This window comes from Vibrio sp. TRT 29B02 (assembly GCF_050113655.1).
Lineage (GTDB): Bacteria > Pseudomonadota > Gammaproteobacteria > Enterobacterales > Vibrionaceae > Vibrio.
Genome location: NZ_JBNJOJ010000003.1, coordinates 173,015 through 230,685, shown reverse-complemented (window position 1 = coordinate 230,685; position 57,671 = coordinate 173,015). Strand labels below are relative to the sequence as shown.

At 46.6% G+C, this 57,671-nt stretch carries 53 protein-coding genes and 1 pseudogene (2 of these 54 running past the window's edge); 28 read left to right on the top strand and 26 right to left on the bottom strand.

Annotated features, from left to right (window positions below):
• From ACQEXT_RS03545 to ACQEXT_RS03520, 6 genes are all read right to left on the bottom strand, one after another.
• Positions 1-1,793 carry the 5' portion of a propionyl-CoA synthetase gene (locus ACQEXT_RS03545; protein WP_426950655.1) on the bottom strand. Its footprint begins 85 nt before the window's first position, so the window shows 1,793 of its 1,878 coding nt (coding positions 1-1,793); it begins with the start codon at positions 1,791-1,793; the stop codon falls past the left edge of the window.
• Positions 1,794-1,847: 54 nt separating this feature from the next.
• Positions 1,848-3,026 (bottom strand): 2-methylaconitate cis-trans isomerase PrpF, encoded by a 1,179-nt coding sequence (gene prpF, locus ACQEXT_RS03540; RefSeq protein WP_426950653.1) that lies wholly within the window; start codon positions 3,024-3,026, stop codon positions 1,848-1,850.
• 9 nt (positions 3,027-3,035) lie between these two features.
• Entirely contained in the window at positions 3,036-5,633 is a 2,598-nt protein-coding gene (gene acnD / locus ACQEXT_RS03535) for a Fe/S-dependent 2-methylisocitrate dehydratase AcnD (protein WP_426950652.1), read from the bottom strand.
• Positions 5,634-5,702: 69 nt separating this feature from the next.
• Positions 5,703-6,845 (bottom strand): bifunctional 2-methylcitrate synthase/citrate synthase, encoded by a 1,143-nt coding sequence (gene prpC / locus ACQEXT_RS03530; protein ID WP_426950651.1) that lies wholly within the window; start codon positions 6,843-6,845, stop codon positions 5,703-5,705.
• 111 nt (positions 6,846-6,956) lie between these two features.
• Positions 6,957-7,853: a methylisocitrate lyase gene (prpB, locus tag ACQEXT_RS03525; protein ID WP_269376800.1), complete on the bottom strand. Its 897-nt coding sequence runs from the start codon at positions 7,851-7,853 to the stop codon at positions 6,957-6,959.
• Between the two features lie 11 nt (positions 7,854-7,864).
• Positions 7,865-8,560 carry a GntR family transcriptional regulator gene (locus ACQEXT_RS03520; protein ID WP_269376801.1) on the bottom strand — a complete coding sequence of 232 codons (696 nt, stop codon included), beginning with the start codon at positions 8,558-8,560 and terminating at the stop codon, positions 7,865-7,867.
• Between the two features lie 270 nt (positions 8,561-8,830).
• On the opposite strand from ACQEXT_RS03520, the gene ACQEXT_RS03515 reads away from it, so the two are divergent.
• From ACQEXT_RS03515 to ACQEXT_RS03480, 8 genes are all read left to right on the top strand, one after another.
• Entirely contained in the window at positions 8,831-9,628 is a 798-nt protein-coding gene (locus tag ACQEXT_RS03515) for a hypothetical protein (protein ID WP_426950650.1), read from the top strand.
• A gap of 308 nt (positions 9,629-9,936) precedes the next feature.
• Positions 9,937-10,908 (top strand): tripartite tricarboxylate transporter substrate binding protein, encoded by a 972-nt coding sequence (locus ACQEXT_RS03510; protein WP_138972303.1) that lies wholly within the window; start codon positions 9,937-9,939, stop codon positions 10,906-10,908.
• Between the two features lie 203 nt (positions 10,909-11,111).
• Complete coding sequence (locus tag ACQEXT_RS03505) at positions 11,112-11,630, top strand: tripartite tricarboxylate transporter TctB family protein (RefSeq protein WP_426950649.1); 519 nt, start codon at positions 11,112-11,114, stop codon at positions 11,628-11,630.
• An 18-nt stretch (positions 11,631-11,648) separates the two neighbouring features.
• Entirely contained in the window at positions 11,649-13,175 is a 1,527-nt protein-coding gene (locus tag ACQEXT_RS03500) for a tripartite tricarboxylate transporter permease (RefSeq protein ID WP_331417018.1), read from the top strand.
• A 118-nt stretch (positions 13,176-13,293) separates the two neighbouring features.
• The gene (locus tag ACQEXT_RS03495; protein WP_426950648.1) at positions 13,294-14,706 is read left to right on the top strand and encodes a TolC family protein; all 1,413 of its coding nucleotides are present in this window, start codon (positions 13,294-13,296) and stop codon (positions 14,704-14,706) included.
• An 11-nt stretch (positions 14,707-14,717) separates the two neighbouring features.
• Positions 14,718-15,695, top strand: a complete 978-nt coding sequence (locus ACQEXT_RS03490) for an HlyD family secretion protein (protein ID WP_331417016.1) — start codon at positions 14,718-14,720, stop codon at positions 15,693-15,695.
• Positions 15,696-15,709: 14 nt separating this feature from the next.
• Positions 15,710-16,873, top strand: coding sequence for an ABC transporter permease (locus ACQEXT_RS03485; RefSeq protein ID WP_426950647.1), 1,164 nt, complete (start codon positions 15,710-15,712; stop codon positions 16,871-16,873).
• Positions 16,870-18,021, top strand: coding sequence for an ABC transporter permease (locus ACQEXT_RS03480; RefSeq protein ID WP_426950646.1), 1,152 nt, complete (start codon positions 16,870-16,872; stop codon positions 18,019-18,021). Before ACQEXT_RS03485 ends, ACQEXT_RS03480 begins: the two co-directional genes overlap by 4 nt.
• A 71-nt stretch (positions 18,022-18,092) precedes the next feature.
• On the opposite strand, the gene ACQEXT_RS03475 is transcribed toward ACQEXT_RS03480, so the two are convergent.
• From ACQEXT_RS03475 to ACQEXT_RS03465, 3 genes are all read right to left on the bottom strand, one after another.
• Positions 18,093-20,819, bottom strand: a complete 2,727-nt coding sequence (locus tag ACQEXT_RS03475) for a bifunctional diguanylate cyclase/phosphodiesterase (protein WP_426950644.1) — start codon at positions 20,817-20,819, stop codon at positions 18,093-18,095.
• A 135-nt stretch (positions 20,820-20,954) separates the two neighbouring features.
• Positions 20,955-21,392: a DUF3859 domain-containing protein gene (locus ACQEXT_RS03470; protein ID WP_138972295.1), complete on the bottom strand. Its 438-nt coding sequence runs from the start codon at positions 21,390-21,392 to the stop codon at positions 20,955-20,957.
• The gene (locus tag ACQEXT_RS03465) at positions 21,362-21,763 is read right to left on the bottom strand and encodes an ATP-binding protein (RefSeq protein ID WP_138972294.1); all 402 of its coding nucleotides are present in this window, start codon (positions 21,761-21,763) and stop codon (positions 21,362-21,364) included. Before ACQEXT_RS03465 ends, ACQEXT_RS03470 begins: the two co-directional genes overlap by 31 nt.
• Before the next feature lie 130 nt (positions 21,764-21,893).
• Here ACQEXT_RS03465 and metA point away from each other — a divergent pair, with 130 nt between their 5' ends.
• Positions 21,894-22,835 (top strand): homoserine O-acetyltransferase MetA, encoded by a 942-nt coding sequence (gene metA / locus ACQEXT_RS03460; protein WP_138972293.1) that lies wholly within the window; start codon positions 21,894-21,896, stop codon positions 22,833-22,835.
• A gap of 162 nt (positions 22,836-22,997) precedes the next feature.
• The gene (pilW, locus tag ACQEXT_RS03455; RefSeq protein WP_426950642.1) at positions 22,998-23,690 is read left to right on the top strand and encodes a type IV pilus biogenesis/stability protein PilW; all 693 of its coding nucleotides are present in this window, start codon (positions 22,998-23,000) and stop codon (positions 23,688-23,690) included.
• Here the strand turns inward: pilW and ACQEXT_RS03450 are convergent.
• Genes ACQEXT_RS03450 through ACQEXT_RS03440 form a run of 3 tightly spaced genes read right to left on the bottom strand, consistent with a single transcriptional unit; the run spans position 23,687 to position 25,460 of the window.
• A complete protein-coding gene (locus ACQEXT_RS03450) occupies positions 23,687-23,878 on the bottom strand; it encodes a hypothetical protein (protein ID WP_426950641.1) in 192 nt (63 codons plus the stop codon). The genes pilW and ACQEXT_RS03450 overlap by 4 nt on opposite strands.
• Before the next feature lie 20 nt (positions 23,879-23,898).
• Entirely contained in the window at positions 23,899-24,951 is a 1,053-nt protein-coding gene (rlmF, locus tag ACQEXT_RS03445) for a 23S rRNA (adenine(1618)-N(6))-methyltransferase RlmF (protein WP_426950639.1), read from the bottom strand.
• 5 nt (positions 24,952-24,956) lie between these two features.
• A complete protein-coding gene (locus ACQEXT_RS03440; RefSeq protein WP_138972290.1) occupies positions 24,957-25,460 on the bottom strand; it encodes a M48 metallopeptidase family protein in 504 nt (167 codons plus the stop codon).
• Positions 25,461-25,576: 116 nt separating this feature from the next.
• Between ACQEXT_RS03440 and ACQEXT_RS03435 the strand changes: the two genes are divergently transcribed.
• A complete protein-coding gene (locus tag ACQEXT_RS03435; protein WP_269376835.1) occupies positions 25,577-25,810 on the top strand; it encodes a glutaredoxin family protein in 234 nt (77 codons plus the stop codon).
• Here the strand turns inward: ACQEXT_RS03435 and ACQEXT_RS03430 are convergent.
• Positions 25,807-26,052 (bottom strand): Rho-binding antiterminator, encoded by a 246-nt coding sequence (locus ACQEXT_RS03430; protein ID WP_138972274.1) that lies wholly within the window; start codon positions 26,050-26,052, stop codon positions 25,807-25,809. The genes ACQEXT_RS03435 and ACQEXT_RS03430 overlap by 4 nt on opposite strands.
• Before the next feature lie 239 nt (positions 26,053-26,291).
• On the opposite strand from ACQEXT_RS03430, the gene ACQEXT_RS03425 reads away from it, so the two are divergent.
• Entirely contained in the window at positions 26,292-27,899 is a 1,608-nt protein-coding gene (locus ACQEXT_RS03425) for an RCC1 domain-containing protein (RefSeq protein ID WP_426950637.1), read from the top strand.
• A 76-nt stretch (positions 27,900-27,975) separates the two neighbouring features.
• Here ACQEXT_RS03425 and modF read toward each other — a convergent pair whose 3' ends face one another.
• Together modF and ACQEXT_RS03415 are read right to left on the bottom strand one after the other, a co-directional pair.
• Positions 27,976-29,439 carry a molybdate ABC transporter ATP-binding protein ModF gene (gene modF / locus ACQEXT_RS03420; protein WP_426950636.1) on the bottom strand — a complete coding sequence of 488 codons (1,464 nt, stop codon included), beginning with the start codon at positions 29,437-29,439 and terminating at the stop codon, positions 27,976-27,978.
• A 114-nt stretch (positions 29,440-29,553) separates the two neighbouring features.
• Positions 29,554-30,423 carry a LysR family transcriptional regulator gene (locus tag ACQEXT_RS03415; protein WP_426950634.1) on the bottom strand — a complete coding sequence of 290 codons (870 nt, stop codon included), beginning with the start codon at positions 30,421-30,423 and terminating at the stop codon, positions 29,554-29,556.
• A gap of 107 nt (positions 30,424-30,530) precedes the next feature.
• On the opposite strand from ACQEXT_RS03415, the gene ACQEXT_RS03410 reads away from it, so the two are divergent.
• From ACQEXT_RS03410 to ACQEXT_RS03400, 3 genes are all read left to right on the top strand, one after another.
• The gene (locus tag ACQEXT_RS03410) at positions 30,531-31,778 is read left to right on the top strand and encodes an MFS transporter (RefSeq protein WP_426950632.1); all 1,248 of its coding nucleotides are present in this window, start codon (positions 30,531-30,533) and stop codon (positions 31,776-31,778) included.
• Positions 31,775-32,347, top strand: a complete 573-nt coding sequence (locus ACQEXT_RS03405; protein WP_331417007.1) for a DUF1415 domain-containing protein — start codon at positions 31,775-31,777, stop codon at positions 32,345-32,347. The genes ACQEXT_RS03410 and ACQEXT_RS03405 overlap by 4 nt, the downstream gene beginning before the upstream one ends.
• Positions 32,348-32,506: 159 nt before the next feature.
• Complete coding sequence (locus tag ACQEXT_RS03400) at positions 32,507-33,082, top strand: nucleoside triphosphate pyrophosphohydrolase family protein (protein ID WP_269376938.1); 576 nt, start codon at positions 32,507-32,509, stop codon at positions 33,080-33,082.
• A gap of 302 nt (positions 33,083-33,384) precedes the next feature.
• Here the strand turns inward: ACQEXT_RS03400 and btuD are convergent, their stop codons facing one another.
• The 9 genes and pseudogenes from btuD to ACQEXT_RS03355 form a co-directional block, all read right to left on the bottom strand.
• The gene (btuD, locus tag ACQEXT_RS03395) at positions 33,385-34,140 is read right to left on the bottom strand and encodes a vitamin B12 ABC transporter ATP-binding protein BtuD (RefSeq protein ID WP_426950631.1); all 756 of its coding nucleotides are present in this window, start codon (positions 34,138-34,140) and stop codon (positions 33,385-33,387) included.
• Positions 34,127-35,122, bottom strand: coding sequence for a vitamin B12 ABC transporter permease BtuC (btuC, locus tag ACQEXT_RS03390; RefSeq protein WP_426950630.1), 996 nt, complete (start codon positions 35,120-35,122; stop codon positions 34,127-34,129). The genes btuD and btuC overlap by 14 nt, the downstream gene beginning before the upstream one ends.
• Positions 35,123-35,228: 106 nt before the next feature.
• A complete protein-coding gene (locus ACQEXT_RS03385) occupies positions 35,229-36,257 on the bottom strand; it encodes a succinylglutamate desuccinylase (protein ID WP_331428297.1) in 1,029 nt (342 codons plus the stop codon).
• 204 nt (positions 36,258-36,461) lie between these two features.
• Positions 36,462-38,252 (bottom strand): annotated as a pseudogene (locus ACQEXT_RS03380) (M3 family oligoendopeptidase).
• Positions 38,253-38,265: 13 nt separating this feature from the next.
• Positions 38,266-38,880 carry a histidine phosphatase family protein gene (locus ACQEXT_RS03375; RefSeq protein ID WP_426950679.1) on the bottom strand — a complete coding sequence of 205 codons (615 nt, stop codon included), beginning with the start codon at positions 38,878-38,880 and terminating at the stop codon, positions 38,266-38,268.
• A 10-nt stretch (positions 38,881-38,890) separates the two neighbouring features.
• Positions 38,891-39,433 carry a bifunctional adenosylcobinamide kinase/adenosylcobinamide-phosphate guanylyltransferase gene (gene cobU / locus ACQEXT_RS03370; RefSeq protein WP_426950629.1) on the bottom strand — a complete coding sequence of 181 codons (543 nt, stop codon included), beginning with the start codon at positions 39,431-39,433 and terminating at the stop codon, positions 38,891-38,893.
• Entirely contained in the window at positions 39,430-40,206 is a 777-nt protein-coding gene (locus ACQEXT_RS03365) for an adenosylcobinamide-GDP ribazoletransferase (protein ID WP_426950628.1), read from the bottom strand. Before ACQEXT_RS03365 ends, cobU begins: the two co-directional genes overlap by 4 nt.
• Positions 40,206-41,237: a nicotinate-nucleotide--dimethylbenzimidazole phosphoribosyltransferase gene (gene cobT / locus ACQEXT_RS03360; protein WP_426950627.1), complete on the bottom strand. Its 1,032-nt coding sequence runs from the start codon at positions 41,235-41,237 to the stop codon at positions 40,206-40,208. Before cobT ends, ACQEXT_RS03365 begins: the two co-directional genes overlap by 1 nt.
• A 5-nt stretch (positions 41,238-41,242) precedes the next feature.
• Complete coding sequence (locus ACQEXT_RS03355; RefSeq protein WP_138972278.1) at positions 41,243-41,854, bottom strand: flavin reductase family protein; 612 nt, start codon at positions 41,852-41,854, stop codon at positions 41,243-41,245.
• Between the two features lie 621 nt (positions 41,855-42,475).
• On the opposite strand from ACQEXT_RS03355, the gene ACQEXT_RS03350 reads away from it, so the two are divergent.
• The 6 genes from ACQEXT_RS03350 (at position 42,476) to purT (ending at position 48,453) form a co-directional block, all read left to right on the top strand.
• Positions 42,476-43,087, top strand: coding sequence for an oxidoreductase (locus ACQEXT_RS03350; RefSeq protein ID WP_426950677.1), 612 nt, complete (start codon positions 42,476-42,478; stop codon positions 43,085-43,087).
• 122 nt (positions 43,088-43,209) lie between these two features.
• A complete protein-coding gene (gene sbcB / locus ACQEXT_RS03345; RefSeq protein ID WP_426950626.1) occupies positions 43,210-44,634 on the top strand; it encodes an exodeoxyribonuclease I in 1,425 nt (474 codons plus the stop codon).
• Positions 44,635-44,785: 151 nt separating this feature from the next.
• A complete protein-coding gene (locus tag ACQEXT_RS03340; RefSeq protein WP_331428293.1) occupies positions 44,786-45,151 on the top strand; it encodes a CidA/LrgA family protein in 366 nt (121 codons plus the stop codon).
• The gene (locus ACQEXT_RS03335; protein ID WP_331428292.1) at positions 45,151-45,828 is read left to right on the top strand and encodes a CidB/LrgB family autolysis modulator; all 678 of its coding nucleotides are present in this window, start codon (positions 45,151-45,153) and stop codon (positions 45,826-45,828) included. The genes ACQEXT_RS03340 and ACQEXT_RS03335 overlap by 1 nt, the downstream gene beginning before the upstream one ends.
• A 318-nt stretch (positions 45,829-46,146) precedes the next feature.
• Entirely contained in the window at positions 46,147-47,034 is an 888-nt protein-coding gene (cdd, locus tag ACQEXT_RS03330) for a cytidine deaminase (protein WP_331416995.1), read from the top strand.
• 243 nt (positions 47,035-47,277) lie between these two features.
• Positions 47,278-48,453 carry a formate-dependent phosphoribosylglycinamide formyltransferase gene (gene purT / locus ACQEXT_RS03325; RefSeq protein WP_426950625.1) on the top strand — a complete coding sequence of 392 codons (1,176 nt, stop codon included), beginning with the start codon at positions 47,278-47,280 and terminating at the stop codon, positions 48,451-48,453.
• Positions 48,454-48,498: 45 nt separating this feature from the next.
• On the opposite strand, the gene ACQEXT_RS03320 is transcribed toward purT, so the two are convergent.
• Complete coding sequence (locus ACQEXT_RS03320) at positions 48,499-49,149, bottom strand: thiopurine S-methyltransferase (RefSeq protein ID WP_426950676.1); 651 nt, start codon at positions 49,147-49,149, stop codon at positions 48,499-48,501.
• Positions 49,150-49,482: 333 nt separating this feature from the next.
• Here ACQEXT_RS03320 and ACQEXT_RS03315 point away from each other — a divergent pair, with 333 nt between their 5' ends.
• Entirely contained in the window at positions 49,483-50,256 is a 774-nt protein-coding gene (locus tag ACQEXT_RS03315; RefSeq protein WP_426950624.1) for a RelA/SpoT domain-containing protein, read from the top strand.
• Between the two features lie 111 nt (positions 50,257-50,367).
• Positions 50,368-51,336, top strand: a complete 969-nt coding sequence (locus tag ACQEXT_RS03310; protein ID WP_426950623.1) for a DUF3187 family protein — start codon at positions 50,368-50,370, stop codon at positions 51,334-51,336.
• A 5-nt stretch (positions 51,337-51,341) separates the two neighbouring features.
• Here the strand turns inward: ACQEXT_RS03310 and ACQEXT_RS03305 are convergent, their stop codons facing one another.
• On the bottom strand, positions 51,342-52,085 hold the full coding sequence (locus tag ACQEXT_RS03305) for a sporulation protein (RefSeq protein ID WP_426950622.1): 744 nt from the start codon (positions 52,083-52,085) through the stop codon (positions 51,342-51,344).
• A 190-nt stretch (positions 52,086-52,275) separates the two neighbouring features.
• Here ACQEXT_RS03305 and hutC point away from each other — a divergent pair, with 190 nt between their 5' ends.
• The 5 genes from hutC to hutH form a co-directional block, all read left to right on the top strand.
• Complete coding sequence (gene hutC / locus ACQEXT_RS03300; protein ID WP_331416991.1) at positions 52,276-52,989, top strand: histidine utilization repressor; 714 nt, start codon at positions 52,276-52,278, stop codon at positions 52,987-52,989.
• A 104-nt stretch (positions 52,990-53,093) separates the two neighbouring features.
• Positions 53,094-54,311 (top strand): imidazolonepropionase, encoded by a 1,218-nt coding sequence (gene hutI / locus ACQEXT_RS03295; RefSeq protein WP_426950621.1) that lies wholly within the window; start codon positions 53,094-53,096, stop codon positions 54,309-54,311.
• Positions 54,304-55,302 (top strand): formimidoylglutamase, encoded by a 999-nt coding sequence (hutG, locus tag ACQEXT_RS03290; protein ID WP_426950620.1) that lies wholly within the window; start codon positions 54,304-54,306, stop codon positions 55,300-55,302. The genes hutI and hutG overlap by 8 nt, the downstream gene beginning before the upstream one ends.
• A gap of 90 nt (positions 55,303-55,392) precedes the next feature.
• Positions 55,393-57,090 (top strand): urocanate hydratase, encoded by a 1,698-nt coding sequence (gene hutU, locus ACQEXT_RS03285; protein ID WP_331427845.1) that lies wholly within the window; start codon positions 55,393-55,395, stop codon positions 57,088-57,090.
• Positions 57,091-57,095: 5 nt separating this feature from the next.
• Positions 57,096-57,671 carry the 5' end (the start) of a histidine ammonia-lyase gene (gene hutH, locus ACQEXT_RS03280; protein WP_426950675.1) on the top strand. 966 nt of this gene lie beyond the right edge of the window, so the window shows 576 of its 1,542 coding nt (coding positions 1-576); it begins with the start codon at positions 57,096-57,098; its stop codon lies off the right edge, out of view.

Here is a 57,671-nt window from a genome sequence, read left to right as displayed (position 1 = left end):
ATCTGACGAATGGTACGGCGTAGAATCTTACCAGAACGTGTTTTAGGTAAACGCTCAACCACCAGCGCGTGTTTAAAGCAGGCTACCGCACCAATCAGTTCGCGGACCTTATTGATCAATTCACCTTCGAGTTGTGCATCATCAACTTTCACACCATCTTTAAGTACGACGAGACCAAGAGGTAACTGACCTTTTAAGTCATCATGCACGCCAACGACAGCGCATTCGGCAATTGCAGGGTGGCCGCCAACTATCTCTTCCATCTCACCGGTTGATAGACGGTGTCCCGCAACGTTAATCACGTCATCGATACGCCCCATAATGAATAGGTAGCCCTCTTCATCAAGATAGCCACCATCACCAGAAACATAGTAGCCTGGGAACTGGCTTAAATAACCCGATTCAAAACGGTCATGGTTACGCCACACCGTTGGCAAACAGCTTGGTGGCAGTGGGCGCTTCAAAGCAACAAAGCCCTGTTGATTCGCCTCAACAGCCTCGCCAAGCTCATTAAGGATCTCAACTTGATAACCTGGAATAGGCTTAGTCGCTGAGCCCGCTTTCACTGGCATCATCTCAATACCCGTCGGGTTTCCGGCAATTGCCCAACCTGTTTCAGTCTGCCACCAATGGTCAATCACTGGCTTGTCGGCCTTGCTTTCCACCCACTCCAATGTTGGTGGATCAAGGCGCTCACCGGCCATAAAGATTGTGGTTAATTTTGATAGGTCGAACTGCTTAATGAAGTGACCATCCGGATCTTCCTTCTTAATCGCACGAAACGCGGTTGGCGCTGAGAACAACACATCAACCTTGTGCTCTTCGCACACTCGCCAGAAGGCACCAGGATCTGGAGTACGCACTGGTTTGCCTTCAAACAGCACCGTGGTACAGCCATGAATCAGTGGCGCGTACACAATATAAGAGTGACCAACCACCCAACCCACATCAGATGCTGCCCAAAACACGCCATCTTGTGGGATGTTGTAGATGGAGGTCATTGAGTACTTCATTGCGACCGCATGACCGCCATTATCTCGAACCACCCCTTTTGGTTTGCCCGTTGTGCCCGATGTGTAAAGGATATAGAGCGGATCCGTTGCCAGAACAGGAACGCAAGCATGTGGCAACGCAGATTGATACGCTTTGTGCCAATCAATATCACGTTCACTCTCTAGAGAAGCTTCACACTGAGACCTTTGCAGTACAATGACGTGCTCAGGCTTCCAACGGCTGTCCATAATCGCTTTATCGACCAATGGTTTGTATGGAATGACTTTGTTCACTTCAATTCCGCACGAGGCTGTCATAACGACTTTGGGCTCAGCATCTTCCAAACGCACCGCAAGTTCATTGGCAGCGAATCCGCCAAATACCACCGAATGAATAGCACCAAGACGAGCACAAGCCAGCATCGCCATTGCCGCTTCAGGTATCATCGGCATGTAAATAACAACGCGATCGCCCTTTTCAACGCCCTGCTGAGCAAGCATGCCAGCGATTTTTGCCACCTGATCACGTAACTCACGGTAGCTGTAGCTTCGCTTGGTGTCTGTGACCGGAGAATCATAAATGAGTGCAGTTTGTTCACCACGCCCCTGCTCACAGTGATAATCCAGTGCAAGCCACGAGGTATTCAGTAGCCCATCAGGGAACCAACGTTCTACACCATTCTCGTCGTTCGCCAATATGGTTTCCGGAGCTTTGAACCAATCGATATGTTTTGCCTGTGCCCCCCAAAACGCTTGTGGTTGATTGAGGGCCCATTGATATTCTTTTTCATATGCAGACATATTGCTTCCTCCAGTATGTCTCGACATTGCTTGTAGGTAGTCAGATTCAGTCAACTACGCAAAGACATCGGAGGGTACGTACACAAATCCCTCCATAATGATTCGAGCACTTCGGCTCATAACCGCTTTTTCAACGAGCCATCCGTTGTCGCTCTCGCTCGCCTTAGCACCTACTTTCAAAGTGCCAGAAGGGTGACCAAATGTGACCGACTCACGCTCCCCCCCTCCTGCGGCTCTGTTTACTATCGTACCTGGTACACATGCAGCGGAAGCAATGGCGACCGCCGCTGTGCCCATCATCGCGTGGTGCAACTTGCCCATTGACAGAGCACGGACCAGCAGATCAATCTGCTGCTCTTCAACCACTTTACCGCTCGAAGAAACATACGTTTTCGCCTCACTGACAAAGGCCACTTTCGGCGTGTGTTGTCTCGCTTGTGCTTGTTCGACTGAGTCAATCAAACCCATCTTGAGCGCACCATATGCTCTAATTGTTTCAAAACGCTCCAAAGCATCTTGATCATTGTTAATGTCTTGCTGAAGCTCACTGCCTGTATAGCCAAGGGCATGAGCATCAATAAAGATGGTTGGAATACCCGCATTGATCATCGTCGCTTCGAAACTACCAACCGACGGTACATTGAGTTCATCAATAACATTGCCGGTCGGAAACATACTGCCTGAGCTGTCCCCTGGCTGCATAAAATCAACCTGAATCTCCGCTGCTGGGAAGGTCACGCCGTCTAGCTCAAACTCCCCAAGCTCCTGCACTTGCCCATCAACAATCGGCACGTGAATCACTATCGTCTTGCCGATGTTTGCCTGCCACACTCTGACGACAGCAATACCATTGTCAGGGATGCGTTCAGGGTCGACTAGCCCTGCATGGATCGCAAACGGGCCAACGGCCGCAGACAAGTTGCCACAGTTACCGCTCCAATCGACAAACGGCTTATCTATCGCGACCTGACCAAATAGATAGTCAACATCGTGTTGCGGTTTTTCACTCTTAGAAACGATCACCGTTTTACTGGTGCTAGACGTTGCGCCGCCCATGCCATCAATTTGCTTAGCGTAAGCATCAGGGCTGCCAATGACACGCATTAACAGACGGTCACGCGCTTCACCGGGCTGTTGAGCTTCCAACGGCAGGTCTTGCAGACTGAAAAACACCCCTTTGCTGGTTCCGCCACGCATATAGGTCGCGGGTACTTTAATCTGACGTAGTTTCATGACCGTCACCTACTGAGCTAAGAAGTCTTGAGCAAAGCGTTGCAATACGCCGCCAGCATTGTAGACATTAACCTCGTCAGCCGTATCTAGTCGGCATGTCACAGGCACATCAAATTTCTCACCGTTTGCGCGAGTAACGACAAGTGCCAGATCTGCTCCCGGCTTGATCTCACCGATTACGTCGTACAATTCACTGCCATCAAGCTCAAGAGTTTTGCGGTCTGTCCCCTGTTTGAATTGCAGCGGCAAGACGCCCATACCCACTAAGTTGGTTCGGTGAATACGTTCGAAACCTTCAGCAACAATTGCTTCGACACCCGCAAGGCGAACCCCTTTAGCAGCCCAGTCGCGAGAAGAGCCTTGGCCGTAGTCCGCACCAGCAACAATAATCAGTGGTTGCTTACGATTCATGTAAGTTTCAATCGCTTCCCACATGCGTGTCACTTTGCCATCCGGTTCGATTCGCGCTAACGAGCCTTGTACAACCTCACCATTCTCCCTGACCATTTCATTAAACAGTTTCGGATTGGCAAAAGTTGCGCGTTGCGCGGTAAGGTGGTCGCCACGGTGCGTCGCGTAGGAGTTAAAGTCCTCCTCAGGAACATCCATGGAGGCGAGATATTCTCCAGCCGCACTGCTTGCCAAAATTGCGTTCGAAGGTGACAAGTGATCCGTTGTGATGTTGTCGCCCAATACCGCCAGCGGACGCATGCCTGATAACGTGCGTTCTCCCGCTAACGCCCCTTCCCAGTATGGAGGACGACGGATATATGTGCTCTTCTCACGCCAGTCATAAAGAGGATTGCTATTACGTTGTTCATCATTAAGTTTGAACATCTGGATGTAAACCTGCTTGAACTGCTCGGGTTTTACATGCTTGCCAACAACTGCGTCAATTTCTTCATCACTTGGCCAAAGGTCACTGAGGTAGATAGGATTGCCATTTTGATCATTACCTAGCGAATCACGTTCAATATCGAAACGCATCGTTCCGGCTAAGGCATAAGCAACAACCAAAGGAGGCGACGCTAAGAAGGCCTGCTTAGCATAAGGATGGATACGGCCATCGAAGTTTCGGTTACCTGACAACACTGCCGTCGTATAGACATCGCGATCGATGATCTCTTGTTGAATATCTGGGTTGAGCGCGCCACTCATCCCATTACAAGTAGTACAGGCATACGCGACAATCCCAAATCCGAGCTTCTCCAGCTCAGGAAGCAGACCAGCGTCCTCAAGATAGAGTTTGGCAACTTTAGAACCCGGCGCGAACGATGATTTAACCCAAGGTTTACGAACAAGCCCCAACTGGTTGGCTTTTTTCGCCACCAAACCAGCCGCGACCACGTTGCGCGGATTACTGGTGTTTGTACACGACGTAATCGCAGCAATGATCACGGCACCGTCTGGTAACTGACCATCTTCAATCTCTGGCTGCTCTACTGGTGACATCGCAATTCCACGCTGGGTTAATTCCGATGTTGGCAATCTGCGGTGTGGGTTCGATGGACCGGCCATATTGCGGCAGACCTTTGATAAATCGAATTCCAATACACGTTCATATTGCGCGCTTTCTAAATCATCAGCCCATAAACCCGTCTGTTTTGCGTATTGTTCAACCAGAGCCACTTGTTCGTCATCACGACCAGTTAACTTAAGGTAGTTAATGGTCTGCTCGTCGATGTAGAACATACCTGCTGTTGCCCCATATTCAGGCGTCATGTTCGAGATCGTTGCTCTATCACCAATAGTAAGGTCTCGAGCACCCTCTCCGAAAAACTCCAAGTAGGATGAAACAACCCGTTCTGTGCGCAAGAACTCTGTAATCGCTAAGACAATATCCGTCGCCGTGATGCCCGGCTGACGTTTACCAATCAACTTCACACCAACGATATCTGGTAATCTCATCATTGAAGGGCGGCCCAGCATGACCGTTTCGGCTTCCAAACCACCCACACCAATCGCGATAACACCAAGAGCATCGACATGTGGAGTATGGCTATCGGTGCCAACGCAGGTATCGGGATAGGCAATGCCGTCTTTTGTTTGAACAACCGGAGACATTTTCTCAAGGTTGATTTGGTGCATGATGCCGTTACCAGCAGGGATCACGCTGACGTTCTCAAATGCGGTTTTACACCATTCAATGAAATGGAAGCGATCTTCGTTACGGCGCTCTTCGATTGCTCGGTTCTTCTCAAATGCATCAGGTTCAAAACCCGCGTGCTCAACGGCTAACGAGTGGTCAACAATCAACTGAGTTTCAACCACTGGATTGACTTTGGCAGGATCGCCGCCTTGCTTTGCAATGGCATCGCGAAGACCAGCCAGATCGACCAATGCCGTTTGACCAAGAATGTCATGGCATACAACACGAGCGGGATACCAAGGAAAATCATGATCACGCTTGCGTTGGATAATCTGTTGTAGGCTTTGAGTTAACGTGTCTGGATCACAGCGACGAACTAGCTGTTCGGCAAGGACACGTGAAGTATAGGGTAATGTTTCATATGCCCCTTCACAAAGGGCATTGACAGCTTCTCGGGCATCATAAAAATCAAGATGAGTTCCCGGAAGCGGTTTGCGATATTGGGTGTTAACAGTCATAGCGGCTTCCATTCAGGTAAATCGTTTTTCTTCGCTCCCTCAAACTGCGAGGGAGCAGTTTTTGTGGGGTTACCTGTTTTCGATTGGTACCCAATCTTGATGATCAGGGCCTGTATAATCCGCGCTCGGACGGATGATGCGGTTGTTTGCACGCTGTTCGTAAACATGCGCTGCCCAGCCAGTTAAACGGCTCATCACAAAGATTGGCGTAAACAGTTTGGTTGGGATGTCCATAAAGTGGTACGCCGAAGCATGGAAGAAATCGGCATTACAGAATAATCCTTTCTCGCGCTTCATTACCGCTTCTACGCGCTCGGAAACCGCGTACAAATGAGTATCGCCCACAGCCTGTGAGAGCTCTTTTGACCAACGTTTGATCAGTGCGTTACGAGGGTCACTCTCACGGTAGATCGCATGACCAAAGCCCATGATCTTGTTCTTATTGGCTAACATCTGCATGATATTAGCTTCAGCTTCATCAGGCGTTTGCCAATCCTCAATCATCTCCATAGCCGCTTCATTCGCACCACCGTGAAGTGGCCCACGCAATGTGCCGATAGCCGCCGTGATACATGAATGCAAATCGGACAATGTTGATGCACACACCCGCGCCGCAAACGTCGACGCATTGAACTCATGCTCTGCATATAAAATCAATGAGCAGTGCATCACCTGCTTGTGCATGTCTGTGGGTGTTTTATCTGTCAACATTTTAAGGAAGTAGCCACCGATACAAGTCTCAGACTGATCTGCCGTGTCTATGCGCACACCGTCGTGACTAAAGCGATACCAGTAACAAATAATGGCAGGAAACAGCGCTAGCATACGTTCTGTCGCAGCAACCTGCTCATCAAAGCTGGTTTCTTGCTCCAAGTTGCCCAGCACAGAACAACCTGTGCGCATAACATCCATCGGATGCGCAGAGGCTGGGATCAACTCCAGTGCCTGCTTTAGCTCTGCTGGCAGGCCACGTAAACTGATGAGGCGTGTTTTGTATTCATCCAGTTCTGTTTGAGTTGGAAGGTGACCGCGTAACAATAAGTGTGCAACTTCTTCGAACTGCGCATTGTTCGCTAGGTCGGTAATGTCGTAACCACGATACGTCAATCCTGTACCCGTTTTTCCGACAGTACACAAAGCCGTGCTACCTGCGCTCTGACCACGTAGGCCTGCGCCGCCTAACTCTGCTGTTTTGTTTGATGCTTGAGACATTTTGAACTCCTTTTCCATCGGCTACTGCTCTCTTTAGCGGAGCGATTTGATAGCCGACGATTTCACGTTATTGGATTAATTCCGAATTCGTTTTCCTGGGCTTCCGAGTGATTATTTTCCTTCTGAAAATAGCTGATCCAGCTTATCTTCATAATCGTGATATTTGAGGTGAGCGTAGAGCTCTTTGCGCGTCTGCATGGATTCCGTGAGCGCTTCTTGGTTCCCTACTTCCAACAAGTGTTTGTAGACGGTTTCCGCCGCCTTGTTCATCGCTCGGAACGCACTTAACGGGTAAAGCACCATATCCACTCGCGACTTAGCCAGCTCTTCACAACCATACAAAGGCGTTTGGCCAAATTCAGTAATGTTGGCCAGGATTGGAACATGTCTGCCCGTCGCCTGCTCTAAAGCTTGAGAAAACTGAACGTACTGCTCTAGTTTGTTCATCGCCTCGGGGAAAATCATATCCGCCCCAGCTTCCACACAAGCGATAGCACGCTCTATCGCACTGTCGATACCTTCAACAGCCAAGGCGTCGGTGCGTGCCATGATGACAAAGCTTTCATCGTTGCGAGCGTCAACGGCCGCTTTGACTCGGTCGACCATCTCCTGCTGGCTAACGATCGCTTTATTCGGTCTGTGACCACAACGCTTTTGAGCAACTTGGTCTTCCATATGTACCGCACCAGCACCGGCCTTCTCCATCGCTTTGATGGTACGCGCGATGTTAAACGCTCCACCAAAACCGGTATCGATATCAACCAGTAACGGTAAGTCGCATGCGTTTGTAATACGCTCTACATCAACCAAAACATCGTTTAGAGTGGTGATACCCAGATCAGGCAAACCATACGAAGCATTGGCGATACCGCCACCTGACAAGTAAATCGCCTGATGACCTAAGTTTTTCGCCATCATGGCGCAGTACGGATTAATCGTTCCGACGATTTGAAGTGGGTTATTTTGCTCGACGGCAAGTCTGAACTTCGCCCCTTGAGATAAACTCATGACTGTTTCCTCTAGTCCCTTAGGATTTGTTGTTCAATCAGTGTGCGGCTTCCAGAAATATGACGACGCATTAGCATTTCAGCCAACTCTTCATCACGGTTACGGATCGCCTGTAAAATGTATTTGTGCTCATCCAACGCTTCTACCGGACGAGACTGTGCTCGCGGTGACTGATAGCGGTACATGCGCAGTAAGTGGTATAGCTCATCGCATAGCAACGAGATCAACTGGCTGTTGCGACTGGCTAAAATGATTCGGTAGTGAAAGTCGAAATCACCGTGCTGGTGAAAATAGGACGCGCCTTCGACTTCATCAATATGATTTGAATGTGTCGACAAAACGGCTTCAAGGCCCGCCAACTCTTCAGCAGTAATATGTCGAGCGGCTAAACGAGCTGCCATCCCTTCTAGAGCTTCTCGCACTGAATAGAGCTCGATGAGTTTTTCGGGAGAGAAGGTAATCACACGTGCACCGACATGAGGAATGCGCTCAATCAAACCTAATCCCTCAAGGCGCATGATCGCTTCACGCAACGGGCCACGGCTAACTTGATAACTCTTTGCCAGTTCCGGCTCAGAAATTTTGCTACCTGGTGCAATATCGCCATTGACGATGGCCTCGACCAATGACTCTGTCAGCGTCTCAGACTTAGTATTCTCTTTTTCGGCCGCGCCTTCTTTACGACGAGATTTAAGTTCTAGGTTCATATCTGAATTACTCACGCTAACGACAGCAGACTGTCTACAATTTGTTGGTACAGAATTAAAATAGACCATTATATTGTCGACAATCAAGTAGATTGTCGACAATTTAGACTAAGGTAGTAGGCTAAATGCCAGTAATGAGATAAGCACACAAAGGCAAAGAAAAACGGTGATGTGACCTAGGGCAACATTATTGCAATGATATCAATGACTCCTAGTCAGTATGCGATTAGTATCCTAGATACATTCACCAATAAATAACGACAAAGGCTTATGCGCGTTGGTAAGGTTCAAACCATACTATTAGGGTTAACAGTAGTTACTTTGGCTGGTTGCTCGATGTTTTCTCCAGCAGAACGTCAGCCCTACTATCCCCAGATACGAGACGTAACGTACTCAGATGATGACATCACTGTTATCGAATCGAACAATGTGCTCAAAGCGGCGATTGTGCATAACGAGTTCGTGCTGGTTGAAGACAAACACAGTGTGAATCAGTCTTTCGAGCAGGTCTTCGCTGAAGCGATAGAAAACCAAGCGGTGACGGTAGAAGATCTAAAAAGTGAGCAATTTCATCTAGCTTTAGAAGAGATAATCAAACAGTTCAGTTGTGAACTTTATGCAAGCCAACAAGCCAGCGATTCTGTTCAGCTATGCCCACAGCAAAATCAGATTGTCGACAATTCCCTAGATTACCTCCCTTTTCAACAAGGACTACGTTTCACCCAACGCATTAGTACGATAAAACAGAATGAACAGGATACATTACAGTTAGAGATGTTTCTCAAGAGTACCCATGAGCGTTCATTAGATTCTCTGTGGGGAGCCGTTCACGAGCTGGGTAAATTTAAAGGCAGTAGACTCGCCCCTGAACAATTGGTACTGACCATCAATCTCAAGGCATACAAAAAGTCCTCTAGTGACCATACGTGGAAGTACATCTATCCAGAACCACTGGTGTTCTTTGTCGTACTTCCTTCTGTCGATCATCTCATCCAGCGACCAAACGAAGTGGAAAGCATGGCTTTCGCTTATCGCACAGCCAAACTACTAGTGGTTGATAGCCGATAAACTATCGTGGTTAATAGCCAAGCGATTGTGACAAAAGGATCAGCAACTGACCTTAATCGATTTGGCTCTGGCTTGCCTATTTCTCAGTTTTGCCGACTTTTGGTTGACGACGTCATGCCGTGAACTTTATGAACAAAACCACCAAAATGCCCAATATTGTTTTTATCAACGCATTACAGACAAAGTTTTAACACACTATTAACCTTATGCTCATCTACTAGCAAGTATCCCTTCCTTGGTAGCAGATAATTGATAACGATAAGCCAGTTCTCAATGAAGAACAGGCGTACACATAAGGAACGTGAATCATGTTTAAGGTACTCAAACCAACACTGGCAGCATCCATCATCGCTGCGTCTTTTTCTTTCAACGCTTTTGCAGCAGATGTTGAGAAAATCCACTTTCTAATCCCTGGTGGCGCTGGTGGTGGCTGGGACATGACAGCTCGTGGTACAGGCGATGTTCTTGTTAAATCTGACATCGTTGAAAATGTCTCATTCCAGAATCTATCTGGTGGCGGCGGCGGTAAAGCGATTGCACACCTAATCGAAACAGCACAGCGTCAAGAAGATACTCTGATGGTGAACTCTACACCGATCGTTGTTCGTTCGTTGACAGGTATTTTCCCTCAATCATTCCGCGACCTAACTCCAGTTGCAGCAACAATTGCCGACTACGGTGCAATCGTGACGGCCGTTGACTCTGGCTACAACACTTGGGAAGACGTAGTTAAAGATTTCGAGTCGAACCCACGTAAAGTGAAAATTGCAGGCGGTTCAGCACGAGGCAGTATGGACCACCTAGTGGTTGCTGCTGCATTCAAAGGTGAAGGCTTCGACGCGAAGAAAGTACGTTACATTGCGTACGATGCAGGCGGTAAAGCCATGGCTGCTCTACTTTCTGGTGAAACTCAGCTTCTTTCTACTGGTCTGGGCGAAGTACTAGAAATGTCGAAATCTGGTCAGGTTAAAATTCTTGCTGTCACCGCTCCTAAACGTCTAGAAGCGGCTCCAGATATCCCAACACTAACGGAATACGGCAACGAAACTGTGTTTGCTAACTGGCGTGGATTCTTTGCAGCACCAGGTGCTAGCCAAGCGAAGATCGACGAGTGGAACGCAGCACTTACTAAGATGTACAAAACGGATGAGTGGAAAGTGGTTCGTGACCGCAACGGCTGGATCGACAACTACAAAGCAGACAAAGAATTCTACGCTTTCCTTGAAGATCAAGAGAAGCAAATGGGCGACCTAATGCGTGAGCTAGGCTTTCTGAAGTAGATTTTTAACCTAGTTTGAGGGTGAACAACTCACCCTCTCCCCCTTTCGCCGTACATGAGTAACCAACAATCTCCTCTGTTTATGTATAAACAGTTAAGCCTCCTTGACTAGCAGCAAATGGCTTATTTGTTAGTGAAACATGCTCATTAACTCTCTTGTACGGCTTTTTATTTCCCCTGCCTGTTACGTTTATGGAGTTGGATATGTCGGACTTGCCAACGAATTCTTTCAAAAATGGGAGCTTTTTCTCTAAAGAGAATCTCCTATGCCGTGACCGTGTCGGTGCGATGATTTTTTTAATCGTCTGCCTTTGCTACGGCTACCAAACGTCCCAAATCCCAATGTTCCCTGGTGATGAGTATGAACCGTTCACCGCTCGTACTTTACCCACCATATTGACCTTTATTGGCGTTGGACTCTCTTTGATCCTGCTCGTTACGGGTCAACCTGATGTTCAAAGTGGAGCTGTGCTTGAATTCAAATGGAAACTGCTGATTGGCTTCTTAGTGTTAATGGCACTTTATGGCGTCGGTCTGACGTACATCGGATTTGTGTTAGCAACCAGTCTGTTCTTGCTGGCTGGCTTCTATTTGTTAGGTGAACGTCGTGTGAAAGTGTTGCTTGGTGCCTCTTTCCCATTTGTTATTGCGTTCTACCTACTTCTTACCCAAGGCCTAGATATCTACTTAGAGCCTGGTGTTATTTTCACCTTGTGGTCGTAATTTATAGGAAATGACATTATGTTAGATGGAATCTTACAAGGCCTATCTACTGCCGTAATGCCAATGAACATCATGATGGTGATCGTTGGTTGTTTCGTCGGTACCTTTATTGGCATGCTGCCGGGTCTCGGCCCTATTTCTGCAATCGCGCTCATGATACCTATCACTTACGGTTTAGACCCTTCGTCAGGTCTGATCCTGATGGCAGGTGTTTACTACGGTGCCGTATTTGGTGGCTCAACTTCATCCATTCTGATCAACGCGCCAGGCTGTTCTTCAACTGTTGTAACGGCATTTGACGGCTACCCTATGGCTCAGAAAGGTCAGGCTGGTAAAGCGCTTGCACTCGCTGCTTACTCGTCGTTCACCGGCGGTACGCTATCTGCCATCATGCTGCTTGTTGCGGCTCCTGCGCTAGCCAGCGTTTCGCTTAGCTTCCAGTCTTCGGACTACTTCGCACTGATGCTACTTGGCCTGTCAGCTGTTGCAGCCTTTGCAGGTAAAGGTCAGGTAATCAAAGCGTGGATGATGACTGTGCTTGGCCTGATGCTATCAACCGTCGGCATCGATAAAGGTGTCGGTGTTGAGCGATTCACATTCGGTCTTACCGATCTAATGGATGGTTTCAGCTTCCTATTGCTCGCGATGGCAACATTTGCACTGGGCGAGACACTGATGGGCATTCTAAAACCAGAGAATGATACCAGCGCGGAAGAGCAAGCTAAGATGAGTAACATTGGTAGCATGAAAGTGACCAAAGAGGAGTTCAAGGAAGTCGCTCCCGTCTCAATTCGTTCATCAATTCTTGGTTTCTTTACAGGCGTATTACCAGGTGCCGGCGCGACAATTGCCGCTTTCCTTAGCTACGGTATGGAACGAAACCTTGCACCAAAAGGTAAAAAAGAACAATTTGGTAAGGGTAGCATCCGTGGTTTGGTGGCACCAGAATCTGCAAACAATGCGGCGTCTAGCGGTTCATTTGTACCGCTACTCACTCTGGGTATTCCTGGTTCAGGTACGACTGCGATCATGCTAGGTGCGTTGATAGCTTACGGTATCCAACCTGGTCCTCGCCTGTTTGTAGAGCACCCTGATGTATTCTGGTCAGTTATCATCTCAATGTACTTTGGTAACATTGTACTGGTTATTCTCAACCTACCATTGATCCCGTACATTTCTAAACTGCTTGCAGTGCCAAGAACGGTATTGTTGCCAATGATTCTGTTCTTCTCGATAACGGGTGTGTACCTAGTGTCATTTAACACTATGGATGTGTTTGTGATGCTGTTGATTGCCATGGCGGCTATTGCTTTGCGATTAGCCAACTTCCCGTTAGCACCGCTGCTACTTGGTTTCATCTTAGGCGGTCTAATGGAAGAGAACTTACGTCGAGCACTAATGATTAGTGATGGTGAACTGAGCTTCCTATGGGAACGTCCTATCACTCTGGTCTTCACTGTACTAGCAACTCTTGTTCTGTTTAGCCCAGTGTTAGTCAAGCTGTTGCAAAAGCTAAAACCGACCCCAAGTAAGGTCGAACAATAACTGAGTAACATTCCTATGTTGGTTTTTGGGGGCTTCGGCCCCCTTTTTTGTGCGTTGCGATTGCCACATTGCACACTAGAGTATAAACTCTATTTTTTAACAATTAGGGTACATTACTATGTCGTTGCGTCCCGCTGCGCTGCTCCTTGGTTGCCTTGGACTCTACTCCCCTGTTTCGCACTCTGCGGCCATAAGCTTTGAGCAAGCATGGCAGGTCTTACAGCAAGAGAACTATTCACTGGCGGCTCAACGGTCGAATGTTGAACGTTATGAGCATCTCGAAAATGCAACGGATAATCTCAATCTACCCTCGGTATCGATCGGTGCCAATTTCACTCGTTTAGACAAAGACGTCACGGTCTCTGGTGAGCAACTTTTTGAAAGTACCGGTCAGGCACTGCCAAATTTGGGCCCTGTACTTGGTCCTATGCTCACTCCACTGATCTCCCAGCTAGGTGGTGTGACATCAACCATCAGCGAACGCGACATCTTCACTTCTTCAATTCGCGCTATTTGGCCCATTTTTACTGGTGGTCGAATTAATGCCGCGCAATCGGCAGCGGAAGGCAAAAAGGATCAAGCCCGCAGTGAACTCGCGATGGAAACACAAGCGCGCTTTGAGGATTTGAGTAAATATTACTTTTCTGTCGTACTGGCGCAAGAGGTGGTGAAAACCCGCCAACTTGTCGAGCAAGGCCTCACTCAACACCGTGACAATGCAGTAAAGATGGAACAACAAGGGCAAATAGCTCGCGTTGAAAGACTTCAGGCAGAGTCAGCCCTCGACAAAGCAGTGGTTGAGCGCAAAAAGGCGCAAATGAGTTTAGAAATTGCTCGCGCCGCATTGACCAAAATCCTTAACCAAACCACCACCGTTGAGCCCGCTGATACGCTATTCGTCAATCAGAACTTGCCGGATCAAACTCTATTTGTCGAACAGACACTGGCAACTTACCCTGGCTTAGCGCTACTTGACGCTAAAGAGAAGCAAGCATCAAGCTTGATCAAAGCAGAGCAAGGCAAGTACTACCCAGAGGTTTATCTTTACGGCGATTATAGTCTTCACGAAGACGACTCATTGGCAAGTCAAATGAAACCGGACTGGTTGGTGGGAGTCGGAGTCAACATTCCGCTGATCGAAAACTCAGGTCGCAGTGATCAAGTAAAAGCCGCGCACAGTGCGGTTTCTCAAGTCCGTTACCTTAAAGCACAAGCAAAGCAGGACTTGTCTGTTCTTGTCCAGAAAACTTATCTTGAAGCTCTGCAAGCGCAGCAAGAGGTGGAAGGATTAACCTCAAGTCTCGATTTGGCCAACGAAAATCTTAAGCTTCGTCAGACCGCATTCTCTCAAGGTCTTTCTACATCAACGGACGTGGTTGATGCTCAGCTTTATCTGGCCAGTGTACAAACCCAGCAATCTGTCGCGAGCTTTAACTACCTCATCTCGCTATCAAAACTGCTGGCATTGTCCAACAAAATGGACGCATTTAGCCAATACCAACACAATGCTATCAACACTTCTCGTTTATAAAAGGGTCTAAGATGAAAAATGCAAAACCACTTCTGATCACTGCCGTTGCATTCGGTGTCGCATCTTGGATTGGCTATAGTTTCTATCAAGCATACCAGCCTAAACCTGTGCGTTTGCAAGGTCAGATTGAATCTCAGCAATACAGCATCTCTTCCAAAGTACCGGGGCGCATTGATCACGTTTTGGTCCGTAAGGGCGATCAGGTTAAACAGGGTGACCTGATTTTCACCCTACACAGTCCTGAAATCGAAGCGAAGCTCGAACAAGCGAAAGCGGGTGAAAAAGCGGCTGATGCTATGGCGTTGGAGGCTGAAAAAGGCGCCAGAATTCAGCAAATTCAAGCCGCTAAAGATCAATGGCAAAAAGCCAAAGCCGCTTCTGCGTTAATGGAAAAGACTTACTTGCGTGTTAACAATCTCTATCAAGATGGTGTCGTCGCCGAACAAAAGCGCGATGAAGCTAAGACTCAATGGGATGCGGCAAAATACACCGAAAGTGCGGCTTACCAGATGTACAAACTGGCTCAGGAAGGTGCGCGTAGTGAAACCAAACTTGCGGCAGCCGAAAAAGCTCGCATGGCGGCGGGCGCAGTAGCCGAAGTTGAAGCCTATGCACAAGACACCACCATCAAGAGTTGGTTCAAAGGTGAAGTGTCACAAGTTCTGCTGCAAAGTGGTGAGCTTGCTCCTCAGGGTTTTCCTGTCGTGACTGTGATTGACACAGCAGATTCATGGGCGGTATTGAATGTCAGAGAAGACTGGCTGAAGTACTTCAACAAAGGCGCGACATTCAACGCTTACCTACCAGCACTTGATAAGCAAGTGGAATTCAAGGTTTCACACATTTCAGTTATGGGTGATTTCGCAACCTGGCGCTCCACTGATGCCTCACAAGGGTTTGATCTCCGCACCTTTGAAGTCGAAGCCATTCCTACCACGCCACAGCAAGGGCTGCGTATGGGAATGAGCTTAGTCGTCGAGTTAGACTAACGGTTGCAAAATATATGCAAATTCACAACACCTCTCAGTTAGCAGTGATCCGTCGTGACAAGTGGTTGCTCTCCAGTCTGACGTGGATCCCTATTCTACTTGCGGTGATGATTTGGGCGATATTCTCGCAAGGAATAGCCCAAAATCTCCCTGTTGGGGTGGTTAATCTGGATAAAGGTGCGTTGTCACAGCAGCTGATTCGATACTACGATGCAACCTCAAGTATGGCGATTCAACGCGAATACCAAAGTGTCAGTGATGCAAAACAAGCGCTAGTTCAAGGCGATATCTATGCCTATGCAGTTATCCCATACAACTTTGAGCAAGACACATACAAACAGTTGGCGCCGCAAGTCAGTGTGTTTTACAACAGCCAGATGATCCTTATCGGAAAACTGGTTAACTCCGCTTTTTTACAGGCTCAAGGTACATTTAACGCCCAGCTAAGTACCATTGGTAACTTAGCTCAAGGCAACCATGTTCTTGCTTCTGCAATGGCGAGTGCTGTGCCAATCAGAACTCAAATTACGCCACTGTTTAACAAAAATTCCAACTACGCTCAGTTTTTGGTTTCTGCGGTTGTGCCTGCGCTTTGGCAAATCGTTATTGTCGTCAGCACCATCCTAATCCTGTCAGCGAATCTTCGGGATCGTGGGCTGAAAGTTTGGCTGCAACTTCAGCCATTCAAATCGTTATTGAACACGCTACTGCCGTACAGTTGGGTATTCGCACTGCAAGGTTTTGCCTTTCTATGCTGGTTTTATCTCGGCTTTAAGTGGCCGATGAACGGTAGCTTTGTCACCCTAGTATTTGCTCAATGGGTCACGATTATCGCGTGTATGATCATGGGTAGCCTGTTTTTCTTTCTCACCTTAGATGCGGCTCGTGCCATGAGTTTTGCCGGAGCATTTACCGCGCCTAGCTTCGCTTTTATGGGCATCACCTTCCCTGTGACCGATATGAGCAGCCTTGCTCAGGCGTGGAGAGCACTACTACCAATCAGCCACTACATCGAGGTACAAGTTAGTCAGGTCAGTTATGGTTTGCCGCCAATGTCATCATTGCAACATTTACTGCCGATGTTGGGTTACGCAGTGCCATTGCTTATGGTGATGATACTGATTAACAAGCATCTCTCCATCGATTCAGGATTGCCACAAAGTAAGGAGCAACGATGAGCTTGTTCGAACTTGTCAAATCAGAGATTAGAGCGATATTGACGAATCCTGTCGTCGTCCTGACCGTATTTGGTGGCGTTGTTTTTTACTCGTTTCTCTACCCTTTGCCCTACAGTCATCAGACTCCAAGGGAACAGAAGATTAGTATCGTCAATCTTGACCAGAGCAAAACCAGTTATCAGCTTGAACGTATGGTTGACGCGACACCACAGGTTAAAGTCGTACAGCGCGATCACACCATCGCAGATGCACGCGCCGCGTTTCTAAATGGTGAGATCAGTGGAATTTTGGTGATTCCTGAGCATTTTTATAAAGACTTGATGCTAGGTAAAAGCCCAACCCTTGCTTACGCTGGTGATGCTTCTTATTTCTTAGTGTACGGCACAATTGTAGAAGGTTTAGCCCAAGCAGGCGGAACATTATCTGCACAAACTAAAGTGGCCAAACTCGTTCTTGAAGGACACCCACTCTCACAAGCCGTCAATCAATATTCAGCCACGACATTGAACTTAAAACCGACTTTTAACCCAACCATGGGTTATGTCGACTACGTTGTTCCGGCTGTATTTGTGCTAATTCTTCAGCAAACCCTGGCAATGGCGTCTGGTTTGATGGTCGGTAGTCAGCGCGATGGAACAGGTTATTGGAGTCAGGTTTCTCCTTTCAAATTACTTTCTGTACGCTATCTAGTGCTGATTGGTATCTATTACTTTTTGAGTATGTACTACTTTGGCGCCAGCTTTTCCATGCATGGAGTGAATCAACTCGCTTATGCAAGTCAGATTATCTTGCTACTGCTCCCTTTCTTGCTCGGTGCAGCTGCGATTGGTATCTGGCTTGGTGCAGTCACACCGCGACGAGAATTAGTGACCCTAGTGGTTTTAATCAGTTCGATGCCGTTGGTTTTCAGCGCCGGTTTTATCTGGCCGACTGAGGCGATTCCAAGCCCGATTGTGTGGTTGGCTCAACTATTTCCAAGTACAGCAGCAATTAAAAGCTTTCTGACTATCAACCAAATGGGTGGTGACTGGCAAACGGTCAGAGGGCTGTATAGTCAGTTGTGGATTCAAGCATTCGCTTGGTGTGCTCTCGCCCATTACAGCTATCAGAAGCATACCGCCCAACAGCGTATTGCTTTAAGTCGATAACACAGCCCGTAAAAACAACAACGCCTCCATGTTTGGAGGCGTTTTTATTGAGACTTAATGCATTCACTTAGCTAACTACGTGAACGATCGAGTAACTCAAAAATCTTGTCGCTCGGCATCGGCTTGTAGAAATAGTAGCCCTGTATTTCTTCGATGCTCCAGCTCTTGAGGCGACGCACCTGAGATGCCGTCTCTACGCCTTCTGCTACTGTAGTCAAGCCAAGTTCTTGAGCCATGTTGACAATGTTTCGCACCAGACTCTTCGCTCTGTCATTGTGCTCAATTTGGTCAATGTATGACTTGTCGAGTTTTACAATATCTAATGGGAAGCTACATAACGTACTGAATGAAGAGTAGCCCGTGCCAAAATCATCTAGAGCGAACAGCACACCAAGCGCTTTCATTTGCTCCATTCGACTGATCACTTCCTGCTCACCACTCATCAGCATGCTTTCAGTGACTTCAATCACCAACTGACCGGCTTGCAGCTGATAGCTATCGATTAACTTGACCAACAGTTGAGGTAAATCTGCGTGATAGAAATGTGGGGCACTAAGGTTCACATGGACCGTCAGCATCGCCTGCCCAGTTCGCTTCCGCATCAAATTGACTTGCTGAATAAACACGCAAGCTTGCTCTAAGATACTTTCACCTAACGCAATAATGAGTTGATTCTGTTCGGCAAGAGGAATAAAAACACCTGGTGACACAAAGCCAAAATCAGGATGCTGCCAACGCGCTAGAGCCTCAAATCCATTGATTTCACCATTGCTGGCTTCAACGATTGGCTGATACACCGCGAGGATTTCTCCATTCGCAATGGCACCACTTAAATCCCGCTTAATTGCGACTGCTGTTTTAGCCGATTCGAATAGTTCGCTGTTCACAGTGACCACACTAGGGAGTCTACGAACACTTTTGTCTGTTGCAATACTATAAATCGCAGCCTGAATTAATGTGTCGAGGGGCTCATGAGTAATTTCAGGGCTGACAAAAGCAATGTCACATTTCAGATCCAACTCAACATTTTCTACGGTATGTTTGTCCGCCAACCCAATCATCATTTGTTCAGCGCTATGAATCGCTTTCTCGCAATCGAGTCGATTCGCAATCAGCACCAAGAATTCATGCTCAGTGATTCTCCCTACTGGGTAAGGCGTCAGCATCTCACCAAATTTAGAGGCCATCAATTCCATCGCTGCATCAAAGATCTGGTGACCATACACTTCAGAGATATGAGACAAATTAGGGACGGATACGTACATAAACGAGAATCTATTGGGTGCTATACCGAGTAAATTACGGGCTTGTTCTATAATGGATTTTCGGTTCCATAGACCCGATAGATGGTCTCGTTCAACCAGATCCTCAATCAACTTAGCTTGTTGTTTGTGTTCACGTACATCAACAATCGACAGCATCAGCGCACTTTGTCCCTGATACTGGATCATGCTGATTTCAATTTTACAGTCTATCTTTTCATGACTACTGGTAATCATCTGCGCTTCAAACTGAGTCTGCCCTTGCCTAAATCTGTGATACATACGGTCAATTTGACATTCAGGCTGCTCAGAATCCGGGCACAACACATCGAGCGGCTGGTTTATTAAATCATCGTACTGATAATTCAGTAGATCTAATGCTGTTGGGTTGATATCAACAATTACCCTAGCTCTCACCAAGAGAATTGCCGTCGTACGACTCTGATATAACGCGTCGAACTTCCGCTCAGCATCCAGTAGCTGCTCTTGGGTAGCGGAAGTGTTATTTGCGAGGGTCTGAACCAACTTCGTTAGTCTATCCAACTCATCTTTATTTGGCTGATCAAGACCTTCAAGTTGATAGGCGGAAAAAAGCACATCAATATCTTTCTCTAAGTCAGAGAAACGCACCGCGACGCGGCGCTTAAATGTAAGATAAGTAATCAATGAAATAACGATTGTCGCAATCGATACGGCAGCGAACAAATAGGTGAACAGCACGTTCCCTTTCTGAAAATGAACACGTTCGATGGTCGTTTTTAGCTGCGCAATAACCTGCCCCGATACTCCGTGTAAGTCCGCCAGTTGGGTCATGGCTTGCTCGGTCTTGTCAATTTTGGATCTAGAGTCCACATCTGGCGTTGAAGTGATGCTATCCACATTCACGATTTGATTATCAGCGACAAGAATTGACTTAAAGTCTCCAGGAAATCTGACAGAGAGATTGCGTCCCCAAATCAACCAACCTGACGACGCAGAGGTACCATCGCTGTTTCTCACTGGAGTAACTGCAAGTGTCCAAACGTCACCATTGACCGAGAACAAGCCACTCAAAGCATCTCTGGCACTATCCAACACTCGATTCATCGAATTGATATGTTTGACGACTCTCTCATTTGTCGCGACCGACTCAACCAACAGCTGAGTCTCACTTTCAGTCAGAGAAATCCCTTCCACGACTTGCCCATGCAGATCGGTGAGCAACATAAGATCAACGCTAAGTGCATCCAAAGCTTCTGGTGCTAAGTTGCGTTCACGGTAACCTTTGAGATCGCCGCTAAGGAGAACTTCATAGCTCTCATCCCAATAGGCCCAGTCATAAGAGTGTTCTGCCAGTTTGTCACTCATCATCGCAATGACATGCTGAGCCTGTTGACTGGCTCGATTCGACTCCATTGTTTCCAAATTACTCAGGCTAACAACAAAGAAGTAACGTGTGATATAAAGGCAGCTCAGCGTGACACCCAATAGACCTAGTAAAAAGTACAGGGCGGTTTTCGTTTGTAGATTAAGGTTTAGCAAGCGCATCTGCTTCATTGACTATTTTTGTACTTCTTTATTAACCATCTAGTCTAGTAAAAATAGCCTATGTTTAGCTTGATATATATCTAAGTTATTCATCTTTAATGAATCAGACAATTTCTCAATGCCAATACTCTGTGGCTCCGTCGCTTAAAAACCTCTTTGCTTCCAGAACTCTCCCTCATCACGTGCGTAAAGTTCAAACGTTTTGTCAGCAACAACATTGTCCCTCATCGAGATGGTCATACGCCACTTGCCGAGATTTGATTCATATCCGTTCATATCACCAAGCAACTGTATGGTATCCCCCAAGTAGAAGTCCCAATCATTGCTCCCAACATGCATATCGCCGGTAAAAGGTTCGAGGATTTGGCCTTTTTTACCCACTATTCCTGGGTGGTCGATGCAAAACTCGATCACCTCTCCTTTGGCTCTTTTAATATTTACAATAAAACCAAATTCGATCCCCTCTTCGGCAACAACCTTGGTCGTGAACTGTGCTATTTTTGGTAGGTTTTTAGATTTGGAATCCCAGCCTTGATAGATTCCATAAGAAGTCATTTCGACGATTGGCGTGCGTTTCGCCATGATTGCCACCGTTTCCTCATACTATTGATCGTTTCTTGCGTCACACCGTGAATGTTGCCGTAATCATTGGTGCATTCAAGCACTTCAAACTCAGCATCATAGCGTTTAGCCATATTGAAATACGGCACTATTTCCCAGCGCTGAACGAAAGTGTTGGATACAACGACATCTCGCTTTTCTTTCAGGCACTGCTCTGTCATCGCTTGACACCATTGATGAGCATCGGCAATTTTGTCTGGTTGATAAACATATTCTCCAGACGGTTCAATAAAGAACATGTCGGCTTCTAGATGTTGTGCGTTGAATGTCTGAGCCAAAGTGCTTTTCCCTGAGCCTGGCAGCCCGCGAATCAGCGTCAGTTTAACGGTCATATTTCACATTGTTTGTGTTCGTTGCTATGAATCATATTATAAATTGGCTCGATATAGCTATCGACATCTCTGTGTGATTGGGTTAAGTTTGGAAGTATAGACGTCCACAATCAAGCTTAGGGAGAAAGCTGTGCCTATTAAGATCCCCGATCAACTACCTGCTTCTGACGTGTTACGCACTGAGAACATCTTTGTCATGCCAGAATCACGCGCGTCGACTCAGGAAATTCGACCGCTAAAGGTTCTGATCCTCAATCTTATGCCTAAGAAGATTGAGACTGAAACGCAATTCTTACGCTTGCTATCAAACAGCCCACTCCAAGTAGACATCGAGCTTTTACGCATTGATGATAGACCGAGTAAGAACACGCCAACAGAACATCTAGACAACTTCTACCGCCAATTTGAAATGGTCAAAAATCGCAACTTTGATGGGCTGATCATTACTGGTGCACCATTGGGCTTAGTTCAATTTGAGGATGTGCTTTATTGGGAGCATCTGCAATCGATAATGAACTGGGCAAGAGACCATGTAACTTCAACACTCTACGTCTGTTGGGCTGCGCAGGCAGGTCTAAAACTTCTCTACGATCTTCCAAAACGAACGCGTAAAGAGAAGCTTTCTGGTGTGTACCATCACAAAATCCACCAGCCTTACCATCCAGTGTTACGTGGCTTTGATGATACCTTCTTGGCTCCACACTCTCGCTACGCCGATTTTTCGCCAGAGTATCTCGAACAACACACCGATTTAGACATTTTGGCGACTTCCGATGTGGCTGGCGTCTACCTCGCAGCGACTAAAGATAAACGTAACGTGTTTGTTACTGGCCACCCAGAATATGATTCACACACCTTGCACCAAGAGTATATTCGCGATTTAGGCGAAGGTATGGAGCCCGCGATTCCGGTTAACTACTACCCCAACAATAATCCAGACAACAAGCCTTGTGCGAGTTGGCGCAGTCATGGGCATCTGTTGTTCTCGAACTGGCTCAATTATTGTGTCTACCAGCAAACGCCATACGATCTCGAACACTTCAGTGAAGCGAATTTCACCAAAGACGAATAATTGCGATCAAATTAAAAGGGGAATGACCTATTCTGTCATTCCCCTTTTACATTATTTTGTTCATTTCCCATTTCCTACATTCCATCGTTAGCCACCGTCCGTTGCACGTTAGGCATTTGTCGTTTTAGCTAAATCATCGACTTCGACACGACTTCAGCCACAATGCGTACTCTCATCTTATCTACATTGATGCTATTCGGATGCATTCAATCACAGACAAACCATGCCCTAGTCACTAAGCAGCGCGCCGACGCGAGAATCACCCTTGGATTAGGCTATCTCGAACAAGGCAACTACGTTAAAGCGAGACAAAACCTCAACAAAGCGATCGAATACCAACCCAAGTACTACCGAGCTCAACTCGCATTTGCCCGTTATCTCGCTAAAGTGGGCGAAGACGTAAACGCTAATCAACTCTATCAACAAGCCGTTCGCGAGCACCCAAATAACGGCGACGTGCTCAACAACTATGGGACATATCTCTGTGAGCAAGGTCACTACCAACAAGCAGAGGAGCGATTTCTGCAAGCCATTCGCTCGCCTGACTATTACAACATTGGCGATAGTTATGAGAACGCGGCGTTTTGCGCTCTTCAAGCACAACAGATACACAAAGCTCGGCTGTATCTCCAGCAAGCGCTCTTACACCAACCCGACAAACCTCGCGCTTTACTCTATTTGGCAGAGATAGAAATAGCCAATTTTGCATTTGTTGAGGCGCAGAGACGGCTAAATCAATACCAGAAGTGGTATGGAGCGAATGAACTATGGCTACAGGCTACCCATAAACTAAATCAACAACGGGCACTTTATGCTCAAGGACAAACGGAGATTGATTTGCGAATTTTGCACTAACGTTTACGACGTGAATGGTGCGTTTGTCTACGCCGTCTAACGTCTGCAGCGCGATGAATCTTGAGATACTCTTTGTAAAGGATATAGATAAAACCGCCAAGCCCAACTATAAACAGCACAGCGAACAGTAACAGGAAACTGTCACATATCCATACGGGTTCACAAGGCATATAAATCTCAAACTCCATATGCCCTCCTAGACCTCGGCTTATTTATTCAACGTCAACCAACGCTTACGCTGTTCTTGAGTTTGGAATGTCCAGGCGATAAAGCGACTGTTTTTCTGTCCCTGACTCATTTCCACAATATGGATTTCGGTCGCGGCGGCTTTTTCAAGATTCTTTCGCATCCAACGAACGTTGTCTTTTTTAGAGATTAGCGTAGAAAACCACAGCACTTGGTGCGCGAACTCACGACTTTCAAAAGCCATGTTTTTGATAAAGGCGGCCTCTCCTCCTGAACACCACAGTTCGGCCTGCTGGCCACCGAAGTTGAGAACCGGTTGCCCTTTTTCCGTCGCTTGGGTTTTACCCTGACCACGCTTAGCCTTGTTCGCAGACAAATTACTGATCTTTCTCGCACTGCCTTGCTGCGCTTCTTCGAGAGATTTATGAAACGGAGGATTGCACGTTGTGAGGTGATAAAACTCGCCCGGTTTGATGATTCCTTTAAACAGATAACGACTGTTCTGTTGTAAGCGGCATTCGATCTTATCTTTAAGCACCGTGTTATTGGCTGCAATCTGATTCGAGTTATTGACCGATACTGGGTCAATGTCCGACCCCGTATAATGCCAACCGTATTGGGTGACACCCACAATTGGATAAATACAGTTTGCACCGACACCGATGTCTAGAGCATTAACGCGCCTCGCAACAGATTGCCCGCAATCGTCAGCCAGTAAATCGGCTAATCGATGAACATAATCAGCGCGACCAGGAATTGGCGGACAAAGGTAACCGTGTGGAATATCCCACTGAGTCACAGAATAATGGTGCGCCAGCAACGCCTTATTGAGCAGTTTAACCGCGACGGGGTCAGAGAAGTTAATACTTGCCTCCCCTTTCGGGTTTTTCACTATGTGCGCGCTTAATTCAGGCAATGCATCGGTCAACGCTTTGAAATCGTAACGTCCATTATGCAGATTTCGTTTGTGCAGACCCGCTTTCGCTGGGCGCTTAATCACTTTAGTCTCTGATAATGCTGGTTTGGTTTGGCCCATATCATTGCTGGACTTAGTATTGTTATTTCGACGAGTCATCACGATTAATTGCGGTTCACTGTTTCTAGGTAAATCATAAACAAACGAGCATCAAGCTCCAGCTGATGGTATTCCGGTTCCATATGGCAACAAAGCTGATAGAACGCCTTGTTGTGCTCTTTTTCTTTAAAATGCGCCAACTCATGAACGATCAGCATACGCAAAAGCGGCTCCGGCGCATTCTTAAACACGCTGGCAATTCTAATCTCGTTTTTAGATTTGATCTTGCCGCCATGAATCTTGTTGGCATAAGTGTGTAGCCCAAGCGCGTTGTTTATCAGATGAATCTTGTTATCGTAGACCACTTTACTCAACGGAGCTGTCTTCTTCATATAGCGGTTTTTGATCGCTAAAGCATACTCAAACAACGCTTTTTCACTTTTGATTGTATGATTATCGGGGTAGCGTTTCTCAAACCAAGCGACTAAACGTCCAGACTCCACCAATTGGCTAACGGGAGTCACGATATGTTCAGGATAACCTTGGATGTAGCGTAATGAAGGATTCATATTTAACACAAAGCGAAGTCTGGTCTACAAAAGGGGCATAAGTCTACCCTATTCACACTTGCCATTCACGGTCTTTTCATTAAACTCTGCGCTGAATATCTGCCTAGGAACACAAGATGAAACGACTCGTACTGTATGTAAAAGACAAATGCCCTCACTGCAAAGACGCTCAGCGTTATCTCGATTCGAAAGGCTATCAGTACCGTTTAACCAACGCTAAGATGCAGCGTGGTCGTAAAGAGCTGGATGCAATAGGCGCTCGCTCACTGCCGGTTTTGAAGATTGGTGACCGTTATATGATTGGTTGGAACCCAAACAACTTTGAAAAGATGTATAACTCCAAGGGTTAGATAAAACGTTTTTGCGTGAAGTGCGGATTCGCCACCAAGACGTCCATTAATGAAATTTCGTCGAGTACGACCAAGTGCTCGACACCGTCTACGTCGAGTTTAATCACTTCTTGCTTGTCCTGATTGCGAGCAGTATCACGAGCAATACCTTCCATGCTTTGACCTGTTGTTAGCGTCAAACGAACAGGATAACGGTACAAACACACTATCTCGATATAGTCATAATCGTTGCAGCTAATCATTTTACTCTCCGCTCTAATTCATTGATGGACAGATTTGGCTCACAGCCATTGGCCCTATTGACACCAACAACAAACACTCTACCCATGCAAGTCATACAACTCAAGTCGTTGTCTCTCCAAGATTTACAGCACTGAGTTAGACATAAACGTTAAATGCCTGCGAGACGTTACCCAACTGAAACATTGGCAGCCTAAAAACGGCACATACTTTTGGTGTTTTGATTATATGGTCCAAAAATATGAACCGAATAGGCTTGTTGTTTATTATCGTTCCCATGTTCATTTTAGGTTGCAATGGCAGCAGTGAGCCAGTCTCCCTTGTGCCCCCTAAAAAGCCTACGCCGCCTCCCCCCATAGAGATCAATAAATTTGGTGCTTGGTACGGCAATTCCAGTACTGGCTATATAGGTGTCAAAGCATTTTGTCATATCTGCACTCACCAAGATTTTGACTACCAGTGGGAAACGGATAGCAACAACGACGGTACGTTTGATCATTCAGACTCAGTATCATTTGGGCCGATTAAAACAATCGATGTGGCGACCTTTGGCAAAAGAGTTAAGTTAACCGTCGCCAATGACGAAGTCAGTTCTCCGCTAATCAAATACTACGCTCCACCTGAAGACCTCATTGAAACTATCTATAGCAACGCTAAAGCTTTCGCCGCACTCAAGAGAAACGGGACGGTCGTGACTTGGGGAGACCCTTATTATGGCGGGAGTTTAAACCGTGATCTTTCGGATATAAAACGCATCTATTCCACTGGAGGCGCTTTTGCTGCACTGAACAGCAAGGGGCAAGTCTTTACATGGGGCGACAACACACTCGGCGCCAACAGTAGTCAGGTCAGCTTTAACTCGAGTGGTATCAACACTATTTACTCCAATGATTATGCCTTTGCCGCCCTGCAAAATGACGGTAGCGTCGTCACTTGGGGAAGTGCCAATAGCGGTGGGAACAGTTCTAATGTCGATCTTTCAAGGGACATTGAATCGATATACTCCAATGACGCATCCTTCGTCGCAATCAAAACTGATGGAAGCGTTGTCGCATGGGGCAACAGCTTTACTGGAGCAAATCTAAATGGTGTTCACTTCAACAGCACGGTAAAAAAGGTCTTCGCGACGGAAGCTTCGTTTGCCGCTTTGCTGGACGACGGTTCTGTCGTCGCATGGGGGCACCCTGATTCTGGAGGGCGCCAACCGACTCAACTTAACGGCATTGTTGTTGATATATTTTCAAATGACGGTGCATTTGTCGCACTAAAAAACGACGGTTCTATTACTGCGTGGGGCCACCCCTCATATGGCGGTGTCGTAAGCCAAATCAGTAACGTAGAAACCGTTGTTGCAACAAAGAAAGCGTTTGCTGCGCTAAGGAAAGATGGTTCAGTGATCACTTGGGGAGACGCGGCTCACGGTGGAAACTCAACCGGTGTCGACTTTTCCGGCGGAGTAACATCGATCTCAGCCACCAAACAAGCATTCTCAGCAGTTAAACTCGATGGTACGGTCGTATCGTGGGGACCCGCTAGCGCAGGAGGAGATTCCTCAACCATAGATTTCTCGCAAGGGGTGGAAAAACTCTTCACCAACGGTCATGCTTTCTTCGCCTTAATGAAGGATGAAACGGTCTTAACGTGGGGACATTCAAACTTTGGCGCTGACTCATCCAACGTTGACCTTAGCAATATACATTCTGTCTATGCTACCGATACCGCATTCGCTGTACTCAAAACAAATGGCACAGTCGTCTGTTTTGGCGACGGTAATGGAGGTGGTGATTTAACTCAAGCCGCTCATCAACTTGAACTCAAAGGCAAAGAGGTGAAATATTCGACACCATAAATGGTGTGAATCGAGCTAGCTGTTACTTAACCTAGCTAGCTCGTATGGGACGAGTTATCGCTGATAAACCAAGATGTTAGTGTGTCTCGCCAGATGAAACATTCGCTCTGTAGCAATCAGCAGTTTCATCAAACACAAACTCGACCTCATTGACAATACTTTCCAGTTTGTCGTTTTGGTAATGTGAAACATAAAGAAGTTGGCTTAAGTTTTCCTTGGCAATCAGCTCGAGAGTATTTTTTACCAGCCGCCTTCCTAGATAATCCAACCCTTGGTATGGCTCATCCAATATCAGCAGCGCGGGCTGTTTAACAATCGCACGAGCAATCAACAGCAATCTCTGCTGACCATATTCCAGTTCTCTAAACGAGATGTTGGCATACTGGCTCATATGGAGAATTTCCAGCCACTCTTTAGCAACCTGAATCTCTTTCTTAGAGGGTTGCTGGTAAAGGCCAATTGAGTCGTAAAAGCCCGAAAGAATAACTTCTAGTGCCTTACAACTGACACGGTATTGGAGATGCAGAGCAGACGACACCATGCCGATGTGCTTTTTTATTTCCCAAATAGATTCACCAGAGCCGCGCTTTTTGCCAAATATCTGGATGTCATTGGAATAACATTGCGGATGGTCGCCAAAAATGAGCCCAAGCAGTGTACTTTTTCCACAGCCGTTTGGCCCTTTGATTTGCCAGTGTTGTCCATTATCAATTCGCCAGTTCAAGCCCGTAAAGATGGTTTTATCCGTGTACGCGACTTGACCTTGTGTGATTTCAAATACCGGGTTATCGAAATGGTGGCTATGTTGGTAGCGGTGGATTAATGCCAACATCTGTGCGCTCTGCTGTTGAGACTGTGCCTTAATCTGACGAATGACAGGATGCGACTCCCATTCACTCTTGGGCATAACACTTTCAAGTTTGCCGTGATTGAACATCGCAATCTGCTCAACCCATGCCGGTATATCCTCTTCACGATTGAAAGTAACAATCATCTGGATAGATTTCGATAACTCATACAGATAGTCGGCTAGCGATGCTCTGTGGGCGACATCGAGGCCAGTAAAGGGGTTATCAAGCACAATCAGTTGTGGCTGTGTTGCCAATGCACGGGCAAGCATTACACGACGAGTTTCTCCCGTAGACAGCACGCGGAAACCGCTTTTTTCTAAGTGGCAAAGATCCAGTTTTTCAAGCAGGTTTTTAGTCACTGACTCAGAATGACACTGACGATAGATCAATGTGTAGACCGATGTGCCCGTATCAATTCTATCTAAAAAATCTGTCTCATCATTGGCGATTTCCTCTTCCAATAATCGTTGCTGTTCAACCAGCGAAACTTGAGCAATGCCTCCTTCGCTTGCTGAAAGCATGGATTCCGACACCGAATATTCGCCCGTAAGTAAACATCCTAATGCAGACCCAATATCGCCTTCGGTACTGAACACGCCCCATGACTGTCCATGGTTAATCGTCCACTCGTCGATTTCGAGTCGATTAGTACCTGTTTCTAAAGCGAGCTGGTTGATAATTATTTGCATAGAATGGTTTCCCTACCCTTCAAAACATAGATTGATAGCCTCAAATTACTTCAAACCTAGGCTTAGTGCGATAGGGAAATAGCAAAGTGTGATATTCACAACGAGATTAGAGCATTAGGCGTATTGCTTAACAAAATCAATAAACGTTCTGTCCGCCATAGATAAGTATCCATCCTTTCGCCACGCCAGTAATAGATCGATTTTGACTCTTGGTTCAAACGGTACTCCAACCACCTCTTTCTCATTTTGGGTCACTAATTCAAGTAGTGCCGTAATCGCAAACTCGTGTTTTACAATGCTTAGAATCATTGGCAACAGATTGGTTTCAAAAGAGAAGCGCATCTCTTTGCTGCACTGCAATGCCTTTTCTTCGAGAAAGTTACGGTGAAAATAACCTTGTTTAAACATCACCAGCTCATGGTCAAAAAAATCCTCGAAGCCGACCGATTTCTGTTTTGCGAATGCATGCTTCTTGGCAACGACGGCCAACATTTCCACTTGCAAAAGATGGTCGGTTTCTAGGTCTTCAGGCACATTTTCATCATCAATCACACCAATATCGAGCTCGCCGTTAAGTAGCATCTTGCGAATATCTCGAGTGCCCGCATCGACCAAAGTTAATTTCAGATTGGGATAACGGCTGTTAAATGCCATCAGCACCTGTGGAAAGAAATAGGATCCCATCATACTTGGTGCACCAAGCCGAACTTCACCTTTTTCAAGCCCTTTGAGCTCATCAATCGCAAGTTGAGCATCTTCCAATTGCTGTAAGATACGTTTGGCGTGCTCATACAGAACCTCGCCTTCATCGGTGAGCGATATTTGCCGATCTTCACGTCGAAACAGTTCGACTCCCAGACTTTGTTCCAGCTTTTTTATCGAAATGCTCAAAGCCGGCTGTGCGATATGCAGTGCTTTGGCTGCTCGAGTGAAATGCCCATGTTGTGCGACAGCAACAAAGTGCTTGAGATGCTTCGAGTCCATGCTTATCTCTATATAATTTTTATATCACGATAATATTTTTAATATATTTTATTTATCACATTTTGACTGATATTTTGCTCACATATCTCCTTATTTGAAGCGCCACTATGATTGAGCTTAAAACCAAGCAGTACCGGAACGTCACTTTTAGTTTAGCCTTAGGCTCATTTTTGGTTTTTTGTAACCTGTACCTGTTCCAGCCGATGCTTCCGTTTATGGCGACGCATTTCTCCGTTTCCGAAACCCAAATTAACTGGGTGTTTGCCGCCAGTACGCTTGCCTTGTCCGTTTGTCTCGTTCCTTGGGCAGTCGCGTCCGAATCATACGGGCGGCGCAAGATAATGCTCGTAGGTCTGCTGGCTATGCCGGTGATTGGCCTGTCGATGTTGGTCAGTGATTCACTTGTTGTTCTCGTTATACTGCGTGCGCTCATGGGTATGGCGCTGGCTGCATTCGCCTCCGTAGCGGTTGCCTATATGGTTGAAGAGTTGTCTGAACAGGCCTTCGCCCAAGCGATCGGCGGATACATTGCTGCCAATTCTCTGGGCGGTATTGCCGGAAGAATCATTGGTGGTACTCTGACAGATGCACTTGGCTGGCAGCAAGCCGTCATCGTCGTCGCACTGGTGTCACTGTTCGGTGCGTCAGTGGTGTTCTTTACCCTACCAAAGCAGGTGAACTTCACGCCTCAACGAGGTATGTTGCGCTACCATAATCGTGCTGTGGTGAAGCACCTTAAAAACAAAACGATTTGGATTGCGATGGTACTTGGTGGGGTTAATTTTGCCCTGTTCGTCAATCTCTACTCAGTGATGGGATTTCGCTTGGTCGCGGCTCCGCACAACCTGCCAATCGGTCTTGCTTCGTTAATCTTCCTTTGCTATCTGTCAGGTACGTTGAGTTCAAGATTAACTTCGGTTTGGCGTAAGCGCCACCAAAGCGTATCGGGCATGGTTACGGGGACCACAATTAGCCTAATTGGTATGCTGATCGCTTATGTAGATTCACTGACCTTTATGATTTTAGGCCTACTCCTGATCAGTTTTGGCGCGTTCTTCACTCATACACTCGCGTATGCTTGGGTCAGTCAAAATGCGACACACGCTAAAGCAACTGCGACTGCGCTTTATCTCGTTCATTACTACATCGGCGGTAGTATTGGTGGGTTCTTCCTTATCTACTGCTGGCAACAAGGGGGCTGGGCGTATGTCATGGCGGGAGGCTCAATGCTTTATGCTTTGGTGTTTATCCTCTGCCATAAGCTGTCGAGAGCCGAGGCTAATGGCCCAATAGACAAGCCAGCACCAGTAGAATCTGCTATTCTTGCGCCAAATTCTAATTTGGAAGCAAAATGACTAACCAAAGCTCAACACAGATGAACAAACAGCAAGTGGCAAGCGCTGTAGAACAATGGCTAAACGATGTGGTGATCGGCCTTAACCTTTGTCCATTTGCCGCCAAGCCACAACGCAACAAACAGATTAAAATTTTCGTTAGCGAAGCCGAAACAGAAGAAGCGCTGCTGGAAGATATTCTGACTCAGTTGCTTGAACTGGACTCTACTGAGCCGGAGCAACTTGAAACCACACTGGTTGCGGTTCCCAATATGCTCAGTGACTTCTACGACTACAACCTGTTTATCGATTGGATCGAAGCGCTTATACGCCAGCAAGATTGGGAAGGTATTTTCCAATTAGCCACCTTCCACCCAAACTACTGTTTTGGGGGCGCAGAGCCTGAAGACGATGAGAACCTCACCAACCGTTCTCCGGTACCCGTATTTCACCTGATCCGCGAAGAGAGCATGGAAAAAGTCCTTAAACATTACCCAAATCCTGAGGCGATTCCAGATACCAACATTGCTCGCGTTGAGTCCTTAACGGCTGAAGAACGTCGAAAACTCTTCCCATACCTATTCCGCTAACGAGTTGAAGCGACAAACGACAAGCTGACCTTATTGGGCACTTGATCCCGCTCTGTTCAATTGTTTGTCGCTCGACTGATTTATTTTATAGCGCCGATAGCAGGATTTAACCCGCTTTGGTAGTATTGCTCCACCACAATGACATCCGGATTAATGGATATGCACCTTTCAAAACTGACCACTGATATTTTCAATCACCTTTACCGTGATATTTCTGAGTTCCGTAGCACCTTCGATTTACCTGTCGCTTCTCCTGAGAGCCTAGATGACAAGGCTGACACTCTACACACTTCTCTTGCAATCGAAGAGTTAACTGAGTTAGCAGAAGCTGACAATAAAACAGAACAAGCGGACGCGATCATCGACAGTGTTTACGTTTTGATGGGTCGCTTGGTGCATCTAGGCCACGACAAAATTGAAGACAACCTAGCCATCAACTACCTTATCGACCTGCTACTTAATGTTGCGGTTAACCGTGGCATTGACTTTGTTCCATGTTGGGATGAAGTGCACTCAAGCAATATGAGTAAAGTATGTCGTAACGAGCAAGAGTACGCTGATACTGAAGCACACTATGCAGAGCAAGGTATCAAGCTGATGGCAGTACAAAAAGGCGATTACATTATCGCTAAATGTGCTGAAGATTTCGTCGCTGAAGGTAAGACGATCCGTCAAGGCAAAGTACTGAAGTCGGTTTACTACCGTCCTGCGGATCTTGCGCCTCTGACTAAATAGGTCGACGCTAGATAAAAAGACGCCACCTTCGGTTTCCCTTAGGTGGCGTAAGCTGCCATAGTCAAAAACTGACTTCATTAACATTTGGTTTGTTACCACTCTCGTAGAACTCCCCTCTAGTTAAATCCGCCTAACAAGAACGAGAATGTATCGCTATCACTGTTGCCAATAGCGTGCCAATCTTGAATAAAATTTAACTCATTGATTTTTAATGGATTTACAAAAAAGCAGCGACACGAGTCATTGACCCGCGATCTAAACCAGTGCAAGACGCACCAAACTAATCCTTTAGGGGTAAATAATTACTCAAACAGCAGGATGGGCTCTCCATCCAACATGACGTGTTTAACTTGGGTTTTAAACACTCGTGACAGTTCGCTTGCGTTCAGCACTTGCGTCACGTCGCCGAAGCTTTGCAGTACTCCTTTATCGAGCAGCAATGCTTTGTCTGCATGCTTGAGGGTCCGGTTGAGATCATGATTGGACATAATCACGCTAATTCCCATCTCAGCCACACGGCGAATAAGTTTATACAGTAGGCTTTCCTGACCGATATCGAGAGGAGCTGCAGGCTCATCTAGGATCAGTAAACGAGCATGTGGGTTTAAAGTTGGCCATATTTGCAAACAGATCGCACACAGACGTACCCTTTGCCACTCCCCTCCAGAAAGGTGATGAATGGAACGGTGAAGTTTATCGTCAATCTCTAAAAGTTGAGCCAATTCCTCAATAACGCTTTCAATTTCACTGGTTGCAGAGTTAATAAAGGCTGGCAAAGAGAGTGACACATAATGAACAACATCGAGGTTGAACGCTGGACGGTCACTTTGTGTAAGATACGCACGACGTTCAGCCAAAGTAGAGATTGAACTTTGTGCAACATCAAAATCAAAGATGGTTGCTTGACCTTCAAAATTGAGTAATCCCGCGACCGCAGATAGTAAGGTACTCTTACCACTGCCATTCGGACCAATAATATGAAGGATCTCACCGCGCTCTACTGCGAAGGATAGTGGCAACAATCTAGCGCCGACGGATAAACTGTTAACGTGAATCATGATTACTTACCAACATCCAAATAAAGATTGGTGCACCGATTGACGTGGTGACGACCCCTAACGGCAACTCCGCCGAATCAAGCGCCGTTCTGGCGATCAAGTCCGCAAAGACCACGAGTGTCGCACCTGCCAGAGCAGAAATAGGCAGTAAGTATCTATTTTCACTGCCAAAAGCGAGTCGCAGAAGATGAGGGACTACGAGACCGACAAAACCGATGACTCCCCCTAATGCCACCGCACCACCAACAAGAATCGATACGGCAAGGATCAACTTCCAACGAGCATTATCAACATCGACGCCTAGTTGCTTCGCATGCTGTTCACCCATCATCAACTTATCTAGCAAACGCCCTTTGCAACATAGCCAGACCAACACGGGCACTAACAACAAGGTCAACATATGATGATACCAACTTGCCGCGCCTATGCTGCCCATCAACCAATACATCAACTGACGCAGGCTCAGATCATCACTGAAGTAAAACGCCCAAGTGACAATCGCACCAGATAGAATGCCAAGGGCGACCCCTACCAGTAATAACCGAGTGGTAGTCAAACGCAGAGACTTTGCAACAAACACCAATAGCAGAGTAAAGGCTAGCGCCCCTAACACCGCAGCCAGCATAAAGCCAATGGGCGTTGCCAACAGCGGAAAAAAGAACAGTACCAGCACCATCATGACGCTAGCGCCACCTGAGATACCGAGTACCCCAGGTTCTGCAAGCACATTGCCCAGTAATACCTGTAGCACGGCCCCAGAAACGGCTAACGCCGCTCCTACCGCGACGGCCGCCAATAAGCGTGGCAAACGTAGCTGCATAATTAACTGTTCTTGCAATGATGAAAGTGTCTCGAAAGGCGAAATGAATACTTCACCGACCATGAGATAAACGGCACTGATAACAAGTAGAGTGATCAAGAAAAGTACACCAAAGTGCGTCCATCTACGTTGTCTACGGTTAAGTAGCTGAAAGAATTCCATGTTGTCGTTATCTATTTGGCAAAGCCGTAAATAATAATGGCTTAACGATACCGTTAAGCCATTAAAATAGAAAGCGTACTAACCTAGTTAGTCACAAAATATGGTCTTAATCGTAAACGACCTGACCTTCTTCATAACGAGTTTTCACTGGGCATACCATTAGCGCAGCACGTTGACCGACAGCGACATAACGGTTAGGGAACACAATCGCTTCACCCTCATTTTTTGCCATCAATGGTTTATCGCCATCATGTCCGAACACTTCACCATGTTTAAATGCCGTAAAGTTTTCGACGTTGTCATCGAATAGGAAATCAAAATCATCGTGGAGACGAACAATCGTACGACTCACACGGTACATGGTCGGTTTGCGTGGCAGATGCTCCGCCTGACTGTCTGACACTAGGTCACGTAATGCCAGATCAAATGCGACCAGCTTATCGAGTTCATTCTCACCGATTTTAGCCACGCGACCAAGTTCAACGGTCAGCGCTTGAGCACCAAAGTTTTCCGCGCTAAACCAACTAAAGGTACTCGAAGGTGCGTTAGAGAACATTACGGCTTCAAGATGAGCACTGGATACAAACTCCATCAAAGCCTGACTGCGGACAGGATGACGAACCTTAGGGCTAACGACAAACGAGTAGTGTTTCGATAGACGAATAGCACAATGTAAATCGAGATGCCAACGCTGCTCTTGCTCTGTCCCAAGATAAAAATCACTCACAACCTTCTTCAAGTTCTTCGCGATCTCAAGCTCTTTAGACGGTTGATACTCTTTCTCATCAAACAGACGGTTGAGGTTCATTTCAATGAATCTCGTATGCGCGTTAGTCGCTTCTGGATGAGCATTAATGAAAAGCAGCCGGTTAGTCACCGTTTGGAAACCAGACTGAATATCAGTGATGATCTTATCCGTGATCTCCATCGGCGCGGTCTCATCGCCGTGAATACCACAGGAAATAATGATGTGCTTACTATCTTCAGACAGCTTCGCTGGAATGACCTCCAACACACCACGTTGATGAATTTTAAAGACAGTTCCACCAGCAACCGTGACTTCGTTGGCTGGCATTTCTTGTTCTAAATTTAGACTGTCTAAAAGAAATGATTGGCGAAAGAGGTTTTTCGTCATGCGCTACTCCTTTATTGCACAGCGGGTATGTTAATGAATTGTTCGGATAAATTTTGTAGGTGCGATCCCACTTATTGACACCAATCATGTGCCTCATTGCAATTTATCCAATTGCCACTAACAGATGTGGCAGATAGGTCTTCCACTGTACAAATTGGCCAAGTATTGGCTTGGCCAACCGATAATATCATGATTTTGATATGATTATTTTTGATCTAACAAGGATTCAAACTCATCTATCTTAGTTTTCACTCGATCTATGCTCTGTTGCCAGAAATCTGCTTGTGATAAGTCCATGCCGAGATGTTTCTCAACGACTTCTTCCGCCATCATTGAACCCGTGTCGCGTAATAGACTCACGTAATCGCGATAGAACTGATCGCCTTTGCGCTCACGCTGGGCATAAACACCAATACTGAACAAATAACCAAATAGATATGGGTAGTTATAGAAGCTCACTTCAGAAATAGAAAAGTGAAGTTTACTTGCCCAAAAGTAAGGATCTGGCTCTGACATCGAATCGCCGTACCACTCTTGCCAAGTTTCGCTCATCAGATCACACAGTTGAGTCGGGCTCAGTTCACCTTGGCTACGTTGACTGTAGAAGGCTTTTTCAAACTCAAACCGCACAGGGATATTGATCATTAGTGCGTAGCAGGATGTAAGTTCTTCCCACAACATTTCGAGTTTTTCTTCACGGCTACTCACTTGAGCAAGCAAATAGTCTCGAACGATGTTTTCAGCGAAAATTGAGGCAGTCTCTGCGAGCGTCATTGGGTAGCGAGTTTGACATAAAGGCATATCACCCATCACCCAGTTGTGGAACGCATGCCCCAACTCGTGCGCTAAAGTGAGCAGATCGGAACGACTTCCTCCCCAAGTCATGAATACCAGAGGCGAACGTGTGGCGGCAAACTTGGTGCAGTAAGCACCTAAGCGACGATTTTCAGTCGGTTGCGCATCAATCCAACCATTTTCAACCATCACATCGACAAATTCGGCCATTTCACTATCCACTTGAGCAAACGCGGTGCGGATAATCTCAATCGCTTCATCAAACGCATACACTTTAGGTTCTGCGTTAGTAATACTCGGCATTCCCGCAAGATGATTCCACGGGCGCATCTCTTGTAAGCCATGAACTCTAGCCATTAACAGGCCAGCTTTTTGACCTATGCTTCGATTGGCTTTCGCCGTCATCATCATAGCGTCTAGGGTCGAACTCTCTATGCGGCTTTCATGTAAACTGGCATCTAAAAAATGGACATCCGTTAACTTAGAACGTTTTTGATATTCCGTTAAACGCCAACCCGCCAAGGCATTAAGGATCGCAGCAAATGATTCTTGGTTGGCTTTCATCGCGGCCTGTATACCACGCCACGCGGGCTCTTGGCTCGCAAAGTCTGTCCCATACAGCAAACTCGCGGCATGAGAAAAACCGACTTTACTACCTTGCCCATCCTCTAACGTCACCTGTAGAGATCCTGTGATGTTGTCATACAGGCGCCCCCAGGCATCACGACCGTCCACTTGCATTGCTGTCAGCAGTTGCTCTTCAGCTACCGATAGCTTAATCGCCGCTTGTTTACGCGCACACTCTATCTGGAAAGCTTGTCCATAAACATCACCACTTGGGTGAGTGAGCACGTCACTAATAAAGCTCTCTGGTGCTAGGGTTAAGGTATTTTCGTACGGTGCAAAAGCCTGCGACAACTCAGAGTTGAGCTTGGCAACACGGCCTATCAGGCTTTTGGCATCATCGTTTTATGCATCAATAGATGCGTGGCAGTGAGCGAAGGTATTGATTGTCGCCAACAGTTTTCCAGCAGCTTCGCTGGTTTGAATAGCATTCTGTGTCACAGACGGTGACTCACGATGATCAACATGGATAGCGAGCGCCTGGATACACTGCCTGATCAAATCGATGTCTTGTTCGATTTTCGTGTCGTTCAAATCTTGATAAGCGATGGACAAGTCCCAGCTTGGTGCGGTCATGATACTTCCTTAGCTATCCGTTTAGCGGTTTACCTATCATACAAACCCGAGGATAGCTCTGTTCAGCCTTGGTGATTTGTATATGAGTTAAAGAATGGTGGGCGATATTCAAGCTCGAATAAAGGGCTGGATTGCTCCAGTCTAGCTCGAGTACCTTAGCTAAAATCATTCTGATCGTGCCACCATGGCAAACGATGAGAGTGTCTTTTTCGACAGTTTGCATAAATTTATCCCACGCTGTCGAGATCCGTTGGTAAAAAAGGTCCAAGGACTCAGCATTGGGCAAGCGGCTGTTCGCTGGATCTTGCCAAAACGTCTCAAAAACTGGCCATGATTCTGGTACTGTTGCAAAAGGAACTCCATCCAAATCACCAAATGATATTTCGCGCCATTCATGGGCGACAATATAATCGAGATGTTTGGCGTTGTCGTATATCAACTCGGCTAACTCTTTACATCGTTTTAATGGTGAAGTAATCAAAGTATCGAAACCAAGCCGCTCACTCATAAGGCTTTGATAAATGTCCTGCTGATGTTCTGCTGCAACCGACACATCGGTGTGACCATACAGAGCAGGCTCACCAAGTGTTTTACCATGTCTAAGCAAGTAAACATTGATGCTTTTGATTTGACTCACACTAGGCTCCATCGACTTGTTTGAGTGTCATTGGCAATCCCGCCGCGATAAGTGTTACGCGATGAGCGACCTGAGCCAAAGCCTGATTCATCCAGCCAGCGTGATCGACAAATAAACGCGAGACTTCGCCCAAAGGCACAACGCCGAGGCCGACTTCATTTGAAACCAAAATCACGTCTGCCTTACAGGAGACAATCGCTTGGAGTAACTCTGAGACGTGCCGCTTTATCTGCTCTTCACTCAGGGTTTGACCATGATTGTAAATGATGTTGTTCAGCCACAACGTTAGACAATCTATCAACACCACATCCCCGAACTCAAAACGAGCGAGCAGTGACGCTAGCTCAATGGGGCACTCATGCTCAACCCAGTCATTGCCTCGCGATTGCTGATGATGAGCAATACGCTTGGCCATCTCCTCATCAAAGGCTATCGCTGTTGCGACGTAGTGCTTCACTTTTTTGCTTGCGATGGAAGTAACTTGCGACTCTGCATAACGCGACTTACCCGAGCGTGCACCTCCAAGTACTAAATGGATAGTCATAAGTTGACTCCCTGTACGGCTATCAAGGAGAGATAGATCAGCATTTCACTCAGTTGTTGCGCTGCGCCTAAGCAATCACCTGTAAATCCACCAATTCTTGCCATCAACCAACGCTTGAACAGCACTCGAAACAGGGCAAGGACAGCAATCAAAATGAGTGTTTGACCCAAGCCAAGTAACCAGCAAGGTAGCACGCCCGTGAGTAACAATATCACTAACTCTCGACGAGATTGTCGTTCAGCTAAGGGCTTACTTTTACTCGTATCCGTGCCTGTGACATACGGCATATCGTAGATCAGTGAAGCGGCGACAGCCCGACTTAAACCATAGCTAACGACAATGATTAATAAGATTTGCTGCGACTGAATCAACTCTGATAGCAGAACGTATTTCACCAGCAAGGTCATGATTAACGCGCTAGCACCATAAGTACCAATACGGCTATCTTTCATGATCTCAAGCCGGCGCTCAACCGTCATACCACCACCGATACCATCGGCCATATCCGTCAAGCCATCTTCATGAAAAGCACCCGTTAGAAGCAAGCTAAACACCATCATCAGCACAATGGCGACAGGAGACGGAAACACCAACTGCAAAGCGTAAAGCACCAAAGCACATAACGCCCCTAGCATTAAACCAACAAGGGCGAAATACCGCCCAGCCTGATTCATTCGTTCAGGGCTATATGGAATAGATACGGGGACGGGGATCCGAGAAAAGAAGCCTAATGCGAGCATAAACAGCTGATACTGATACTTGATTGTAGACATTAGTCGACGACCACTCCTGCTTGCTCAAAACTCGCCATATGGTTATAAAACTCGGCAGCGGCACGCAGCAATGGCATCGCCAGCACGGCACCTGTGCCTTCTCCCAGTCGGAGAGAAAGATCTAATAAGGGTTGTGCGTCTAGCTGTTGCAATAAGTATTGATGTCCAGCCTCATGAGACTGGTGCGCGAAAATCATGATTTCTCGACAATCTGGGTTGAGCATACTAGCCGCATAGGCTGCTGCCGAGACAATAAAGCCATCAACCAATACCGGCGTTTTGCTTTCTGCCGCGGCTAAGAATCCACCCACCATCTGAACGATTTCAAAGCCTCCAACTTCTGACAAGACATCGATGACTTCAAGCCCTTCACAACGATTGACACCTTGACTCACCAAGTCGACTTTCTTTTGCCACTGTTGATCCGTAATACCCGTTCCACGACCGACGCATTGGGTGACAGGCAGGCCACTAAGTGCAGAAAGAATCGCAGCGGCACTACTGGTGTTACCTATTCCCATTTCACCAAACATCACTAGGTTCGAACCTGAATCAATGATCTTACTGACCATCTGTTTACCGAGTTCTATACCCTTATTTGCTTGTTCTGGCGTCATGGCCGCCTGACGCGCCAAGTTATTCGTTCTCTCACCAAGGCGTTGGACAATAAAGGCATCTGAATCATGATCGACAGGTATTAAGATGCCACAATCGACCACTTTTAACGCCACCTGATTGGTGCGACAAAAACAGTTAATCGCCGCCCCACCTGCAAGAAAGTTCAACACCATCTGCTGAGTAACCGCGCTGGGCGCAATACTTACACCTTCGTCTGCTATTCCATGGTCGCCAGCAAACACAACCGCTGTCGGTTGGCTAATTTTAATATCAGTGACAACGTCACCCTTTATATTACTTTGGATCAGCGCCAGTTGGTGCGCCAATGTCTCTAATTGTCCTAAAGCACCAAGCGGTTTTGTTTTCTGATTAATGCGCTGCCAAATAGATTCTGAATAACTGTGGTCTAACATAATGCTTATTCTGGCCTCGCGACTGAAAACACGTTATCAATAGTGGCATACTGACTACCACCAAGACGGGAAAGTGGATTGACTTTAAGAGCATCAACAACCAAGCGATCACTGCGCTCACCGATGACTTGCGGGTCCACATACACCTTTTCGATCTCTGCAAAAATCAAACTTTGTGGTGTCTCACCGATCTCTTTCACTTCAACTAACTTGCAAGCAAACGCAATAGGACAACCTTTGACACGCGGCAGTTCAAAGCCGTCGAAATCAACCAAGTCTAGTCCAGTCGCTTCAATTTCTGATTCACCATGGGGTAAGGTTGCCGCAGTTTGAGTCACCTCTTCGGCCTGTGATTGCTGCGCTATGTGGACAACAAGACGCCCCGTTTCCAACACATTTCGCGTCGTGTCCTTCACTTCACCAGTTGGCTTCTTACCCACAGAAAACATCAGCAGCGGTGGATTACTGGATACCGGCGTAAAATAGGAAAATGGCGCTAGATTGTAACAACCTTGGTCGGAGTCAGTTAATACCCAAGCGATCGGCCTTGGGATAATGGTTTGAGTCATTAAGTGGTAAATTTGGGTAGGTGCTAGAGTGCTTAGCTCAATATTCATCGATTTTCCTTGAGTGCCAAATCCTTTGCGCTGAGTGTAACGTGAAATCATACAGTTAACACCCCTAACCGACTCCCAAAAACTCGATGAACTGTCAAAAAGATTCTGAGATTGCATCCAAAACTGCAATTTTTCACCCAAAAGTCCTATCTTTTAGTTTAGGGAGTGCATTTTATAACGGCACAAAGTATGCATTTATCTAGCCGTATCACTGTTTTCTCCCACTTGATGTGCAAGGAGGTTGTATGTTTGCCAATCAAAAGTCAAAAAAACAGAAACAGAACAAGCCACAACAACGTAGCCAAAAGAAAGTACCTTTGTCATTAACCTGACGTTACGACCAGACCTCGCCATTCGGGCGAGGTCGATAATGCCCAATATGCCAAATCACTCCCATTTCAGCCCTACACCCCTCCCACTCTCGAGACTATTGGCCAATCTCAAGATCCGATCACAGAATTTATTACCACTTTGTTAGAAGCTTGCTTGTCTCAAGCTATGCGACGACGCGTGGTAAATCATATCAACGGACAAGGTACGTAGGCTTTGGAACAAGCTAACACCCTCACCACCATAATTGCCGGTTCTACTGGCTTGATTGGCAACGAACTCATTAAGCAGATGTTAGATCAGGCTCCTTTCAATCACATCTACGCGCTAAGTCGACGAGAGCTTCCTTTTTTCCATCCCAAACTCGAAGTGATCCAGCACCCCGAACTTCGTATCCAACACTGGGATGATGAAAAGCCGCAGCCTGAATTTGGTTTTATTTGCTTAGGTACAACCCTAAAGCAGGCAGGCTCAAAGCAAGCGCTAGAAAAAGTCGATTATGAGTTGGTTTGTGATGTTGCTCAGGAGATGAAACTGCTCGGCGTAAAGCAACTTGCGGTCGTCTCTAGCTATGGTGCTTCGGTACGTTCATTTTCTCACTATCTGCGCTGCAAGGGACGAATGGAGCTCGCCATAGAACGAATGGGATTTGAACGGGTAGTATTTGTGCGACCAGGACCATTAAAAGGCTTACGTGAGATCCCACGGAAAGACGAGGTGGTGATTCAAACCATGATGACCTTTCTAAAGCCACTCATGCTCGGCCCGTTGGCCAAGCTCATTCCAATCGACGCGGCTCAAGTCGCCCAAGCAATGCAGTACCAACTTTTTGCGCATTCAAACAAAACATTGGAGATACTCGACAGCACCGACATGCGTAGACTGATCCATCAATATCAGTGACCCGTTTGCAAACATCGACCATTTTTCTACCACTCAACCTGATATCGACTCAACCCGATTGCCTTGACCTTGTTGCAATGGTCTAATACCAAAGTGAATTTTAAACACTTGGTAATCAGATAATGCAACAAGAGCATCAACCTACGTTTTTCTTCTTCGACTACGAAACGTGGGGAACCAGCCCTGCTAAAGATCGTCCGTGTCAGTTTGCAGGCATTCGCACCGATATGGACTTCAATATTATCGGTGAACCACTGGTTATCTATTGCCAACCGCCCGCTGATTACCTGCCGTCCCCAGAAGCCGCGCTGATAACGGGCATTACCCCTCAAACAGCTGAAACTAAAGGGCTGAGTGAACCTGAATTCATTGCCAAGATTCACCAACAGTTAGCAACACCAAATACCACAAGCCTCGGCTACAACAGTATCCGCTTTGACGACGAAGTGACTCGTTACACCTGCTACCGCAACTTCATCGACCCTTATGCGTGGAGCTGGCAGAACGGCAACTCTCGCTGGGATTTGCTTGATGTGATGCGAGCGTGTTATGCCCTACGCCCTGAAGGTATTCAATGGCCTGAGAATGAAGAGGGATTTATTAGCTTTAAGCTTGAACACTTATCTAAAGCGAACGGCATCGAACACGAAAATGCGCATGATGCGATGGCAGACGTGATCGCAACAATCGAGATGGCAAAGAAAGTCAAAGCGGCTCAACCAAAGCTGTTCGATTACTTTTTAAGTATGCGCCACAAGCGTAAACTCAATGAACTTATCGATATCGTTAACATGACGCCCTTGATGCACGTATCAGGCATGTTAGGTAAAGAGTGTCATTACACTAGCTGGATCGTGCCTGTCGCTTGGCATCCAACTAATCAGAACGCGGTCATCTGCGTTGATTTGGCCAAAGACCCACAGGTGTTGCTCGATCTGGATACCGAACAACTCAACCAACGTCTTTACACTAAACATACGGACTTAGCGCCAGATGAGTTGCCAGTGCCAGTTAAACTGATTCATCTCAACAAATGCCCGATCCTTGCACCCGCGAAAACATTGACAGCAGATAACGCAGAAAAAATCGGTATCAACCGCGAAAAATGCCTAGAAAACCTTGCACTATTGCGACAGCACCCTGAAGTTCGAGAAAAGCTAATTGGTATTTACGCGATTGAACGAGAGTACGAAAAAAGCTCGGACGTAGACAACATGCTTTACGATGGTTTCTTCTCTCCTGCTGACAAAGCTGCGATGGATATTATTCGAGAAACCGATCCCAATCATCTCGCCGCACTCGATATTGCCTTCAGCGACCAACGCATTGTGCCGCTGCTATTCCGTTACCGCGCTAGAAACTATCCGTGGACATTGGATGAAGTAGAACAACAACGCTGGGCTTCACACTGCCGAGATTACTTCGAAAGTCGTATTGAAGAGTACATGCTAAATCTCGAAAATTTGGTTCACGAGCATGAAAGTGACCAAAAGAAAATTGCAATCTTAAAATCCATCTACCAATACGTGCAAAAGCGAGTATCCTAGTAGTCAAAAATTATAATAGTGACCAAGTCCTGCACCCTACAAGATCGCTCAATCACCAAAATAACCAATAGACGTTGGGATTGGGCGTAAATAAAAATTTATTGAGCCTTATACCCCAGTTTATGGCTCTTCAGTTGGACAATACTAGATTATGGCGAAAACTTTGCTTCATTTTGTTGTGTCTATGGGGCTGATCTTCTTGTGCCTAGTTGCCGGCATTAACATTCAGCACCTAATCGACATTTCTATCCCCGGTAGCATTATCGGAATGCTGATTTTATTTAGTCTGCTTGCCAGCGGGCTCGTACCTGCGCACTGGGTTCGTCCTGGCGCAACTGTGTTTATCCGTTATATGGTGTTACTGTTCGTACCCATCAGTGTGGGATTAATGGAACATTTCGATATGCTGATAGCCAATGCACTGCCGATTTTAGCGAGTGCTGTTGGTGGTACTTTTATCGTCTTGGTGCTGCTTGGCTTGATGCTAGACCGAATGCTTAAGGGAGGACAAAAGTAATGTGGTTACTTGTTACTATTGCGGTCTTCTTCTCAGCACGTTGGTTATGTCAAAAATTCAATAGCCCGTTAATGAACCCGCTGTTGGTCAGCCTTGCGGTATTGATCCCTTTACTCACGTATCTAAAAGTCCCATTTGAGACTTATTATGCAGACAACCATTGGATCAACTATCTGCTGCAACCCGCTGTTGTGGCCCTCGCCTACCCACTGTATGAACAATTACCTCAAATCCGAGCTAACTGGCGAATCATCATGCTTGCCTGTGGTGTCGGCAGTGTCATGTCGATGTTTACAGCCAGTATGATTGCCGTCTACCTAAAAGCGGATATCTCCTTGATTGCGAGCTTACTGGGTAAATCGGTAACCACACCAATCGCTATGGAGGTTTCTAGCCACTTAGGCGGTGAACCCGCAATTGCCGCTATCTTAGTGCTGATTGTTGGTTTGTTTGGCGCCATCATGGCCTACCCAATCTACAACCTGCTGAATATCACTCACCCGATAGCAAAAGGCTTGACGATGGGAACCGTCTCACACGCACTTGGCACTGCTACCTGCGCGGAGAAAGACCCGCGAGACGCTGCGTTTAGTTCTCTTGCCCTAGTCGTATGCGGAGTGATTACTTCGATACTAGCGCCTTCCTTCTTTACCCTAGCGGTTTGGTTGTCAGCTTAAGAGAAAAATCGATACTTTCTGGCAAGGTACAGATGCACAGCAACCAAATGACCGCTAGGATTTATGACGATGACGTCTCGTTTGCCCTAGGTCTGTTTCGTGCTACGACACACTTCATAAAATTTAATCGTGCAATCGTTATCATGTGTGAGCTCACTCTAATTATGTAACGACAAATGCCATTACAAGCAATATTGTGATTTAGATCTCTGAACATTTTTGAGTCTCACATAAAATGTAATACCAATATCAGAGTTTATTCTTCTCTTTTGACGACTAAGCTCAAAGATATCAATTACGCTGAAACAAGGATTCACTATGAGAAGCCGCATTGAACAAGCGCTGTCAGCAGCGCCAAAAAACGTAGCAGATTTCTTATCGCCTATTCTTCTCGCTGACGATTTTGACGCGACACTCACTGCCGAGCAGTTTGAACAGTTACTGACTATTTCCGGAATGGAAGATGCTGACCTACGCGTAGCACTGCTGCCATTCGCTGCGGCCTACTCTTATGCCCCCCTTTCAAACTTTTATGTTGGTGCTATTGTCCGTGGTCTTTCTGGTAAGCTTTACTTTGGCGCAAACGTTGAGTTTTCAGGCGTACAGTTAGGCCAAACGGTACACGCTGAGCAATCCGCAATTAGCCACGCATGGATGAAAGGTGAACAAGGTGTTGCTGATATCACCATCAACTTCAGCCCATGTGGCCATTGTCGCCAATTTATGAACGAACTTTCGACCGCAGATAAACTGAAAATTCAGTTACCAGAGCGCGAAAGTAAATCACTACAAGAATATCTCCCTGAATCGTTTGGCCCAGCAGACCTTGGTATCAAATCAGCACTGATGACCAACGTCGATCACGGCAAGAGATGTGATGAGCAAGATGAGCTGGTTCAGGCAGCGATTGACGCTCTCAACCGCAGCCATGCTCCATACACTCATAACTTGAGTGGTGTGGCGATCAAGATGAACAATGGCAAAGTTTACCAAGGGGCTTACGCTGAAAACGCGGCATTTAACCCTAGCCTACCACCACTTCAAGTTGCCCTAGTACAACTGTTACTGGACCGCCAAGATCTCGCAGAGATTGATTCGGCAGCACTAGTAGAAGCTGAAGGCGGTACAATTAGCCATCTGGCCAATACGCAATCCACTCTGGAAGCAATTAACCCTGATATTCCAATGAGTTATTTGGAACTTTAATGCATCTCGAAGGCGCTAATCTAGCGCCTTTTTTAATCCTGCTATTCGCTTCAAGCGCCATTGCGCTCTCGATTGTTTTCTCCATCAGCTATTGCTTATACACCCTCTTTTCGTCGCGAGTGGCTGTTGCGGTTCTTTACGACCATTTTACTACAACAAACCCTACGCAAACGTTTGCTTTTTGTTTCACAATCAGTATGATTGCCTCCATTCAGCTAATCCTCGTAGAGTTTAAGGTTAATTATGTTTGGTACAGCAACAGCAAAAAATGCAACCCGTGTGATGCTTCTTGGTTCAGGTGAACTCGGCAAAGAGGTCGCGATTGAATGTCAGCGACTAGGGCTTGAAGTGATTGCGTGTGATCGCTACGAAAATGCGCCTGCGATGCAAGTCGCTCACCGCAGCTATACATTAGACATGCTTGATGGTGATGCCCTTCAGGCAATTATCGATAAAGAACAACCTGACTACGTTGTACCTGAAATTGAAGCCATTGCGACTGACACTTTAGTCGCACTTGAAGCAAAAGGGCTTAATGTTGTCCCTAGCGCAAAGGCAACCAAGCTGACGATGAACCGTGAAGGTATCCGCCGTCTTGCAGCTGAAGAGCTACAACTGACCACTTCACCTTATCACTTCGCTGATACCTATCAAGAGTTTAAGTCAGCGGTTGATGCAGTAGGTATTCCGTGTGTTTGTAAGCCGGTAATGAGTTCTTCAGGCAAAGGCCAGAGCGTAATTAAAAGCGCCGACGATGTGGAAAAAGCTTGGAACTACGCTCAGGAAGGTGGTCGAACCGGAGCTGGACGCGTCATCGTAGAGGGCTTTATTGACTTTGACTACGAAATCACTCTATTAACCGTTCGCGCTGTCGATGGTACTCATTTCTGCGCTCCGATCGGTCACCGTCAGGAAGATGGAGACTACCGTGAATCTTGGCAGCCCCAAGTGATGTCAGATGCCGCACTTGAAGCCGCTCAAGATGCCGCGGGTAAAGTCGTCAACGCACTTGGTGGCTTTGGGATCTTTGGTGTCGAACTGTTTATCAAAGGTGATACAGTGATCTTTAATGAGGTCTCCCCTCGCCCACACGATACCGGCTTAGTGACTCTTATGTCACAAGATAGCTCTGAGTTTGCTCTACATGTTCGTGCATTTACAGGGTTGCCAATATCTGCCATTACTCAATATGGCCCAGCAGCTTCAGCGGTGATCTTAGGTCAAGGAACATCGACAAACATTCGTTTTGAAGGCGTTGCGGATGCTTTAGCGCAGCCTTTAACGCAAGTTCGTTTGTTTGGCAAACCAGACATCGATGGCCGTCGCCGTCTTGGTGTCGCGATCACTCGTCGCGAAGATATTGAAACTGCGATTAAAGACGCCGTAGAGAGTGCGAGCAAAGTAAACATACTTTACTAACACCGCATAACAGAAAAAGGCTTGGTTGAACCAAGCCTTTTTCATCTATTCACTTTCGATTAAATAGACTTCCTCGGCAAAACGAGTTAACCCCTTGTTGGCAATCTTAGGGTGTTCTTCGTCCGCTTCATCTCGGTAGAGTCGCGTTACTTTGAATTCAGAAAATAACGTACGAATCTCTTGTTCAGCAACCGAGAACGGAGGGCCAGCCATCTCATCCTGTCGATAATCAAGACTCACCAGTAAAATTCTGCCGCCAGGTTTGAGCAGCGACTTAATCCTTGCAACATATTCCACCCGCATCTCTTCTGGCAGCGCCACCAGTGAAGCGCGATCGTAGACGATATCGACAGGCTTAAGGGGAGCAGTAAAGAAGTCTCCGGTGTAAATGGACAACTCATCAAACTGGAACAGTTCGTGCTGACCGTTGATAGGCACTACCATCGGCGTATAGAAATGTTCAGCGAAGAAAGCTCGCACCGCAATATTGCTTAGCTCCACGCCCTGCACATCGGCATGTTTCGTCGCTAGCCACACCAAATCTTCGGACTTTCCGCATAAAGGTACTAGCACCGTATCCTCATGGTTTGGTTTCGTGTGCTGCCAATACTCAATAAGTAATGGGTTCACATCTTCAAGATGAAAACCAATCTGATTTGCGGCCCATTTGCCATGCCAAAACTCGGGATCTCTCATTGTCATTCTCTATTGCTTACTTACTAGCGCATAGCCTATCTGAAAGCATCAAGAAGTGGTATAGCCAAATGCGCTTAGCTGAAAAGTTCATTCAGATTAAGTTCATATGGTCTGTTTATACTTGGTTACATAGTTGCGCTGAACCTTTTAAAAACCGAGGCACTCTAAACAGTGACATAGGATATGAGATGCTGTTCAAACTTTTGTCATTATGGTTCAGCAAGCGATTGGAAACGCGAAATCTACCCCCATTACTATGTAGAGATGAGTGGACTTAGTGATTGAATCTTTTTCGACACCTTTTAGCTAAGCCGACACATCTAAGGAGAGTGAATGAGCCTATTTTTGCGAACGACGGCCCTGATGCTTTTAATGCTCAGCCGTGCCCCAGCATTTGCCGCTATTCCAACCGCACCAGCTAACGAGGAAAATCGTTCTACCAACCAGAACGAAGTGTGTTCTAAGGCATTTAGACATAACCTGAGTGGCCTTTACGGCATTCAGTCAATGTCAGCAACGCCACTTCAACCCTATTCAGATTTCGACGTGCTTTACAGCAAAGCCCATCAAGCTCAGGCTGAACTCGAAACTCTAGTTAAAAGCACCGCTCTATTAACGTCCACTGAATCTTATTTCGCGGGAGTAAAATCTGCGCAAAGAGCAAAAGAGAAGATCGCCTATGAGCTTGATGGACAGCCACAGCGCATTACCGACCTCGCACGTGCAACCATCGTCGCAGACGATATTGAAAGCCTTATGGCGGCTTATGAAGTACTGAATCGTGAAACGACCGTGGTTAAGGTGAAAAACCGTTTTAAGAAACCCGCGGCTTCGGGTTACCGAGACCTCAACCTTTTAGTCAAACTACCAAAAACGAACCTAATTGCAGAGGTGCAACTCCATCTTAAAGCTATCGCCGATGTAAAGAATGGTCCTGAGCATAAATTTTACGAACAAATCCAAAAGATAGAACGATTAGCGGCTGTTGAATCTCGCCAAATTAACGAAATTGAACAGGCACAAATTCGTACCATGCGCCACCAATCCAAAGAGCTCTACCAAAATGCGTGGCAACCCTACATCACGACTCATCTAAAAGCCGCTTAATAACGAAAAACTTGTCCCGTGTGGGGCAAGTTTTTTGCGTTATTTAGCAAAGCCTCATATTTTAAACTATATTGTTATCATAAACATAACAATAATAGGTGGAGGCTTAGTATGCGGTTTCCTGTCTGGCAATTCACTCTTGTTTTCAGCCTGTTTACCAGCATTCTTTCCTACGGTCATGATGGCTATGGCCCTTTACAAAGCTATACACAGTCTCCATTTCATACCAACAGCCTTTCGCCTCAGTTACGCTCTGGTTTCTCACTGCAAGACGATCAAAGCGAGATCTACACTTCCGGTACCATTTCCAGTATTTGGGCCGTTACCGCAAGCTACGAACTCGATTACTATCAAAATCAACTCGCGTTTGGTGCTAAGTGGCAACTCGATCCTCTCTGGCAACTCGACCTACATTACCGATGGAATTATGCTGGGAACAATCACCTTGACGGCCTAACCATCGCTTTTCATGACTGGTTTTCACTGGAACAGAACGGTAGAGAAGAGGTCAATAACAACCGCTTTGTTATCAACATGCCTGAGTATGGTATCGAACTGGAAGATTTTCGCGGCGAAACCCTCAGTCATGCAATCACTGGTTATTTGCAGTATCAGGTGTTTACCCAAGAGCATCACGGTTTATCGGTGGGAGCATCGCTTTATTACAACGATACCAAACACGGTATTTTTAGCTCTTCAGAGTTCGAACAAGCGATACAGGCCAACTACGGCTACCGAATAGATAAACACGCTTTAGACACCACGTTAGCACTAACATTTCGCAATACGCCGACTGTCTTTGCACAATTGCCCTATCGCAGTACCACTTGGTCAATGGGCGGCAGTTATCAGTATCAGATGTTTGAACACCATGCTTTTATCGGCCAAATTAGTGTCCATCAAGGGATCACTACAGACAATGGCGAGTTTTCAAAACCTTCAACCGAATTTACTATCGGCTATCGTTATACGCTAAAAAACACCGCAGTAGAGATCACTGCGGTAGAAAATATGTTTAACGCTGACAATAGCACTGACATCGCGTTTGGCGTTGCCTTCCGATATCGTTTCGGCGGGTAGGCCCGTTAGACGGCGAGAATACGGTTCACCGCCGCGGCAATTTCGGCATCAGAAGCTTGGCGCTGGAGAGAAAATGAAAGATATTGATCACCACGGACACTCAAAGAGCGATCCACTTCCGCTAAGCAATGCACTGTTGCACCTTCTAATACAAACGAAAGCTCAATCTCTTTGCTACTTATAAAGCCACTGTTACGAAACTCAATTTCCTGATAACAACCCGATTTTGAGCTAAAGTTACCGCCACGTAACAAGCCTTTTTCTACGTCTGCTTTTACCATTGCAAAACCCGCCTGCTCTATTGCAGAAAGGATCTTTGCCACCACAGGTAAAGGTCTGACTTCGACAAAATCCCTATCTTTTGGATCGATGGCAAAATCAATATCCAACGTGGTTTCTAGCCAAACGTGGCACTGATTTTTTAATGCATTGAGCGCCGTAATTGGCGTTTCTTCATCTAAACGCATTTCAAAAGGCACCTGCTTGTGCTCATTTGGCTGGATGACAAATGGTTGTACCGCTTGAAGTTTAGCTAAAATAAAGTCCTGATAACTGGTACTGTCTTCACTTTCGACCTTTACTTCCGTACACAATTTAAGATTAATGGCGTCAATTTGCTGCTCAACGTCTCCGCCTTTGATATGAACCGTACCTTTCAGTGTGTCACCTTGCATAACTGACATGCTTTCTAGCACTGTATCCACTTTGGCCGCGCCAATACCCAACGACGCTTTTAACTTTCCAAACATAGTAAATCCTTGTAATTTTGTTGCAGTTACTGATCTAACGCGCTCAATGACTTATATCAAGTCGTTTCTTCACTAACGGTGTAAGAAAACGTGCGCTCGAATTCAATTCATTGGCTTAAATTGGGGCGATACTTGCAATCTTGGCACAAATGTATAACCATTTGTATAGTCAATTATAAAGTTAAATATTATGAGTAATTCTCCCCTTTATCTCCAGATCAAACGGTATATTGTCGAGCAAATTGATCAAGGTTATTGGCCTGTCGGCCATCGTATTACCACCGAGCTTGAACTGACGAAACAGTTTGACGTCAGTCGTATGACGGTAAACAAAGCGATACGAGACCTTGTATCAGAAGGACGTTTAGTCAGACGCCCTCGCCTCGGTACGTTTGTTTGTGCCCCAGACGACAAAGCGGAATCACCATTACTCGATATTCGTAACATCGCTAAAGAAGTTGAACAGCGTGGTAGAGCATACAGCAGTAAAGTGGTTAAACAACTGGCATTAACCGCCGATGATGTGGTCGCCATGAAGCTAGGTGTCATGTTAGGTAGTGACGTTTTCTACAGTGAAATCATTCACTTTGAAGATAAATCCCCCATACAACTCGAGTTGCGCTGGGTGAACGCAAGTTATGCTCCCAACTATTTAGAACAAGACTTTACGCAGATCACGCCCAACCAATATTTATCAGAGAACTGTCCTCTCAGCGCAATAGAGCATACGGTTGAAGCTATCGTTGCTGACGAAAGCGTGCGTGCGGCGCTTCGCCTTGCGATGAATGAGCCTTGTCTGCTGCTTAACCGCAGAACATGGAGCCAAGAAAAGCTCGTCAGCACTGCATTACTCTATCATCCTGGCACGAGATACAAATTAAGCTCTAAAGTTCTCCTTCCTTAGAGCATTTCATACTTTTTGACTGATCACATTTTTGCAACATTGCACTTGATCATTTAGCAAACTTGAATCAGTATTTGTATATACATTTGATTATGGGTATTACTATGAAGTCCTCTGTTGATGAAATCATCTTAACCAACGCTAAAGTAGTCACTATGACTCAGGGGAGCCGTGGCTATGCCATTTCGCCTCTGAGCAATATTCATATCAAACAAGGTCAAATCCTATCGTTAAGCGAATCGGCTATCTCTTCTGAGATCAATACATTTGATTGTGAAGGGAAACTGGTCACGCCGGGATTTATCGACTGTCACACTCATCTTGTTTTTGCCGGTAGCCGTGCAGACGAGTTCGAACAGCGTCTCAAAGGCGTTCCATACCAAGAAATCGCTCAACAAGGTGGCGGTATTCTGTCTACTGTGCGTGCAACCCGCGCAGCCAGTGTTGATCAACTGACGGAACTGGCATTGCCTCGTTTAGACGGGCTGATTGCTAGCGGCGTGACGTCTGTCGAAGTGAAGTCAGGCTATGGATTGACGATAGAAGATGAAATCAAAATGTTGCGTGCTGCGCGTGCTCTCGAAGCTCACCGAAAAATTCGTGTTACGACCACATTACTTGCCGCACATGCCTTGCCGCCTGAATTTAGTGGACGTGCGGACGACTATATCGAGTTCGTCTGCCAAGAGATCATTCCTCAAGTAGCCGAAGAAAAGTTGGCGACGAGTGTAGACGTATTTTGTGAGTCCATTGGGTTCAACCTAAAGCAGACTGAACGCGTGTTTGTCACAGCCATTGAACATGGCCTAAAAATCAAAGGCCATACCGAACAGCTATCCAATCTTGGCGGTACAGAGTTAACTGCCAAGTATGGCGGCCTGTCTGCTGATCACATTGAATTTCTCGACTCGAAAGGTGTCGCCGCACTGGCACAATCAAACACGGTAGCCACCTTACTGCCGGGTGCTTTTTACTTCCTAAAAGAGACCCAACTACCGCCTATCGAGCTCCTTCGTCAACATAACGTGCCGATGGCGATTGCCACGGATTTGAATCCAGGTACGTCACCTTTTGCAGATTTGACTATGATGATGAATATGGGCTGTACACTATTTGGCCTAACACCAGAAGAAACCTTGCGTGGCGTCACTGCGAACGCTGCTCAAGCGCTGGGCTACGGTGAAAGCAGAGGTCAAGTTGCCCCAGGTTTTGATGCGGATTTGGCGATCTGGGATGTTGAACATCCTGCCGAGTTTAGCTATTTCCAAGGCGCTCCGAGATTGGCTGCGCGTCTTGTTGCCGGAGAGTTAGATCATGTCTAATCATGTCGTTACCAACCAAGATTTTCATTGGCAAGGCCGCCACGATGCGGAAGATGGCGCACTCGGTAAGCGTGTTCATCATGTGATTAAACAGCTTAGAGTTGATGAGCTCGAGCCGTATCACAATGCTGTAAGCTTGTTAGGCTTTTGTAGTGATGCTGGCGTCGCTCGCAACAAAGGGCGTATTGGCGCACGTAAAGCTCCAGATCTCATTCGTCGAGCCCTAGCAAATATGGCGTGGCACAAACAGAGTGCCTTAATCGACTTAGGCAATGTCATTTGTGATGACGACTTACTCGAGCATAGTCAGGCTCAATGTGCTGACATCATTGCCACGGCTTTAAAATCAACGCCTGTGATCACTTTAGGCGGGGGGCACGAAGTCGCTTGGGCTTCATTTCAGGGGCTGGCGAAGTACTTTGAATTTCTAAACCCAGCCAAACCACCAAAAATCGGCATCATCAACTTCGACGCTCACTTTGATCTTCGCGCTTTCGAGAGTGAACACGCGGAAGTTAAGCCGAGTTCAGGAACCCCGTTTAATCAAATCCAGCGCTACTGTGCGACTCACGATTGGCCGTTTCATTACGCATGTTTAGGTGTTAGCCGCGCGAGCAACACCGAAGCACTATTTAATCGAGCAGATGAGTTGGATGTGTGGTACGTCGAGGATAAAGATCTCGCTCATTTAAACCACGTCTATCACCTAACTCAGTTACAGCATTTTATCGATAAGTGTGACTGCATCTACCTGACCATAGATCTGGACGTCTTCCCTGCGGCGACGGCCCCTGGAGTGAGTGCGCCAGCAGCGCGTGGAGTCAGTATCGATATTCTCGCGCCATTTATTGAACGAATTCTGCATTACAAGCAAAAACTGGTCATAGCGGATATTGCCGAATACAACCCAACTTATGATGTCGACAGCCAGACAGCACGTCTAGCGGCTCGACTCTGCTGGGACATAGCAAACGCTTTTTCCGAAAAATAATAATCCATCAGGCAGAGGCTAGTGTTAACGGTGCATAAGCGCCCTAGCCCCCTTTTTGCCTGAACAACGTGAACCACAAGGAGTCTTACCATGACGGAACGCCAAGTAGAAGATAAGCGTCTCGATACGAATAGAACCATTCGCGCGCCACACGGCACGACATTGAGAGCAAAATCTTGGCTAACAGAAGCCCCGCTTCGCATGCTGATGAACAACTTAGATCCAGACGTTGCCGAGCATCCGCATTCTTTAGTCGTGTATGGTGGTATCGGTCGCGCTGCGCGCAACTGGGAGTGTTACGATAAAATCGTTGAAGTGCTTGAGCGCCTAGAGGAAGACCAAACTCTTGTCGTTCAGTCAGGCAAACCTGTCGGCGTGTTCCCGACGCATAAAAATGCACCGCGCGTGTTAATCGCAAACTCAAACTTAGTGCCTCATTGGGCGAACTGGGAGCATTTTAACGAGCTAGATAAACAAGGTCTGATGATGTACGGTCAGATGACCGCTGGCAGTTGGATCTACATCGGTTCACAAGGTATTGTTCAAGGTACTTATGAGACTTTTGTCGCCGTTGCGAAAAAACACTTTGACGGTAACGCAAACGGTCGCTGGGTTCTGACTGGTGGTCTTGGCGGTATGGGTGGTGCTCAACCTCTAGCTGCGACTATGGCAGGTTTCTCAATGATTGCCGTGGAATGTGACGAGTCACGTATCGACTACCGTCTCCGTACTGGTTACGTTGATAAAAAGGCAACAAGTCTCGATGAAGCGCTTGCTATCATCTATGAGTCGGATACCCCTGTATCAGTCGGTCTACTAGGCAACGCTGCCGACATCTTCCCTGAGTTGGTTGAACGTAACATCACACCAGATGTTGTTACTGACCAAACCTCTGCTCACGATCCGTTGAATGGCTACTTGCCGATTGGTTGGTCGATGGAACATGCCGCTGTTATGCGTCTAAAAGATGAAGCCGCCGTGGTCAACGCAGCCAAAGAATCAATGGCGATTCAAGTTAAAGCGATGTTGACGCTTCAAGAACGCGGCGCCGCAACACTCGACTACGGGAACAATATCCGCCAAATGGCATTGGAAAAAGGTGTAGAGAATGCCTTTGATTTCCCTGGTTTCGTACCGGCATATATTCGCCCTCTATTCTGTGAAGGTATTGGTCCTTTCCGTTGGGCAGCGCTTTCTGGTGATCCAGACGATATCTACAAAACAGATCAAAAAGTAAAAGAGTTGATCCCAGATAATCCTCATCTTCACAACTGGCTCGATATGGCGAGAGAGCGTATTCAGTTCCAAGGTCTCCCGGCACGAATTTGTTGGGTAGGTCTGAAAGATCGTGAGCGTCTAGGTCAAGCATTCAATGAAATGGTTAAGAATGGCGAACTTAAAGCCCCTATCGTCATTGGCCGCGACCATCTAGACTCTGGTTCAGTAGCGAGTCCGAACCGTGAAACAGAAGGCATGATGGACGGTTCAGACGCGGTGTCGGATTGGCCACTGCTCAACGCTCTGCTAAACACTGCTGGGGGAGCCACTTGGGTTTCACTTCATCACGGTGGTGGAGTTGGTATGGGCTTCTCTCAACACTCAGGCATGGTGATCTGTTGTGACGGCAGTCAGGACGCATCAGAGCGTATCGCACGCGTATTGCACAACGACCCTGCAACGGGCGTAATGCGCCATGCAGACGCGGGTTACGAGATTGCAAAACAATGTGCCGCCGATCAAGGGCTTGATTTGCCAATGCTTAACGAAGAACTAAAGAAGCTTAAATAAGGATGATGAAGATGTTGAATCTAACGCTTAAGCCGGGACAACTTAGCCTTTCAGTGCTGCGTAAAATCAGTCGCTCACCAATCAATCTGACTCTTGACCCAGAGGCAATCCCTGCCATAGACGAGAGTACCAAAGTGGTAGAACAGGTGATTGCGGAAGATCGCACTGTTTACGGTATCAATACAGGTTTTGGCCTACTGGCGAACACACGCATCGCTCCGGAAGACTTGGAAACACTGCAAAAAAGTATTGTGCTTTCACATGCCGCTGGCATCGGTGAGTTTATGTCTGACGAAACCGTTCGCTTGATGATGGTTCTTAAGATCAACAGCCTTTCACGTGGTTACTCGGGTATCCGCCTAAAAGTCATTCAGGCATTGATTGATTTGGTCAACTCTCAAGTCTATCCATGTGTACCGCAAAAAGGCTCGGTTGGTGCTTCTGGTGACCTTGCTCCCCTTGCGCACATGAGTACTGTCTTGTTAGGTGAAGGGCAAGCTCGTCACAACGGCAAGCTCATCTCTGGTATCGAAGCATTGAAAATTGCAGGTCTAGAGCCGATTACTCTTGCACCGAAAGAA

What these genes read in the sequence shown, in the direction of transcription:
- ACQEXT_RS03515 (WP_426950650.1), top strand. Translation starts at nt 8,831, where the DNA reads ATGCGCGTTGGTAAGGTTCAAACCATACTATTAGGGTTAACAGTAGTT.
- rlmF (WP_426950639.1), bottom strand. Translation starts at nt 24,951, where the DNA reads ATGACTCGTCGAAATAACAATACTAAGTCCAGCAATGATATGGGCCAA.
- ACQEXT_RS03480 (WP_426950646.1), top strand. Translation starts at nt 16,870, where the DNA reads ATGAGCTTGTTCGAACTTGTCAAATCAGAGATTAGAGCGATATTGACG.
- ACQEXT_RS03315 (WP_426950624.1), top strand. Translation starts at nt 49,483, where the DNA reads ATGAGCCTATTTTTGCGAACGACGGCCCTGATGCTTTTAATGCTCAGC.
- ACQEXT_RS03510 (WP_138972303.1), top strand. Translation starts at nt 9,937, where the DNA reads ATGTTTAAGGTACTCAAACCAACACTGGCAGCATCCATCATCGCTGCG.
- ACQEXT_RS03465 (WP_138972294.1), bottom strand. Translation starts at nt 21,763, where the DNA reads ATGACCGTTAAACTGACGCTGATTCGCGGGCTGCCAGGCTCAGGGAAA.
- hutU (WP_331427845.1), top strand. Translation starts at nt 55,393, where the DNA reads ATGACGGAACGCCAAGTAGAAGATAAGCGTCTCGATACGAATAGAACC.
- purT (WP_426950625.1), top strand. Translation starts at nt 47,278, where the DNA reads ATGTTTGGTACAGCAACAGCAAAAAATGCAACCCGTGTGATGCTTCTT.
- ACQEXT_RS03490 (WP_331417016.1), top strand. Translation starts at nt 14,718, where the DNA reads ATGAAAAATGCAAAACCACTTCTGATCACTGCCGTTGCATTCGGTGTC.
- sbcB (WP_426950626.1), top strand. Translation starts at nt 43,210, where the DNA reads ATGCAACAAGAGCATCAACCTACGTTTTTCTTCTTCGACTACGAAACG.
- btuD (WP_426950631.1), bottom strand. Translation starts at nt 34,140, where the DNA reads ATGATTCACGTTAACAGTTTATCCGTCGGCGCTAGATTGTTGCCACTA.
- ACQEXT_RS03355 (WP_138972278.1), bottom strand. Translation starts at nt 41,854, where the DNA reads ATGAATATTGAGCTAAGCACTCTAGCACCTACCCAAATTTACCACTTA.
- ACQEXT_RS03365 (WP_426950628.1), bottom strand. Translation starts at nt 40,206, where the DNA reads ATGTCTACAATCAAGTATCAGTATCAGCTGTTTATGCTCGCATTAGGC.
- ACQEXT_RS03450 (WP_426950641.1), bottom strand. Translation starts at nt 23,878, where the DNA reads ATGGAGTTTGAGATTTATATGCCTTGTGAACCCGTATGGATATGTGAC.
- cobT (WP_426950627.1), bottom strand. Translation starts at nt 41,237, where the DNA reads ATGTTAGACCACAGTTATTCAGAATCTATTTGGCAGCGCATTAATCAG.
- ACQEXT_RS03430 (WP_138972274.1), bottom strand. Translation starts at nt 26,052, where the DNA reads ATGATTAGCTGCAACGATTATGACTATATCGAGATAGTGTGTTTGTAC.
- ACQEXT_RS03440 (WP_138972290.1), bottom strand. Translation starts at nt 25,460, where the DNA reads ATGAATCCTTCATTACGCTACATCCAAGGTTATCCTGAACATATCGTG.
- ACQEXT_RS03425 (WP_426950637.1), top strand. Translation starts at nt 26,292, where the DNA reads ATGAACCGAATAGGCTTGTTGTTTATTATCGTTCCCATGTTCATTTTA.
- ACQEXT_RS03435 (WP_269376835.1), top strand. Translation starts at nt 25,577, where the DNA reads ATGAAACGACTCGTACTGTATGTAAAAGACAAATGCCCTCACTGCAAA.
- hutG (WP_426950620.1), top strand. Translation starts at nt 54,304, where the DNA reads ATGTCTAATCATGTCGTTACCAACCAAGATTTTCATTGGCAAGGCCGC.
- ACQEXT_RS03495 (WP_426950648.1), top strand. Translation starts at nt 13,294, where the DNA reads ATGTCGTTGCGTCCCGCTGCGCTGCTCCTTGGTTGCCTTGGACTCTAC.
- hutI (WP_426950621.1), top strand. Translation starts at nt 53,094, where the DNA reads ATGAAGTCCTCTGTTGATGAAATCATCTTAACCAACGCTAAAGTAGTC.
- ACQEXT_RS03405 (WP_331417007.1), top strand. Translation starts at nt 31,775, where the DNA reads ATGACTAACCAAAGCTCAACACAGATGAACAAACAGCAAGTGGCAAGC.
- ACQEXT_RS03350 (WP_426950677.1), top strand. Translation starts at nt 42,476, where the DNA reads ATGTTAGATCAGGCTCCTTTCAATCACATCTACGCGCTAAGTCGACGA.
- ACQEXT_RS03475 (WP_426950644.1), bottom strand. Translation starts at nt 20,819, where the DNA reads ATGAAGCAGATGCGCTTGCTAAACCTTAATCTACAAACGAAAACCGCC.
- prpF (WP_426950653.1), bottom strand. Translation starts at nt 3,026, where the DNA reads ATGAAACTACGTCAGATTAAAGTACCCGCGACCTATATGCGTGGCGGA.
- ACQEXT_RS03400 (WP_269376938.1), top strand. Translation starts at nt 32,507, where the DNA reads ATGCACCTTTCAAAACTGACCACTGATATTTTCAATCACCTTTACCGT.
- prpC (WP_426950651.1), bottom strand. Translation starts at nt 6,845, where the DNA reads ATGTCTCAAGCATCAAACAAAACAGCAGAGTTAGGCGGCGCAGGCCTA.
- ACQEXT_RS03505 (WP_426950649.1), top strand. Translation starts at nt 11,112, where the DNA reads ATGTCGGACTTGCCAACGAATTCTTTCAAAAATGGGAGCTTTTTCTCT.
- ACQEXT_RS03415 (WP_426950634.1), bottom strand. Translation starts at nt 30,423, where the DNA reads ATGGACTCGAAGCATCTCAAGCACTTTGTTGCTGTCGCACAACATGGG.
- btuC (WP_426950630.1), bottom strand. Translation starts at nt 35,122, where the DNA reads ATGGAATTCTTTCAGCTACTTAACCGTAGACAACGTAGATGGACGCAC.
- ACQEXT_RS03520 (WP_269376801.1), bottom strand. Translation starts at nt 8,560, where the DNA reads ATGAACCTAGAACTTAAATCTCGTCGTAAAGAAGGCGCGGCCGAAAAA.
- cdd (WP_331416995.1), top strand. Translation starts at nt 46,147, where the DNA reads ATGAGAAGCCGCATTGAACAAGCGCTGTCAGCAGCGCCAAAAAACGTA.
- ACQEXT_RS03485 (WP_426950647.1), top strand. Translation starts at nt 15,710, where the DNA reads ATGCAAATTCACAACACCTCTCAGTTAGCAGTGATCCGTCGTGACAAG.
- ACQEXT_RS03385 (WP_331428297.1), bottom strand. Translation starts at nt 36,257, where the DNA reads ATGACGAAAAACCTCTTTCGCCAATCATTTCTTTTAGACAGTCTAAAT.
- ACQEXT_RS03335 (WP_331428292.1), top strand. Translation starts at nt 45,151, where the DNA reads ATGTGGTTACTTGTTACTATTGCGGTCTTCTTCTCAGCACGTTGGTTA.
- hutC (WP_331416991.1), top strand. Translation starts at nt 52,276, where the DNA reads ATGAGTAATTCTCCCCTTTATCTCCAGATCAAACGGTATATTGTCGAG.
- ACQEXT_RS03410 (WP_426950632.1), top strand. Translation starts at nt 30,531, where the DNA reads ATGATTGAGCTTAAAACCAAGCAGTACCGGAACGTCACTTTTAGTTTA.
- pilW (WP_426950642.1), top strand. Translation starts at nt 22,998, where the DNA reads ATGCGTACTCTCATCTTATCTACATTGATGCTATTCGGATGCATTCAA.
- ACQEXT_RS03500 (WP_331417018.1), top strand. Translation starts at nt 11,649, where the DNA reads ATGTTAGATGGAATCTTACAAGGCCTATCTACTGCCGTAATGCCAATG.
- ACQEXT_RS03320 (WP_426950676.1), bottom strand. Translation starts at nt 49,149, where the DNA reads ATGAGAGATCCCGAGTTTTGGCATGGCAAATGGGCCGCAAATCAGATT.
- acnD (WP_426950652.1), bottom strand. Translation starts at nt 5,633, where the DNA reads ATGACTGTTAACACCCAATATCGCAAACCGCTTCCGGGAACTCATCTT.
- ACQEXT_RS03340 (WP_331428293.1), top strand. Translation starts at nt 44,786, where the DNA reads ATGGCGAAAACTTTGCTTCATTTTGTTGTGTCTATGGGGCTGATCTTC.
- ACQEXT_RS03470 (WP_138972295.1), bottom strand. Translation starts at nt 21,392, where the DNA reads ATGGCGAAACGCACGCCAATCGTCGAAATGACTTCTTATGGAATCTAT.
- modF (WP_426950636.1), bottom strand. Translation starts at nt 29,439, where the DNA reads ATGCAAATAATTATCAACCAGCTCGCTTTAGAAACAGGTACTAATCGA.
- ACQEXT_RS03305 (WP_426950622.1), bottom strand. Translation starts at nt 52,085, where the DNA reads ATGTTTGGAAAGTTAAAAGCGTCGTTGGGTATTGGCGCGGCCAAAGTG.
- prpB (WP_269376800.1), bottom strand. Translation starts at nt 7,853, where the DNA reads ATGAGTTTATCTCAAGGGGCGAAGTTCAGACTTGCCGTCGAGCAAAAT.
- ACQEXT_RS03310 (WP_426950623.1), top strand. Translation starts at nt 50,368, where the DNA reads ATGCGGTTTCCTGTCTGGCAATTCACTCTTGTTTTCAGCCTGTTTACC.
- cobU (WP_426950629.1), bottom strand. Translation starts at nt 39,433, where the DNA reads ATGACTATCCATTTAGTACTTGGAGGTGCACGCTCGGGTAAGTCGCGT.